This is a genomic window from Acinetobacter sp. YH12116, assembly GCF_013418895.1.
GTDB lineage: Bacteria > Pseudomonadota > Gammaproteobacteria > Pseudomonadales > Moraxellaceae > Acinetobacter > Acinetobacter indicus.
In genome coordinates, this window is sequence record NZ_VPBE01000004.1 from 115,343 (window position 1) to 173,013 (window position 57,671).

Annotated in this window: 45 protein-coding genes, 4 tRNA genes and 1 pseudogene (1 of these 50 cut by a window edge); 23 read left to right on the forward strand and 27 right to left on the reverse strand. The window is 49.6% G+C overall.

Annotation, left to right across the window (positions count from 1 at the left end; genetic code table 11):
* Together fadB and FTU54_RS04510 are read right to left on the reverse strand one after the other, a co-directional pair.
* Positions 1 to 1,601 carry the 5' portion of a fatty acid oxidation complex subunit alpha FadB gene (gene fadB, locus FTU54_RS04505; RefSeq protein WP_180046145.1) on the reverse strand. Its footprint begins 553 nt before the window's first position, so only the first 1,601 of its 2,154 coding nucleotides appear in the window; it begins with the start codon at positions 1,599 to 1,601; the stop codon falls past the left edge of the window.
* Positions 1,602 to 1,727: 126 nt separating this feature from the next.
* Complete coding sequence (locus FTU54_RS04510; protein ID WP_168381957.1) at positions 1,728 to 1,949, reverse strand: hypothetical protein; 222 nt, start codon at positions 1,947 to 1,949, stop codon at positions 1,728 to 1,730.
* 141 nt (positions 1,950 to 2,090) lie between these two features.
* On the opposite strand from FTU54_RS04510, the gene lpxO reads away from it, so the two are divergent.
* Positions 2,091 to 3,005 (forward strand): lipid A hydroxylase LpxO, encoded by a 915-nt coding sequence (gene lpxO / locus FTU54_RS04515; protein WP_104471810.1) that lies wholly within the window; start codon positions 2,091 to 2,093, stop codon positions 3,003 to 3,005.
* A gap of 121 nt (positions 3,006 to 3,126) precedes the next feature.
* The gene (locus tag FTU54_RS04520) at positions 3,127 to 3,543 is read left to right on the forward strand and encodes a PH domain-containing protein (RefSeq protein WP_005181729.1); all 417 of its coding nucleotides are present in this window, start codon (positions 3,127 to 3,129) and stop codon (positions 3,541 to 3,543) included.
* Here FTU54_RS04520 and FTU54_RS04525 read toward each other — a convergent pair.
* Entirely contained in the window at positions 3,532 to 4,608 is a 1,077-nt protein-coding gene (locus FTU54_RS04525; protein ID WP_005181730.1) for an AAA family ATPase, read from the reverse strand. The genes FTU54_RS04520 and FTU54_RS04525 overlap by 12 nt on opposite strands.
* 173 nt (positions 4,609 to 4,781) lie before the next feature.
* Between FTU54_RS04525 and uvrC the strand changes: the two genes are divergently transcribed.
* The 3 genes from uvrC to pgsA all read left to right on the forward strand — a co-directional run bounded on the left by uvrC (position 4,782) and on the right by pgsA (position 8,186).
* Entirely contained in the window at positions 4,782 to 6,581 is a 1,800-nt protein-coding gene (gene uvrC, locus FTU54_RS04530) for an excinuclease ABC subunit UvrC (RefSeq protein ID WP_005181732.1), read from the forward strand.
* 114 nt (positions 6,582 to 6,695) lie between these two features.
* Complete coding sequence (locus FTU54_RS04535) at positions 6,696 to 7,490, forward strand: thioesterase family protein (protein WP_180046141.1); 795 nt, start codon at positions 6,696 to 6,698, stop codon at positions 7,488 to 7,490.
* 108 nt (positions 7,491 to 7,598) lie between these two features.
* Positions 7,599 to 8,186 (forward strand): CDP-diacylglycerol--glycerol-3-phosphate 3-phosphatidyltransferase, encoded by a 588-nt coding sequence (gene pgsA, locus FTU54_RS04540; protein ID WP_034598126.1) that lies wholly within the window; start codon positions 7,599 to 7,601, stop codon positions 8,184 to 8,186.
* Between the two features lie 82 nt (positions 8,187 to 8,268).
* On the opposite strand, the gene FTU54_RS04545 is transcribed toward pgsA, so the two are convergent.
* Complete coding sequence (locus FTU54_RS04545) at positions 8,269 to 10,071, reverse strand: ABC transporter ATP-binding protein (RefSeq protein WP_005181751.1); 1,803 nt, start codon at positions 10,069 to 10,071, stop codon at positions 8,269 to 8,271.
* 137 nt (positions 10,072 to 10,208) lie between these two features.
* Between FTU54_RS04545 and FTU54_RS04550 the strand changes: the two genes are divergently transcribed.
* The gene (locus tag FTU54_RS04550) at positions 10,209 to 10,832 is read left to right on the forward strand and encodes an alpha-ketoglutarate-dependent dioxygenase AlkB (RefSeq protein ID WP_016659661.1); all 624 of its coding nucleotides are present in this window, start codon (positions 10,209 to 10,211) and stop codon (positions 10,830 to 10,832) included.
* Between the two features lie 85 nt (positions 10,833 to 10,917).
* Here the strand turns inward: FTU54_RS04550 and FTU54_RS04555 are convergent, their stop codons facing one another.
* From FTU54_RS04555 to recN, 4 genes are all read right to left on the reverse strand, one after another.
* A complete protein-coding gene (locus FTU54_RS04555; RefSeq protein WP_016659660.1) occupies positions 10,918 to 11,685 on the reverse strand; it encodes an IclR family transcriptional regulator in 768 nt (255 codons plus the stop codon).
* Positions 11,686 to 11,803: 118 nt separating this feature from the next.
* Positions 11,804 to 12,244 carry a Holliday junction resolvase RuvX gene (ruvX, locus tag FTU54_RS04560; protein ID WP_005181760.1) on the reverse strand — a complete coding sequence of 147 codons (441 nt, stop codon included), beginning with the start codon at positions 12,242 to 12,244 and terminating at the stop codon, positions 11,804 to 11,806.
* Positions 12,237 to 12,791 carry a YqgE/AlgH family protein gene (locus FTU54_RS04565; protein ID WP_005181761.1) on the reverse strand — a complete coding sequence of 185 codons (555 nt, stop codon included), beginning with the start codon at positions 12,789 to 12,791 and terminating at the stop codon, positions 12,237 to 12,239. Before FTU54_RS04565 ends, ruvX begins: the two co-directional genes overlap by 8 nt.
* A gap of 109 nt (positions 12,792 to 12,900) precedes the next feature.
* Complete coding sequence (gene recN / locus FTU54_RS04570; protein ID WP_104989178.1) at positions 12,901 to 14,565, reverse strand: DNA repair protein RecN; 1,665 nt, start codon at positions 14,563 to 14,565, stop codon at positions 12,901 to 12,903.
* Between the two features lie 711 nt (positions 14,566 to 15,276).
* Here recN and FTU54_RS04575 point away from each other — a divergent pair.
* The 3 genes from FTU54_RS04575 to FTU54_RS04585 all read left to right on the forward strand — a co-directional run bounded on the left by FTU54_RS04575 (position 15,277) and on the right by FTU54_RS04585 (position 17,396).
* Positions 15,277 to 15,600 (forward strand): pyrimidine/purine nucleoside phosphorylase, encoded by a 324-nt coding sequence (locus FTU54_RS04575; protein WP_005181767.1) that lies wholly within the window; start codon positions 15,277 to 15,279, stop codon positions 15,598 to 15,600.
* A 105-nt stretch (positions 15,601 to 15,705) separates the two neighbouring features.
* A complete protein-coding gene (gene rlmB / locus FTU54_RS04580; RefSeq protein ID WP_075167607.1) occupies positions 15,706 to 16,458 on the forward strand; it encodes a 23S rRNA (guanosine(2251)-2'-O)-methyltransferase RlmB in 753 nt (250 codons plus the stop codon).
* Between the two features lie 17 nt (positions 16,459 to 16,475).
* A complete protein-coding gene (locus tag FTU54_RS04585) occupies positions 16,476 to 17,396 on the forward strand; it encodes a DMT family transporter (RefSeq protein ID WP_016659657.1) in 921 nt (306 codons plus the stop codon).
* Here the strand turns inward: FTU54_RS04585 and coaE are convergent.
* The 4 genes from coaE to pilB are packed head-to-tail and all read right to left on the reverse strand — an operon-like array spanning position 17,393 to position 21,835.
* Complete coding sequence (coaE, locus tag FTU54_RS04590; RefSeq protein WP_005181773.1) at positions 17,393 to 18,001, reverse strand: dephospho-CoA kinase; 609 nt, start codon at positions 17,999 to 18,001, stop codon at positions 17,393 to 17,395. The two genes, FTU54_RS04585 and coaE, sit on opposite strands and share 4 nt — an antisense overlap.
* A gap of 10 nt (positions 18,002 to 18,011) precedes the next feature.
* On the reverse strand, positions 18,012 to 18,872 hold the full coding sequence (locus FTU54_RS04595) for an A24 family peptidase (RefSeq protein WP_168383615.1): 861 nt from the start codon (positions 18,870 to 18,872) through the stop codon (positions 18,012 to 18,014).
* Positions 18,872 to 20,098, reverse strand: a complete 1,227-nt coding sequence (locus FTU54_RS04600; RefSeq protein WP_127801106.1) for a type II secretion system F family protein — start codon at positions 20,096 to 20,098, stop codon at positions 18,872 to 18,874. The genes FTU54_RS04595 and FTU54_RS04600 overlap by 1 nt, the downstream gene beginning before the upstream one ends.
* A gap of 30 nt (positions 20,099 to 20,128) precedes the next feature.
* Positions 20,129 to 21,835 (reverse strand): type IV-A pilus assembly ATPase PilB, encoded by a 1,707-nt coding sequence (pilB, locus tag FTU54_RS04605; protein ID WP_016659655.1) that lies wholly within the window; start codon positions 21,833 to 21,835, stop codon positions 20,129 to 20,131.
* A gap of 289 nt (positions 21,836 to 22,124) precedes the next feature.
* On the opposite strand from pilB, the gene tpiA reads away from it, so the two are divergent.
* The 10 genes from tpiA (at position 22,125) to FTU54_RS04655 (ending at position 29,304) form a co-directional block, all read left to right on the forward strand.
* Positions 22,125 to 22,916, forward strand: a complete 792-nt coding sequence (tpiA, locus tag FTU54_RS04610) for a triose-phosphate isomerase (RefSeq protein WP_180046139.1) — start codon at positions 22,125 to 22,127, stop codon at positions 22,914 to 22,916.
* A gap of 13 nt (positions 22,917 to 22,929) precedes the next feature.
* A complete protein-coding gene (gene secG, locus FTU54_RS04615) occupies positions 22,930 to 23,259 on the forward strand; it encodes a preprotein translocase subunit SecG (RefSeq protein WP_005181783.1) in 330 nt (109 codons plus the stop codon).
* Positions 23,260 to 23,312: 53 nt separating this feature from the next.
* A tRNA-Leu gene (locus FTU54_RS04620) sits at positions 23,313 to 23,397 on the forward strand.
* Between the two features lie 51 nt (positions 23,398 to 23,448).
* Positions 23,449 to 23,525 (forward strand) — tRNA-Met (locus FTU54_RS04625).
* A 77-nt stretch (positions 23,526 to 23,602) separates the two neighbouring features.
* Positions 23,603 to 23,679, forward strand: a tRNA-Met gene (locus FTU54_RS04630).
* Positions 23,680 to 23,822: 143 nt separating this feature from the next.
* A tRNA-Met gene (locus FTU54_RS04635) sits at positions 23,823 to 23,899 on the forward strand.
* 228 nt (positions 23,900 to 24,127) lie between these two features.
* Positions 24,128 to 24,652: a ribosome maturation factor RimP gene (gene rimP, locus FTU54_RS04640; RefSeq protein WP_005181784.1), complete on the forward strand. Its 525-nt coding sequence runs from the start codon at positions 24,128 to 24,130 to the stop codon at positions 24,650 to 24,652.
* A 32-nt stretch (positions 24,653 to 24,684) separates the two neighbouring features.
* A complete protein-coding gene (gene nusA, locus FTU54_RS04645) occupies positions 24,685 to 26,169 on the forward strand; it encodes a transcription termination factor NusA (protein ID WP_005181786.1) in 1,485 nt (494 codons plus the stop codon).
* Between the two features lie 10 nt (positions 26,170 to 26,179).
* Positions 26,180 to 28,900: a translation initiation factor IF-2 gene (gene infB / locus FTU54_RS04650; RefSeq protein WP_005181788.1), complete on the forward strand. Its 2,721-nt coding sequence runs from the start codon at positions 26,180 to 26,182 to the stop codon at positions 28,898 to 28,900.
* Positions 28,900 to 29,304, forward strand: coding sequence for a ribosome-binding factor A (locus tag FTU54_RS04655; protein ID WP_005181793.1), 405 nt, complete (start codon positions 28,900 to 28,902; stop codon positions 29,302 to 29,304). The genes infB and FTU54_RS04655 overlap by 1 nt, the downstream gene beginning before the upstream one ends.
* Positions 29,305 to 29,505: 201 nt before the next feature.
* Here FTU54_RS04655 and FTU54_RS04660 read toward each other — a convergent pair whose 3' ends face one another.
* The 14 genes from FTU54_RS04660 to FTU54_RS04725 all read right to left on the reverse strand — a co-directional run bounded on the left by FTU54_RS04660 (position 29,506) and on the right by FTU54_RS04725 (position 45,341).
* Positions 29,506 to 29,916, reverse strand: a complete 411-nt coding sequence (locus FTU54_RS04660) for a Na+/H+ antiporter subunit G (RefSeq protein WP_016659653.1) — start codon at positions 29,914 to 29,916, stop codon at positions 29,506 to 29,508.
* A gap of 9 nt (positions 29,917 to 29,925) precedes the next feature.
* Positions 29,926 to 30,201, reverse strand: coding sequence for a monovalent cation/H+ antiporter subunit F (locus FTU54_RS04665; protein WP_005181799.1), 276 nt, complete (start codon positions 30,199 to 30,201; stop codon positions 29,926 to 29,928).
* Positions 30,198 to 30,719 (reverse strand): Na+/H+ antiporter subunit E, encoded by a 522-nt coding sequence (locus tag FTU54_RS04670; protein WP_005181800.1) that lies wholly within the window; start codon positions 30,717 to 30,719, stop codon positions 30,198 to 30,200. The genes FTU54_RS04665 and FTU54_RS04670 overlap by 4 nt, the downstream gene beginning before the upstream one ends.
* A gap of 2 nt (positions 30,720 to 30,721) precedes the next feature.
* On the reverse strand, positions 30,722 to 32,530 hold the full coding sequence (locus FTU54_RS04675; RefSeq protein ID WP_168407410.1) for a monovalent cation/H+ antiporter subunit D: 1,809 nt from the start codon (positions 32,528 to 32,530) through the stop codon (positions 30,722 to 30,724).
* A complete protein-coding gene (locus FTU54_RS04680) occupies positions 32,530 to 32,895 on the reverse strand; it encodes a Na+/H+ antiporter subunit C (protein ID WP_075167613.1) in 366 nt (121 codons plus the stop codon). The genes FTU54_RS04675 and FTU54_RS04680 overlap by 1 nt, the downstream gene beginning before the upstream one ends.
* 2 nt (positions 32,896 to 32,897) lie before the next feature.
* Entirely contained in the window at positions 32,898 to 35,735 is a 2,838-nt protein-coding gene (locus FTU54_RS04685; RefSeq protein WP_180046137.1) for a monovalent cation/H+ antiporter subunit A, read from the reverse strand.
* A 326-nt stretch (positions 35,736 to 36,061) separates the two neighbouring features.
* The gene (locus tag FTU54_RS04690) at positions 36,062 to 37,429 is read right to left on the reverse strand and encodes an AAA family ATPase (RefSeq protein WP_160241676.1); all 1,368 of its coding nucleotides are present in this window, start codon (positions 37,427 to 37,429) and stop codon (positions 36,062 to 36,064) included.
* Positions 37,430 to 37,445: 16 nt separating this feature from the next.
* Positions 37,446 to 38,948, reverse strand: coding sequence for a UvrD-helicase domain-containing protein (locus tag FTU54_RS04695; RefSeq protein ID WP_005181808.1), 1,503 nt, complete (start codon positions 38,946 to 38,948; stop codon positions 37,446 to 37,448).
* An 11-nt stretch (positions 38,949 to 38,959) separates the two neighbouring features.
* Positions 38,960 to 39,745 carry a bifunctional phosphoribosyl-AMP cyclohydrolase/phosphoribosyl-ATP diphosphatase HisIE gene (gene hisIE, locus FTU54_RS04700; RefSeq protein WP_005181811.1) on the reverse strand — a complete coding sequence of 262 codons (786 nt, stop codon included), beginning with the start codon at positions 39,743 to 39,745 and terminating at the stop codon, positions 38,960 to 38,962.
* Between the two features lie 149 nt (positions 39,746 to 39,894).
* The gene (locus FTU54_RS04705) at positions 39,895 to 40,971 is read right to left on the reverse strand and encodes a patatin-like phospholipase family protein (protein ID WP_005181814.1); all 1,077 of its coding nucleotides are present in this window, start codon (positions 40,969 to 40,971) and stop codon (positions 39,895 to 39,897) included.
* A gap of 193 nt (positions 40,972 to 41,164) precedes the next feature.
* Entirely contained in the window at positions 41,165 to 42,784 is a 1,620-nt protein-coding gene (locus FTU54_RS04710; RefSeq protein WP_180046135.1) for an AarF/ABC1/UbiB kinase family protein, read from the reverse strand.
* Between the two features lie 12 nt (positions 42,785 to 42,796).
* Complete coding sequence (locus FTU54_RS04715; protein WP_168384419.1) at positions 42,797 to 43,468, reverse strand: SCP2 domain-containing protein; 672 nt, start codon at positions 43,466 to 43,468, stop codon at positions 42,797 to 42,799.
* 19 nt (positions 43,469 to 43,487) lie between these two features.
* Positions 43,488 to 44,429 (reverse strand): bifunctional demethylmenaquinone methyltransferase/2-methoxy-6-polyprenyl-1,4-benzoquinol methylase UbiE, encoded by a 942-nt coding sequence (ubiE, locus tag FTU54_RS04720; RefSeq protein ID WP_005181822.1) that lies wholly within the window; start codon positions 44,427 to 44,429, stop codon positions 43,488 to 43,490.
* A gap of 207 nt (positions 44,430 to 44,636) precedes the next feature.
* On the reverse strand, positions 44,637 to 45,341 hold the full coding sequence (locus FTU54_RS04725) for a hypothetical protein (protein ID WP_127798531.1): 705 nt from the start codon (positions 45,339 to 45,341) through the stop codon (positions 44,637 to 44,639).
* Between the two features lie 207 nt (positions 45,342 to 45,548).
* Between FTU54_RS04725 and FTU54_RS04730 the strand changes: the two are divergent.
* A pseudogene (locus FTU54_RS04730) lies at positions 45,549 to 46,973 on the forward strand (phosphate--AMP phosphotransferase).
* Between the two features lie 74 nt (positions 46,974 to 47,047).
* Here FTU54_RS04730 and FTU54_RS04735 read toward each other — a convergent pair.
* Positions 47,048 to 47,554 (reverse strand): hypothetical protein, encoded by a 507-nt coding sequence (locus FTU54_RS04735; protein ID WP_180046133.1) that lies wholly within the window; start codon positions 47,552 to 47,554, stop codon positions 47,048 to 47,050.
* Between the two features lie 181 nt (positions 47,555 to 47,735).
* On the opposite strand from FTU54_RS04735, the gene FTU54_RS04740 reads away from it, so the two are divergent.
* The 3 genes from FTU54_RS04740 (at position 47,736) to recD (ending at position 56,980) form a co-directional block, all read left to right on the forward strand.
* Positions 47,736 to 51,422: an exodeoxyribonuclease V subunit gamma gene (locus FTU54_RS04740; protein ID WP_180046131.1), complete on the forward strand. Its 3,687-nt coding sequence runs from the start codon at positions 47,736 to 47,738 to the stop codon at positions 51,420 to 51,422.
* A 3-nt stretch (positions 51,423 to 51,425) separates the two neighbouring features.
* The gene (locus FTU54_RS04745; RefSeq protein WP_180074533.1) at positions 51,426 to 55,142 is read left to right on the forward strand and encodes a UvrD-helicase domain-containing protein; all 3,717 of its coding nucleotides are present in this window, start codon (positions 51,426 to 51,428) and stop codon (positions 55,140 to 55,142) included.
* Positions 55,143 to 55,204: 62 nt separating this feature from the next.
* Positions 55,205 to 56,980, forward strand: coding sequence for an exodeoxyribonuclease V subunit alpha (gene recD / locus FTU54_RS04750; protein ID WP_180046127.1), 1,776 nt, complete (start codon positions 55,205 to 55,207; stop codon positions 56,978 to 56,980).
* The last annotated feature ends 691 nt before the right edge of the window (positions 56,981 to 57,671 follow it).

Genomic DNA, 57,671 nt, shown 5'->3' on the forward strand with positions numbered 1-57,671 from the left:
CAGCCGAATTTTTCCATCACTTTGTCAACTTGCTGGAAGTCAGCACCGTCTTTCAGTAACAGGTCAAATGCACCGAAGTAAGGGAACAGTACACGGTTTACCAGGAAGCCCGGACAGTCATTTACCACGATTGGTGTTTTACCCATTTTCTGGGCAAGAACAACGGTAGTCGCGATTGCTTCAGGAGAAGTTTTTTCACCGCGGATGACTTCTACCAGTGGCATCATGTGTACCGGGTTGAAGAAGTGCATACCCACGAAGTTCTCAGGACGCTCCAGGTTTTCAGCCAGACGTGTGATTGAGATGGTAGACGTGTTAGAAGCAATGATCGTATTTTCACGCACTTTCGCTTCAGTTTCTTTCAGTACGATGCCTTTCACTTTCGGGTTTTCAGTAACCGCTTCGATCACGATATCCACTTCTTTAAACTCGTCATAGCTTAAAGTAGGACGGATGCGCGCCAGGGTTTCACCCATTTGCGCCGGTTTCATCTTCTTGCGTTCAACCTGCTTGGTCAGCAGTTTGTTTGCTTCAGACATACCCAGTGCAAGTTGCGGGTTACCGATGTCTTTCATGATGATAGGGGTGCCTTTGCTTGCCGCCTGGTAAGCAATACCACCACCCATGATACCAGCGCCTAGAACAGCCGCTTGGTTTACAGGATGCGCACCTTTTTCATATTTCTTGGAAGTTTTCTTCACCACCTGGTCGTTCAGGAATAGGCCGATCAGCGCACCCGCTTGTGGAGTCACAGCTGCTTTTGCGAAACCTTGAGCTTCAGCTTTCAGTGCATCGTTACGTGGAAGGCTTGCACCTGCCTGTAAAGAATCCAGCATCAGCTTAGGCGCTGGGTATTGAGCAGGGTTTGCTTTTGCCAGTACTGCACCTTTGGCAGTATTGAACGCCATCATTTGCTCAAGCATGCTCAGTTTTACAGGATCAAGTTTTTCCTGACGTTTTGCTTTCCAGTCCAGACGGCCAGCTGCTGCCTGTTTAGCCAGATCAACCGCTGCTTCAGTCAGTTTGTCTGCGACAACAACGGCATCTACTGCACCATCTTTTAATGCTGCGGCTGGTTTTTTCGGATTAGCCATTGCCATCCATTCCACCGCATTGTCGATCCCGATTAAACGGCTTAAACGTACCGTACCACCAAAGCCCGGGAAGATTCCCAGCTTGATTTCTGGCAGGCCGACTTGCGCCTGTTCGGACATGACACGGTAGTCACAAACCAGACACATTTCAAAACCGCCACCCAGCGCCATACCATTAATGGCAGCGACTTTAGGAATATCTAAATCTTCAAAGCTATTGAAGATGTCGTGAACAGGCAAGGCCCATTCCACAATTGCTTGTTCGCCTTGTGCGAAGTTTTCACCAAACTCAGTGATATCTGCACCCACGATGAAGGTCGATTTGCCTGAAGTGACCACCAAGCCTTTAATTTCACTATTGGCTTTGACAGCGTCAATTGCAGCTTTAAAATCTTCAATCGTTGCACGGTTAAATTTGTTGACCGACTCACCTTGTAAGTCAAAGCGGAATTCTGCAATTCCGTCCGAAAGCATTTGGACGGTAATGGCATTGCCAGCGTGGATCATGCCTGATCTCCTTTATTTTGGAGGATTTCTAAGTTGATGTTGTGAAGCAAGTGTGCATTTCCCGCACACTTCTATGCCTCGCTAATCTTACGATAACTATATCGAAAAAGAACATAACAAGTTGTATCAAGCCGTGACGCTAGGGTCATCAATTTTTCTATGCCCAATCAAGGTCTTGTTCCCTTTCTTCTCCTGCTTATTTCGCTTAAAAGCAGATGAAGTACTTGTTTCAGTTTTACTTTTTTGGCGCGGTTGCCTTCTGTTTATAACGGAAAAAGCTGCTACTGCCCATGCCGGAGTTGTGGTGTTTTGGTCAAAAAAGTCAATTTGTGTGAATGGACAGGGCATTGCAAGCACCTGAACAGCGCCAGTTTTGCAACGCTGTGTCTTAAACGCCTGGCTGATTGGCCTGGCTAAATTTGTTATACTCGCCGATATTTTGGCTTGTCTGTTGTCCCTGTACAGGGCGGCAATTTCCCGGATGTTGCTATGCTTAAGTGGATTATTCTGGCCATCTTTGTCATTTCAGCGTTTTATATCCAGCAACGCGGCAAAGTTCGGCATTCGTTTTATCGTCAGTTCTTTGACCATTCGACCCTGTTCGCCCCGATTAATTTTCTGATGTACCGTTTTTCGCGCGTACCGAATCAGCCCTATATCGACACCCAGCATTTTCAGGATTTAAAAGTGCTGGATGAACATTGGGAGATGATTCGCGATGAGGCCAAAGCGCTGTATGAACAAGGCGGCATCAAGGCCTCCAGCAAATATGATGATCTGGGGTTTAATTCTTTCTTTAAAACTGGCTGGAAACGCTTTTACCTGAAATGGTATGACACCGCGCATCCTTCTGCGGCCGAGCTGTGCCCGAAAACCACGGCCTTATTAAAAACCTTGCCAAGTATTAAAGCGGCAATGTTTACCGAACTGGCACCAGACAGCCGCCTGGTTCGGCACCGCGATCCTTATGCCGGTTCGCTGCGTTATCATTTGGGTTTAATGACCCCGAATGATGAGCGCTGCTTTATTGATGTCGATGGCCAGCGCTATTCATGGCGCGATGGTGAAAGTGTGGTATTTGATGAAACCTATATTCACTATGCTGAAAATGGTACCGAGCAAAACCGGATTATTTTCTTTGCCGATGTCGAGCGGCCGTTAACTACCCGCTGGATGCAAAAGTTTAATCACTGGTTTGGCAAAAAGGTGATGACGGCGGCCAGCTCACCCAATGAAGTCGGGGACCGCACTGGCGGCCTGAATAAAGCCTTTGCCTATGTTTATCAGATCCGGATTCAGGCCAAGGCCTTGAAAGCCAGAAACCGGACCCTATATTACATTTTAAAATGGGTGCTGATGCTGGGGCTATTCTTCCTGATTTTTATCCGGCCTTATCTGTTTTAAGATGACATTCTGATCTTTTGCACTCCAACCAAAACGCCCACATGGGCGTTTTTTTCTGCATGGCCCAATACAGCAGCCCCCATAAATTTTGTGTAAGATACAGACAGTAAAGGGGAAAATAATGCAGAAATTTCGTTCCAAAATTGACTGGTGGGTGCTGGCTTTTTTAATCTGTATGACCGGGCTGCTGGTGCAATTGTTACTGACCATGCAGGCCAAAGGCACCATGCAAGCGTATCCGGTGCATACTGCGGTGTATCTGCTGACCATTGTGGTGATCTGGTGGCCGGTGTGGAATACCCGCTATCGTGTGAGCGAAGACTGCCTGACCATCCGCTGCCTGTTTTTAAGCTGGCGCATCCCATTGGCGCAGATTCAAAAAGTATCACCGACCAATAACTCGGTGGCATCTCCGGCCATGTCCTTAAAACGCTTAAAGATTGACTATCAGCAAGATGGCGTGAACAAGTTTGTGCTGGTGTCGCCGCGGCATCCGGAGCAATTCTGCGCCGCGATTAAACAGCCTTTATCGTCCTGATTCAGTGCTGGTCGCTGGGTCCGGCTGAATCAACAGCTGCTGATCCTGACAGTCCAGACACAGACTAAGCTGCTCTGGATGACTGAGGAAATACAGCGCCAGAATCGGTTCCAGTTCGGTGCGCATGCGGCGGCCCAAATGCCGGGCGCCATAGCGAATATCATGTCCCTGATAAAAGTAGGCTTTGGCGGCATCGGTCAGCTGTACCTGACGTTTCTGATGCTGCAGGCGTTTGTTCAGTTTTTCCAGTTCAATCTCGACCAGTTGCGGCAGGGCATTTTCCTGGACCGGCGCATAATGCAGGGTCCGGTCAATCCGGTTGAGAAATTCCGGATCAAAACGGCGCTGCATCACCTTTTCAATAATCTGTCTGGCCGGCAGACGTTTTAGACAGAGGTCCTGCATTTTTTTCGGGAACAGATTCAGCTTGTCCAGATATTGCTGCGCAGCTTGGGCACCGACATTACTGGTCATGAAAATCATGCAATTGCGAAAGTCGATGGTTTTGGTGCCAGAAGTCAGGGTCAGTTTGCCGGTGTCCAGCACATTCATTAGCCCGCGCAGTACTTCAGTCGAGGCTTTTTCCAGTTCATCAAACAGCACAATGCCGGGGCGGGTGTGACTGCCTGCAATCGCAGTTTCATCAAACAGGCTATGGCCTTCTTTGGAGCCAACATAGCCCGGCGGTGCACCGGTGAGTGCTGCTGCATAATGTTCCTGTGCCAGCGTGTTCATATCAATCCGGCAAAAAGCATCCGGGCGGCCATAAATCGCTTCACTGATCAGCCGGACAGTTTCAGTTTTACCGACGCCAGTTGGCCCCAGCATTAGCGTCACCGACAGCGGACGTTCCGGGCTGGAAAAATCTGCCTTGACCACATGCAGCATTTTTTCAATTTCATTTAAGGCTGTGTCCTGTCCAATAATCCGGGTTCTGAGCAGCTGCATCACTTCACGCGGTTCAAAATGAAAGCGCGGTTTGCCAATCAGGCGGTCTTTTTCCGATGCCGCATGTGTTGAGGTGGCCGGCTGAATAATATGCATGGCAGAGTGGGCGGTGTGCATAAACTGAATCCTGAACGGGACAAGCTGTTCAGCATAGCAAAATTTGCCTCTGGCACTAAGACTTTGTAGCAATCATGTCATTTCTGCCGGCATGCTTGCGCGGCAATGCTTGAAAATAGCAGAATCACCATCACATCATGCTAGAGCAGACGAGATCGATAAATAGGCTGAATGTGAACGAAAACGCACGCGAACATATTGTCAAAATTCTGGCCAATATGACCACCTTACCCGGTATTTACCGCATGCTGGGTAAAGATGGGGAACTGTTATATGTGGGCAAGGCCAAGAATCTTAAAAATCGCGTGTCCAGCTATTTCGTAAAAACCATCGAACATCCGAAAACCCAGGCGCTGGTGGCGCGGATTTATGATATTGAAACGCTGGTGGTGCGTTCGGAAACCGAAGCCTTGCTGCTGGAACAGAACCTGATCAAGCTGCATCGGCCACCGTATAATATCATGCTGCGCGATGACAAATCTTATGTCTATATTTTTGTCTCCAGCGACAAGCCTTATCCGCGGATTGCCAGTGGCCGTGGCAAAGGCAAGCATCAGGTGGGTAAATTTTTCGGGCCTTATCCAAGTGCCTACAACGCCCGCGATACTTTAATCGTGCTGCAAAAGCTATTTAATGTGCGCCAGTGCGAAAACAGCTATTTTTCCCAGCGCAAACGTCCCTGCCTGCAATATCAGATCAAACGCTGTTCGGCGCCTTGTGTCGGACTGATTTCACCGGAAGCCTACCAGGAAGATGTGCAGAACTCGATCCGTTTTTTACAGGGCGATACCCGTGAACTGAATCAGGAACTGATTGCCAAAATGGAAGCCGCGGCTGAAGCACTGGAATTTGAAAAAGCGGTGTTTTATCGGGACCGAATGGCCTTGCTGCGCGATGTACAGGCACAGCAGGCAATTTATAAGGTCAAAGGCGAAGCCGATATTCTGGCAATTGCCTATCAGGCCGGGGTGACCTGTGTGCAGATTATGCATGTGCGCAATGGCAAGATGCTGGGCGGGAAAAGCTATTTTCCGGATATGCTCGGAGATGATCAGGGCCAGATGCTGTCCGATTTTATCGCCAACTTCTATTTTCAGGTCGCCGATGAAGTACCGGCCGAGCTGATTGTCAATGTAGAACTGCCAGATGCCAAAGAGCTGGAGCAGGCGCTACAGCAGCAGTTTCAGCAGAAAGTCCAGATCAAGCACAAAGTCCGCGAAACCCGGGCCGAATGGCAAGAACTGGCACAAATGAACGTGCAACACGCGATTAAAGGCAAGCTGGCCAATCACTTCGAGCTGAATGAGCGTTTTCATCAGCTGGAGCAGGTGGTGGGGCGTCCTATTGACCGGATTGAATGTTTTGATATTTCCCACACCATGGGCGAAGCGACCGTGGCGTCTTGTGTGGTGTTTGATTCGGGCGGTGCGCGCAAACGCGATTATCGCCAGTTTTCCATCAATGACATTACCGAAGGCGATGACTATGCCGCAATGCGTCAGGCCCTGACCCGACGCTATAAAAAAGCCATGCTGCCGGATTTGCTGCTGATTGATGGCGGTAAAGGCCAGCTGCATATGGCGATGGAAGTGATGCAGGAACTGGGACTGGAAGCCTTTATGGTCGGCGTGTCCAAAGGCGAGGGGCGTAAACCTGGACTGGAAACCCTGCATTTTACCGATGGCAGCAAAATCCAGCTGCCGGAAGACCATAAAGCCCTGCATCTGATTCAGCAGGTGCGGGATGAAGCGCACCGTTTTGCCATTACCCGGCATCGGGCCAAACGTGATAAAAAACGTGGCAGTTCGGTGCTGGAAGTGATTCCCGGCCTGGGACCAAAACGCCGCCGTGATTTGCTGACCCATTTTGGCGGGATTCAGGGCGTGCTAAAAGCCTCGGAAAAAGACTTGATGCTGGTACCGGGACTGGGGCAGGTCATGGCGCGGACCATCTATAAAATTCTGCACGAATAAGTCCGGCATATTTGACCTATTGGCAAAAATAGTCACTGGCCAGTATACGATTGACCATTCACATCCACACTGAAAAGCTGCAAGATGAAGCGCACTCAATAAAAAGGAAAATATATGTCGCTGCGTTCTGTATTTGCCGCAATCGAGCAGGATGAATGGATTCAGATTCCAACAGGCTGGTTACAGGGTCGAACCATCTATGGCGGACTGGTGGCCGGACTGATGATGCAGAAAGCCCTTTCGGTGATTGCCGACCCGGATAAACGTCTGCTCAGTGCATCGGTGACCTTTGTCGGGCCGGTGCGGGAAGACCGGGCCAGAATCAGTGCAGAAATTTTGCGACAGGGCAAGTCGGTGATCACGCTGGAAGTGCGCTTATGGCAGGATGATGCGGTACAAAGCATCTTGCTGGCCAGCTTTGGCGCGGTGCGTGAATCCAGTATTCAGGTACAGCAGGAACCGTTGGCGCCGGATTATCCTGCACCAGCGCAGCTTAACTATTTACCGGTGCATCAGCTGATGCCGGAATGTTATCAGCAGTTTGAGGTGTGCTGGGCCGAAGGCGATTATCCGTGTACCGGAAGCCAGCAGTCCGATTTTGGTGGCTGGTGCCGCTATACGCCAGAAAAACATGCCAACCGCGACTTTACTGTGGCCGATCTGGTCACACTGATGGACATTTGGCCACCGGGTGTACTGCCTTTATTTAAGACCTTGTCACCGGCCAGTTCGCTGACCTGGCACATTACTTATGTGCATCCGATCCGCCACCAAGTGCATGATTGGTTTAAATATAAAGTGTTTACCGAGCATGCGGCAGATGGCTATTCTACTGAAACAGCACATCTTTGGGATGCTGAAAACCGGCTGATTGCGATTTCGCGGCAAACCGTAACGGTCTTTGCCTAGTGACACTTTCTGCCATTTCGTATAAAGTGAAGCCTATTAACGATGGATAAACCCTCAAAAAATATGTGCATTTAGCTCGTGCATAACGGGGAAGCATTGGCGGTGTCTATGACAACAGGTCGAATCCTGAATATTCCAAATATTTTAACTTTAGCGCGTATAGCCTTAATTCCCGTATTTTTATTGGTGGCCTACTGGCCGCCTGCCATGGGAATCCATGATCATGATGCAGGGATGACCCGGCATCTGATTCTGACCGCGATTTTTGTGATTGCTGCCGTCACTGACTGGTTTGATGGCTATCTGGCACGAACCTTAAACCAGACCTCAGCCTTTGGCCGTTTCCTGGATCCGGTGGCGGATAAACTGATGGTGGCAGCCGCCCTGATTGTCTTGGTGCAATGGCAGCCGACCATTTCCATGGCCTTTGCCGCGATTGTAATTATTTCACGTGAAATTACCGTGTCGGCCTTGCGTGAATGGATGGCAGAACTTGGCGCGCGTACCAGCGTGGCGGTCTCTACCGTCGGGAAATATAAAACTGCATTTCAGATGATTGCGATTTCCGTGTTCTTGCTGAACTGGGAGCCACTGGAATTGCTTGGTTATGCCTTACTCTATACTGCGGTGGTGCTGACTTTGTGGTCGATGTTTATTTATTTAAAAGCCGCCTGGCCGTATTTAAAACAGCCTTAAGGCAAAAAAGCTCCTGTACAGGAGCTTTTTTTATGGATTAAAAAATACAGAATCATTCCTTCATCTTTAACCGGATTGCGGTTTAACTATGGGTTTCTTCTTCTGCGTCATCTTCAAAGGTTCGGGCAATCTTTTCAATATTCAGGCTTTTGGCCATCGCATCAAAAATTTCTTTATAGACACCGTCCTGATGGTAGAGCGTGTCATGTTCGCCGTGTTCGGCAATCGCGCCTTCTTTCATGACATAGGTGTAATCGGCATCAATAATCTGCGACAGACTGTGTGAGATAATCACCACGGTACGGCCCTGTTTAATTTCATCCAGACTCTGCTTGATCTGCTCGGTGGCAATGGCATCCAGACTGGCGGTTGGTTCATCCAGAAAAATAATCGGTGGATTTTTCAGGAACATCCGCGCCAGTGCAATCCGCTGCTGCTGACCGCCCGAGAGCATCAGGGCATCACTGTCATAGCCTTGCGGGAGCTGCAAAATCTGCTCATGAATCGAGGCTTTCTGGGCGGCCTGTATCACTTCTTCCTGAGAAGCATCGGTTTTGCCATAGCGGATATTGTCAAAAATACTGCCCTGGAAAATATGGTTTTTTTGCAGCACCAGCCCGATATGGTCACGCAGGTATTGGGTGTCGATGTCTTTTAAATCCACTCCATCTAACTGAATGCTGCCCTGCTGTGGTTCATAGAATTTATCCAGCAGGCTGATCAGGGTCGATTTCCCTGCACCGGACAGGCCGACCAGTGCGGTAATCTTGTTGGGCTGAATGCACATCTCGATATTTTTTAAGGCATGATGCCCGTTCGGATAATAAAACTCGACCCCGCTTAAATTGAATTGCCCGCGAATTACCGGTTTTTGTGCACCGCTGGCTTCAATTTCATCATCGGCCTCCAGAATCTGGAAAAAGCTTTCCGAGTAGATCATGGCATCATTCACTTCATCATAAATCCGGTGCAGTGAACGGATTGGTGCCGACACGTTATTAAACAGCAACACGTGATACATGATCATGCCGATACTCATCTGGCCATCCAGCACAAAATAGGCAGTCAGGATAATAATCAGTACAATTCCGATCTGTTCAATAAAGGTTTTCAGGCCATCAAACAGGAAGCTGGTCTGCCGGGTATGCATCTGGTTATCGGTCAGTTCCTTTTGCAGTTTTAGCTGTTTGTCCGATTCGATATGTTCCCGGTTAAAGGATTTGATCACGGTAATCGAGTTGATAATACTCAGAATACCCTGGCTTTTCCGTTCGCGGCCATCACGTAAATTGCGGCGCCAGCTGCCAAGTTTCTGGGCCTGTTTATAGGTCAGCCAGAAGTAAATGGGCACAATGGCCGAGGCCACCAGTCCGACATAGAAATTGGCCCAGTACATCAGCCCTAAGGCAATAATCGCGCTGGTAAATAACGGTAAAATATCAATAAAAAAGATTTGTACCAGCCGGGTGAGGGAGCCAATGCCGCGGTCAATCCGGGTTTGCAGCTTGCCGGCCTGATTGTTGTCCTGATTAAAAAACGCCAGCCGGTAAGTCAGGAACTTCTCAATAATGCCTTGAGCCAAATCCTGCGACACAAAAATCCGCAGTTTTTCACCATAAAATTTCTGCCCGAATTGGACAAAGGCATTAATGATTTCCTTGCCCAGTAAAATGGCGCTAATGGTTATCAGAATCTGCCAGCCTTCAGCCAGCCCCTGACCGGCTTCTACCAGCCGGTTAATGCTGTCGACGGCATATTGCAGGGTCAGGGCATTGACCTGTGCGGTCAGAGAACCAATTAAAGTCAGAATCAGCGTGGCAATCACCAGCAGCCGATACGGCCGCACAAAGGGCTTGAGCTTCTGAAAGAGCTGCCATAAGTTCATAAGCAATTATTTTTTATTCTAAAACCTGTTTTTCAGTCTATGTCGATTTGGCGTGGCTCACAAGCACAGAGAATGTTTTGATTTGTGAAGCCGTTTTGGGTTTAAACTGAAGTTCCGCTTCGCAGGAAAACGCCACAATGAATCTGGAACTGTTTCCGCCCGAGCCGCGGCAGAATCTGTTGCCCTATGAGGGGATCGTGCAGGATTATGGGCTGATTCTGTCCGCTGAGGACAGTCACGCTTACTTGCAGCAATGTTTACAGCAGCTGGCCTGGCAAGCCGATGAAGTCACCTTATTTGGCAAACATTATGTCACCGCGCGGAAAATTGCCTGGTATGGTGATGAGTATTATCAGTATCGTTATTCGGGCAGTTTGAAGCAGGCGCAGCGTTGGCATCCGGCTTTGTGGCAGTTAAAACAGCAGATTGAACAGATCGTGGGACATCCATTTAATTCCTGTTTAGCCAATTTATATGCAGATGGCAGTCAGGGACTGGGCTGGCACAGTGATGATGAACCGAGTCTGGTCGCATCTCCGGGTGCAGAAACGGTGATTGCTTCTTTAAGTCTGGGTGCAACCCGTAAATTTAGCTTTAAGCACAAACACAGCGCAGCAAAAGTCGAGCTGCTGCTACAGAGTGGTCAATTAATTGTGATGCGTGGGCAGACCCAGCGCTACTGGAAGCACAGCCTGCCCAAATCCAGCCGTGTGGTGACGCCGCGAATCAATTTAACCTTTCGCTATTTTTATCCACTCTAATGCTGGTTGTGATCCAAAGGCCGGGCAGGGCAGAGATTTATCTCACCACGCTGATCTTAACAGCTGTATTTTGATAAAGATCAATCTAGGTATGTGGATTCAGACTTTCAACTTTCTGTTCAATCAGCGCGGCATTTTCCTGCAAAATGGCAATCAGCTTTTCGACATTGACAAATTCAAAGCGGTTTTTGGAGGCCAGTAAGGTCAGGGTGAATGGTGCTGTTTTATTGGAGAGTCTGATCGGCACCGACAAGCCGGCCAGTTGCGGTTCCAGTTCACCACTAGAATAGTAATAGCCCTGTTTTTTGATCTTTTTCATTTTGCTGATGAACTCGGCTTCATCCTGGGCAAAACCGGACTGACGGAACTGCACGGCAAAACGCTGATAATAATTCAGCATTTTCTGTTTTGGTAAATGCGCCAGCATGATTTTCGGTGACGAACCCATATACACCGGACGTGGGCAGCCGCGGCCATAGGACAGCAGATTCATATGCTGGAATACTTCATCATGCAGGTCGATACAGGCATCCTGATTCAGATAGGTCAGTACGCAGCAAAATTCGGTACGCTGCACAATATCCTGCATAAACGGAATGCTGATTTGCACCAGTGGATCGGTGGTGCGGGAAATATAATCCAGCACTGCAATTTTCGAGCCGAGGGTGTAATCGCCCGAAGTCCCACTTAAACGCTGCAATAATTCGGCCGAAACCAGTTCTTTTAAATAGCGGTAGCTGGTTGGTTTGGACAGGCCCAGTTCTTCACTGATCATATCGACATTAATCACCGGACGTGACACTGAAAATAAATTCAGAACCATCAAAATTTTGCCAAAACTCGATATTGCCATCAGTGATTACTCTACAACGTGAAAAAAGATCAATGAAAAAATCCGGTACTGACTATCATAACAGACCGGATTGAGCTGAAAACCAAGAGAAAGGGATTTGGACGTCAACAGCGAGATTTTAAGGCTGGACGCCTTGCGGATAACGATACCAGCTTTCAATGAACAGGGCGGCCGCAATACTGTCGGCGGCAATTTTTTTACCGCGTCCCTGAGCCTGATAATGATCCAGTTCATCACGGGCTTCACGCGTGGTCAAACGCTCGTCCACCATCAGGGTTTCGATATTGGTCTGATGACGTAAACGTCGGGCAAACTTGCGCGCCCGGGTCGACAGCTCTGACTCGCTATCATCCATGTTCAGTGGCAAGCCAACCAGAAATAAATTTGGCTGATACTGTTTCACCAGTTTCAGCAGTTCGTCCCAGTTTGGAATACCATCTTTCATGGGAAACAGGGCCAGCGGCGTGGCGCTTTCGATCAGGGATTGACCTACCGCCATGCCCATTTTCTGGGTGCCAAAATCGAAGGCCATAATCATGTGTGCAGCAGACTCAGGCATGGCCAATCTCTGAAGCAAGCCAGGTGCGGTCAATTCCGATTTTCCGGTAGGCGGCATCCCAACGGTCGCTATAGGGCAGATTAAAAATCAGATCCATATCTGAATCGCAGATCAGCCAGTCACCACGCGAAATTTCTTCTTCCAGCTGGTTTTTACTCCAGCTGGCATAGCCGAGGGCAATCTGGTAACGGCCTACGCCTTCGTTATGGGCAATAGCATCCAGAATATCTTTGGAAGTGGTAATACAGACATTTTCACCAACCGCAATGGATGAATGCCAAGTTGGCTGGCCAGTATGCAGCACAAATCCGGCTTCCGGACGCAGCGGCCCGCCTTGCAATACTTCATGTGGATGGACATGATCGGCTTCAATATCCAGATCATTCAGTAACTCTTTAATTTGAATTCCTGCCGGACGATTGAGAATAATGCCTTGCGCCCCGTCTTCATCATGACGCGCCAAATAAATGACAGTATTCGCAAAAAAGTCATCATTTATCTCGGGTGGCGCAATAAGACAGCGATGTGTCAGATATTGTTTGGTCACCTAAGCCTTTCTCCTAAAATGTATGTTCTGATATAGATATAGGTCTTAATCATCACGTTACAAGAGGATTGCTATTTCACCAAACATTTTTTGTGGTTTTTCAGTGATTTTATGCGCCAGATTGAAACTTGAGCTGACGTAACTGCTTGGCATGCTGCAAGGTGGTTTCGTTAATTTCGACGCCACCAGTCATCCGTGCCAGTTCCAGAATCCGCTCTTCTTCTTGCAGCATTAAAATAGTACTACTGGCCGGATCAGTCTGCTGTTTCTTCACCAGCAGGTGCTGGTCAGACTGAGCCGCAACCTGCGCCTGATGGGTAATACACAGGATTTGTACGTGCTGCCCCAGACCGGCCAGTAAACGACCCACAATTTCCGCAGTACCGCCACTAATCCCGACATCAATTTCGTCAAACACCAGCACTTCTGCTTCGGTTTTTTCAGCATTCATGACCTGCATCACCAGCGCAATACGCGACAGTTCACCGCCCGAAGCGACACGCGCCAGTGGTTGTGCTGGAATGCCTTTATTGGCTGTAAACAGCAGCTGGATAAAGCTTAAGCCTTCACTCGATGGCTGCTCTAAAGGCTCAAATTTAAATTCAAAATGTGCTTCTGGTAAGGCCAGCTGTTTCACCTGTTCGGTCAGCTGTTTGGCCAAAGGTCCGGCAGCTTCACGTCGAATCTGGTCTAAATGTTCGGCCTTGGCCAAAAAGTCCTGATAGGACACTTCGACCTGTTCGGCCAAGGTTTCCGGATCTTCCAGCTGATGCAGCTGTTCCAGCTCGGCCTGCCAGTTGTCATATTCGGTTTTCAATAATTCTGGCTGGGTGCGATATTTACGGGCCAGACGATGGAAAATTTCCAGTTTGGAATTCAGTTCTTCCATCCGCTCCGGATCGAAACTCTGCCGGTCAATAAAATGACGCAAACTGGCGGTGGCATCTTCAATTTCACTTTGCGCATTCAGCAGGGAAGTATAAATTTCTGACAGCTGTTCACTGCGGCCGGCATGGCTTTCCAGACGCCGTAAAATCGAGGACAGTTCCTGGCTCAGGTTTGGCTCTGCTTCATCCAGCCCGTTCAGACTATAGGCACAATCCTGCATAATCGCTTCATGATGGCTTAAGCGATCAAATTCCTGTTCAATATCGGCATAATCGACCTGGACCACTTCTTCTAATTCTTCCAGCTGCAATTCCAGTGTGTCGATGCGCTGTTTACGCGTCGCCTGGGCATCCAAAGCCGCCTGATGCTGGCGAATATCTTTTTGCCACTGGCTATAGGCATCGCGTACGGCCTGGGCTGGCGCATAAAAATTGCTATAACGATCCAGCCAGTGTTTTGGATAAGGCGGTTCTAACAGCTGCTGCTGGCTGTGCTGGCTATACAGCTGCACCAGCAAACGGCCAATTTCTTTGAGCTCAGAGAGACTGCTCGGACGGCCGTTAATCCAGGCCTTGCTGCGTCCGGTGGCGAAAATTACCCGGCGTAAATGAATTTCGCCCGATTCATCATCCAGTTCCTGCTGTTTTAGCCACTCGGCTTCTGGACTACCGTCATGATAGCTGAAGGTGGCAGTGACATCGGCCTTGTCTGCGCCATAACGAACATAATTGGTGTCGGTGCGTTCGCCTAGACAGGCCGAAAGTGCATCCAGCAATAATGATTTTCCGGCACCTGTTTCCCCGGTCAGGACGTTAAAACCAGATTCAATATCAATGGCTAAACGGTCGGCTAAGGCAAAATTGATCAGGGTTAAATGTGTCAGCATAAACGCATCCAGGCTGCGAAAAGTTTGAGTTGAAGAGTGTCAGGTTGGGCAGTGCAAAGCATTGCCCTTTATTTTAAGCAACTGAAAAAACACAATCATTCTAGCTTAATTTTTGCAGAAAAATAAAACTTCTCGGTACAGAATATTCAGCGGCATGCTGTGAGCAGAGGTTCTATATCCACCATGTAGATCAAGTCGCTACTGTTGCAATCGGAATATCTACTCTTATCTTCATCTGAAACAGAAAACTGTGTCCAGTTTCATGTGCTTGCAATACAGCGTCGGCAGAATGTTGCATAACTTTATCTGCCAATCATCAAATTTTTTATGATTATCAGACAAGCTGAAAACGAGCAGAAAAGTGCTCACTATATTTAGAGATTCAGATGAAAATCAGTCAGATGCATAACCCGAATTGAACCAGTTCGGCGCAGGATTTGTCAGGCTGAAAATACAGATGGTCGGAGAGTGCAATGGGGGCGTTGAACTTTAGTTCATCTGCGATTAAAAGGTATTTGTACTTGCCTGAAAGTTGATTTAGACTCTCGCAAAAATGAGGTGAATTTATTCGCGTGCCAGGCAAAATGACTTGCCTGAAACGACAGGAAATAGAGTGATTTACCTTAGATGAAGATTGATTGATTAGTTCAGTAGGCAGCATTACACTACCTCAATCATAAAATATAAAAACGCGTTAGCTGGAGAATACGCATGTCAGCTCAGTTTGATCATGTATCAGTGGTAAAAAAATCCAATGTTTATTTTGGCGGGCTCTGCATTAGTCATACGGTGCAATTTGAAGATGGCACCAAAAAGACGCTGGGTGTGATTTTACCGACTGAACAAGCCTTAACTTTCGAAACGCATGTTCCTGAACGGATGGAAATTATTTCAGGTGAATGTCGTGTACAAATTGCCGATAGTGAAGAAAGTGAGCTTTTCCGCGCAGGTCAGTCCTTCTATGTACCGGGCAACAGCCGTTTTAAGATTGAAACTGATGATGTACTGGACTACGTTTGTCATTTAGAAGGCTAAGCATTTTTAGCCCAAATCGGTTAAACTAGGCCGACACAGAAATCCTGTAAAGTTCCCTTTGCAGGATTTTTCTTTTGGATTTACAGCACAACGTTGAGGTCATTCATGGCAAAACCAGAATATTATTATGGCGTTCATTCGGTAGAGTCATTGTTAGAACTTGAACCGGAGCGCGTATTAACCCTGTTTACCCTCAAAGGTCGTGATGACCAGCGTTTACAGCGTATTCTGGAACTGGCAGAGCCGTTTGGCATTAGCGTACAAAAAGCCAGCCGTGACAGCCTGGAAAAACTGGCCGGTTTGCCATTTCATCAGGGCGTGGTGGCCGCGGTGCGTCCACATCCAACCTTAAATGAAAAAGATTTGGAACAGTTGCTACAACAATCACAGCAGCCATTATTACTGGCTCTGGATCAGGTCACCGATCCGCATAATCTGGGTGCCTGTATCCGTACGGCAGCAGCCATGGGTGTAGAAGCGGTGATTGTACCGCGTGACCGTTCAGCCAGCCTGACCCCAACGGCGCGTAAAGTGGCTGCTGGTGGCGCCGAGAAAGTTAAATTTATTCAGGTTACCAATCTGGCCCGTACTTTGGGGCAAATCAAAGAGCAGTTTAATGTGCGCGTGGTCGGCACCATGCTGGATGAAAAAGCCTTGCCGATCCAGAAGTTTGACTTCACCGGTACGGCGGTGTGTGTGGTGATGGGAGCCGAAGATACCGGTTTGCGCCCAATCACCCAGTCGCAGTGTGATCAAACCGTGTATATCCCGATGATGGGCAATCTACAAAGTCTGAATGTTAGTGTGGCCACCGGCATGGCGCTGTATGAAGCCTGCCGTCAGCGTCAACCGGCTTAAGCGCTCTTTCCATCTTAATGATCAACGCGCGCCAGCAAGGCTATCTGTTACTGGCCATCACCATGTGTATTTGGGGTGGCTTTACCCTGAGTACCCGTTTAAGTGCCCTGTGGGGCATTAGTGCTTGGGATCTGGTGGCCTTGCGTTTTATGCTGGCCTTTTGCCTGCTGATGCCGGTTTTGCTGTATCGCAAAGATACGGCATTTTTATGGACCCGACAGTCCTTTATCCTGGCGATGATTGGCGGTGTCGGTTACTGCCTGACGGCTTATAGTGCATTTCATTTTGTGCCAGCGGCGCATGCGGCGATTTTCTTGAATGGCTGTATTCCCTTATGTACTGCACTGGCGGCCTGGTTGCTGTTTCGACAGCCCTTTGACCGGCATACCTGGATCAGCGTATTGATCATGCTGCTGGCGATTGCCGCCATGAGTCTGCTGATGTATCAGGAAACCGGTGTCGCTTTCGGTTTTGGCGATCTGCTGTTTTTCCTGAGTGCCTTGTGGTGGGGCGTCTTTACGGTGCTGTTGCGGCAATGGAAGCTGTCGGCCTGGCATTCTATGGCCAGTGTAGCCATCTGGTCAGCTTTGGTGTATGTACCTATTTATTGGCTATTTTTTCCGAAAAACCTGAGTGGTCCTGAACCACTGCATTTAATTGGTCAGACCCTGTTTCATGGAATTTTTGTGGTGATTATTGCCACGCTCAGCTATGTCGAAGCGATTAAGCGTTTAGGTGCTTTTAAGGCTGGCAGTATTGTGACCTTGGCACCGTTTATTGCCGCTATTCTGGCGGTGCCGCTACTGAATGAGCCTTTGAGTCTGGCGATTGTTTGTGGTCTGCTTGGTATGGGCATTGGGGCATTACAGCCTTGGCGCTGGTGGGGCCGGAAAGACAGCTTAAGCCAGCAAATCGAACGACAAAACAAGCCGTCTTAAACCGACTGCTGCTGTTGCGCCAAAGTCAGATAGTGTTGATGTAAGGGTTGAAGCTGGGCATAGAGATGCTCCAGATGACCATCATTCAGCACAATATCATCTGCCCGCTGGCGTTTGTCTGCGCGTGACATCTGTACCTGAATAATCTTGCGAATTTGTTCGATACTTTGTCCATCGCGTTGTGAGGCGCGTTGAATCTGCAGTTCTTCAGAGGCATCAATTAACAGGTTGCGCTGGGTCAGTTCATGCTGGTTGCTTTCAAATAACAGTGGAGACACCAGCACCACATAGGCACTGCGGGCTGCCTGTAACTGCTGGATGATCGACTGGCGAATGGCCGGATGGGTAATCGCTTCCAGGGTTTTGCGTGCTGCCGGTTCTTTAAAAATATGCTCGCGTAAGGCACGGCGGTTGAGCTCGCCATTGAGCAGGACCCAGTCGCCAAAGGCCTGATGAATCTGGGTCAGGGCCGGCTGGCCTGGCTCAACCACTTCACGTGCCACCACATCTGCATCGACCACCACAATGCCTTGGGTTTCAAACCAGTGACTTGCTGCCGATTTACCGCTGCCAATGCCGCCAGTTAAACCCAAAACAAATGTCATCCTGTTGTCCTTATTGACCTAAATAAAGCTTCATGATTGCATCACCCCACAAAAAGGCGATCCAGCCGGCAATGGCAATATAAGGGCCAAAGGCAAAAGGCTGGTTCTCTTTGCGGATTTTCAGCAAAATAATGCCAATGATTGCACCAACCAGAGAAGATAGCAACACAATCAGCGGCAGCATCAGCGGGCCCATCCAGGCACCTAAGGCGGCCAGCAATTTAAAATCGCCATAGCCCATACCTTCTTTGCCAGTCACCAGCTTAAACAGGTAATACACCACCCACAGACATAAAAAGCCAATGATATATCCCCAAATGGCAGAGCTAGCGGAGGTGTACAGGGCATAGCTGTTCACCCCCAAGCCGAGTGCAGCCAGGGGGAGGGTATAGCGGTCAGGCAGCAGCTGGGTGTCAAAATCAATAAAGGTCAGGGCAATTAACACATAGGTCAACACCAGGCCAAACAGCATTTGCAGGGTCGGGCCAAAAACCACGACTACGGTTAAGGCACACACTGCGGTCAGCAGTTCAATAAAAGGATAACGAATACTGATCGGGTTTTGGCACTGGCCACATTTGCCACGTAGAAGCAGCCAGCTGATCAGCGGGATATTCTGATACCAGCGAATCGGGCTGTGGCATTTCGGACAGGTCGAGGCTGGCTGACTGAGGCTGATTTTGCTTTCATCAATGATGGCCTGTTCAGGATGCAGCAGCATTTGACAGTCATTGCGCCATTCCTGTTCCATCATTTTTGGCGTGCGGTAAATCACCACATTCAGAAAACTGCCAATACATAAACTAAAAATCCCAACTACGAAATACAGCGCAGTTGGGTGTTGAATCAGATAATGAATGAATTCTTGCATTAAACCACAGAGCCCATTTGGAAGATTGGGAGATACATCGCGACCACCAGACCGCCGACCAGAATCCCGAGAACGGCCATAATCAGTGGTTCCATCATCGAGGTTAAGCCATCGACGGCGTTATCAACTTCGTTTTCGTAGTGAGTAGCGACTTTATCCAGCATCGCATCCAGCGCACCGGATTCTTCACCAATCGCAACCATCTGCACGGCCATGGATGGGAATTTATCCGTGACCCGCATGGCAAACTGCAACTGCTGACCGGTGGCGACATCTTCACGGATTTTCATTACTGCTTCTTCATAAACCACGTTGTTGGTGGCGCCGGCAGTGGATTCCAGTGCATCAATTAAGGGAACACCGGCAGCAAAGGTGGTGGCCAGGGTACGACTATAACGCGCGATAATCGCCTTATACACCAGATCACCAAAAATTGGTGCTCTCAGGGCGGCTTTGTCCAGCAGGTCACGGAATTTCTTGCTGCGTTTCTTGGCTTCCAGAAAAGCTGCAATCGCAAAGCCGACCACAATAATCAGCACAAACCAGTATTTCTGGGTCCACTGCGACATATTCACCACCATTTTGGTGAAGGCTGGTAAGTCGGCACCAAAAGAGCTGAAGAGTTCTTCAAACACCGGCACCACTTTGACCATCAGGATAATGGTGACAATCACCGCCACCACAATCACCGTTGCCGGGTATTTCATGGCTTTCTTGATTTTTTGTTTGAGTAATTCGCTCTTTTCTTTATAGATCGCTACCCGGTCCAGCATAGTTTCTAGAGCACCCGACTGTTCACCCGATTCAACCAGCGAGCAAAACAGATTATCGAAATGTTGCGGATATTTACGCAGTGCACCAGCAAAGGTATTGCCCCCTTCGACTTCGCCTTTAATCCCCAATACCACTTCACGCATGGCCGGGTTTTCCAGACCTTCAGCCACAATTTCAAAGCTTTGCACCAGCGGTACACCGGCTTTCATCATGGTCGCCAGCTGGCGGGTAAAAATCGTGATGTCCAGGGTCGAGACTTTTTTCTTCATCAAGCCTTCAAGAATATTTTTCTTCTTCTGGCGGATGGTTTTGATGGTGATCCCTTGCTTGCGCAACGTGACCTTGGCCAGCGCCATATTACGTGCTGGCAGTTCCCCTTTAAGTTTTGCCCCTTTGCGGTCAATCCCTTCATAAATAAAGGTGGGCATCATCTGTGCTTTTTTGACAGCCATGCGTGTTTATCCTTATTTTAAATGCTTCATCTATTCGCTGGTCACACGATTCACTTCCTGTAAAGAAGTGACCCCCTGCATGACCTTGATTAATCCTGAACGGCGTAAATTGTTAAATCCGGATTTTGCCGAGGCTGCTGCAATCTGCAAGGCATTGCCATCTTCCATAATAATGCGTGAGATTTCCGGGGTGACTTTCATCACTTCATAGACCCCGACACGGCCTTTATAACCTTCACGACATTCCGGGCAGCCAACCGGCTGATACAGCTGGAACTCTGGCTGGTTTAAATCTTCTTCGGTAAAACCGAGTTCCAAGAGGCTCTGGCGTGGAATCTCCACCGGGGCCTTGCATTTCTGGCAGAGACGACGTGCCAGACGCTGGGCAATCACCAGGTTCACCGAGGTGGCGATGTTAAATGAGGGGACGCCCATGTTGCGTAAACGGGTCAGAGTTTCGGGTGCACTGTTGGTGTGCAGCGTCGACATGACCATGTGACCGGTTTGTGCGGCTTTAATGGCAATTTCTGCAGTTTCCAGATCACGGATCTCACCGACCATGACAATATCCGGATCCTGACGCAGGAATGATTTTAGTGCTGCGGCAAAGGTCAGACCCACTTTCGGGTTGACGTTGACCTGATTGATGCCTTCCAGGTTAATTTCCACCGGATCTTCGGCGGTAGAAATATTGGTGTCTTCGCGGTTGAGAATGTTTAAGCCGGTATATAAAGATACGGTTTTACCGGAACCGGTCGGGCCGGTGATCAGCAACATGCCTTGTGGTTTGTCCAGCGCCTCCATAAACAGCTCTTTTTGCTCCGGTTCATAACCAAGTGCATCAATCCCCAGCATGGCGCTAGATGGATCGAGGATACGCAGTACGATTTTTTCTCCAAACAGGGTCGGCAATGAGTTGACACGGAAGTCGATGGCTTTGTTTTTTGACAGCTTGAGCTTGATCCGGCCATCCTGCGGAATACGTTTTTCCGAGATGTCCATTTGTGACATAACTTTTAAACGTGAGGCGAGGCGTGTGGCCAGCTGTAACGGAGGATTGGCAATCTGGCGCAGTACGCCGTCAATCCGGTAACGGACCCGGTAGCTTTTTTCATAAGGCTCGAAGTGTAAATCCGAGGCACCCATACGGATTGCATCGACCAGTAACTTGTTAATATATTTGACGATTGGGGCTTCATCGCCTTGTGGCTCATCGTTATCTTCTTGTGTTTCGGGAGCGTTGTCGCCAACTTCTAGATCAAAGTCTTCATCAAAGTCAAAGGTGCTGTCTTCGGTAAAGTTCTGTTCAATCAGCCGTTCCAGCTTGTCATGCTCAACAATCACCACTTCAATATTCAGCTTGCTGTTAAAGCGGATCGCATCAATGGCTTCGATATTGGTTGGGTTACTGGTAGCAATATAAAGCTGATTGTGACGTCGGAAAATGGGCAGAATTCGGTATTTGGTGAACAGTTTTTCATCTAGACCTTCACGTACAATCAGACGCGAATCGTACACCGCCAAGTCAAAAATCGGTTCACCAAATTCATAGGAAATTTTTTCAGCAATGGTCAGCGGTGAAATCTGCAACTGCTGAATTAAATACGGCACAATATCGGTCTCGGCTTTTTTCGCCGCGACAATGGCTTGCTGCATATTTTCAGCCGTCACAAGCCCTTCTTCGACCAGTCGCCGAATAAAACCTGTAAATCTAGGCATTGCTTGTTGTACTGACATTCCCCAACGTCCTTAAAAAAAATCAAAAAAGTTTGTTTATAATTGGTATCACAAAATTATACTTTTGTTGCATAAAAATACCATATCTGAAAATGATGTCACCACCTAAGTATCCCCTAAAAGCATGAACCAGTCGCAATTAATCGGCAAAGATTTTTTGTTAAGCCGGTGTTCAGATGGGCTTATTTAGACTGTAGATCTAAAAATGCTGCAACAAATTGTTCTGCCCTGAACCGATTTACGTGTAGAATGTGCGCGATTGAAACATAGGTATTTGAATAGGTATTGTATGTCGGGTTCGGCGATTACGCCTTGGGTGATTGGCAATTGGAAAATGAACCCAGTGCAAGCAGAAGCGCAACAGCTGGTTTCAGAATTTAAAACATTATTAGAACAGCAGGCCATTGATGCCGCACACTGTCATTTAGGGGTTGCGCCAGTTGCAATCGCATTGGGCAGTGTTCAGGAACAGCTGAAAACTGCGGTACGTCCGGTGTATACCGTGGCACAAGATGTTTCACGTATTGCTGGTTTAGGTGCTTATACTGGTGAGGTGAGTGCCGAGCTATTAAAAGACAGCCAGATTGACTTTGTACTGGTCGGTCATTCAGAACGCCGTGAAATTTTTGCTGAAAATGTGCAAATTCTAAATGCAAAAATTCAAAATGCACTGGCAGCCGGTCTGACCGTAATTTACTGTGTCGGTGAAAGCCTGCAGCAGCGTGAAAGTGGCCAGGCCGAGCAGGTGGTGTTACAGCAGATTTGTGACATTGCAGCAGTGGTTGAGGCAGAGCAGTGGCAGAATATTGTAATTGCCTATGAGCCAATCTGGGCGATTGGTACCGGTAAAACCGCTTCGCCTGAAGATGCACAGGCCATGCATGCCAAAATTCGTGAAGGTCTGACCCAGCTGACCAGCTATGGTCCGCAAATGGCTATTCTGTACGGTGGTAGTGTTAAGCCGGAAAATGCAGTAGAGTTAGCAGCCTGCCCAGATATTAATGGCGCGCTGGTCGGCGGTGCTTCTTTAAATGCGGCATCGTTCCATCAAATTGCGCAGGCCTTTGCCAATACACAATAATTAGGAGTTCAGCATGCAAACTTTTGTGCTGGTAGTACATATTATTTTAGCCGTCTTGATGATTGTGCTGATTCTAGTTCAGCACGGCAAAGGGGCAGATGCTGGTGCTTCTTTTGGTGGCGGCGGTGCGGCGACCGTATTTGGTGCCTCTGGTTCGGGTAATTTTATGACCCGTTTGACTGGAATTTTAACGGCTTTGTTCTTTATCACCAGTCTGACCCTGGCGGTATTTGCCAAACAGCAAACCACCGATGCCTACAGTTTAAAATCAATTCCGGCGACCACAACCGCGCCGGCAACATTGCCTGATTCTTCACCAACTACACCTCAAACTGGCGAATAATTGCAATTAGGCCTTTATTTTTCGCGGTGATGCGACTAGAATGCGTCACAGCTGCGGTGGTGGTGGAATTGGTAGACACGCTACCTTGAGGTGGTAGTGCTTTCGGGCGTGGGGGTTCAAGTCCCCCCTTCCGCACCAAACTTATAATCCAGAACATAAGTTTGGTGTATGCAGCAAAACTTCTGTTGATGCGGGATGGAGCAGTCTGGTAGCTCGTCGGGCTCATAACCCGAAGGTCGTTGGTTCAAATCCAGCTCCCGCTACCAATCAATCCTTTTTAAAGATGCAAACTTTAAAAGGCGGCTTAAGTTTCTTGAGCTGAGAAGAGTTATTTGTACGCTGATGCGGGATGGAGCAGTCTGGTAGCTCGTCGGGCTCATAACCCGAAGGTCGTTGGTTCAAATCCAGCTCCCGCTACCATTTTTAATGGTTGAGTAATATATTTCATGTTGGTTGAATCTGACGCTTGTTACTCATTCTTCAGCGATAAATAACGCCATATACAGGACATACGATTTTCATTGAAAATTGCGCATATTTTGTATATAATTTTTGCACGTTGATGCGGGATGGAGCAGTCTGGTAGCTCGTCGGGCTCATAACCCGAAGGTCGTTGGTTCAAATCCAGCTCCCGCTACCAAGTTTCTTAAGAGGCTCACAACAAGGTGGGCCTTTTTGCACAGTGGACATTGGTTTTTCTGTGTAATAATAGGGGCGATTTACGCCCTTTTTTATTGGCTATCGTGTAGTGTCGATATGAGCCGGATACGGCATAAACTCAAGTGTCATGTTTCACTACTACTATAGCTTGAATGAGACTGTAGTGGTCAGATCAGGCCATTGAATCGCACCCATATGACGAGAGTAAATGAAGCTATCAAATAAAACCCAGGCACTCCAGGACTTGATTGCACCCGCAGTTGCAGCCTGTGATGTAGATTTGTGGGGAATTGAATTCCTGCCACAAGGTAAACGCTCACTATTGCGTATTTATATCGACAAAGCGGTTGATGAAAATGCCGCACCGGTCCTGAATGAAGACGGTGAACTCGAGCAGGGTCGTGGTGTAGGCGTACAGGATTGTGTGCGCGTGACTCAGCAAGTGGGCGCCATTTTGGACGTTCATGATCCGATCTCAGGTGAATATGCACTCGAAGTGTCTTCCCCAGGTTGGGATCGTCCGTTTTTCCAGCTGGAACAGCTTCCTGCCTATATTGGCCAGACCATTGCCTTGCGTTTGATTAGCGCGGTAGAAAACCGTCGTAAATTCCAGGCGAAACTGGTGGCAGTTGACCTTGAAAATGAAACCATTCAGGTTGAAGTTGAAAAACAGCAAGTGCTGGAAATTGACAGCCACAATATCGATAAGGCCAATCTGGTTTATCAAGATTAATTCAATAAATAAGAATCTAAAATAGGTGACTTATGGCACGCGAAATTCTTACCGTCGTTGAAACGGTTAGTAACGAAAAAGGTGTAAGTCGTGAAGCAATCTTTGAGGCGCTAGAGCAGGCTCTTGTTGCTGCGACGAAAAAGAAATTTTACGAAGGCACAAATGCGGAAGAAGCACGTTTACGTGTAGAAATCGACCGTAAAACAGGTGACTACCGTACTTTCCGTCAATGGGAAGTGGTGGCGGATGAAGATCATGAAATGCCAGCATGTCAGGATGCGATTTCTGATGTCGATCCGGCGCAGTGGTCAATTGGTGACATTCGCGAACTTGAAGTGGAATCAATTGATTTCGGTCGTATTGCGGCGCAAATTGCCAAACAGGTAATTGTTCAGAAAATTCGTGAAGCAGAACGTGCACTCGTTGCCGATGCTTATGAAGCCAAAGTGGGCGAGCTGATTTACGGTGAAGTGAAAAAGCAGACCAAAGATGGCTTTATCATTGATTTAGGTGACAATGCCGAAGCGTATCTGGCACGTGAAGAAATGATTCCAAAGGAAATTCTGCGTCCAAAACAGCGCGTGAATGCCATTTTATTTAACGTCAACCGTGAAGGTCGTGGTGCGCAATTACTATTGTCACGTGCGAAACCTGAAATGCTGATGGCGTTAATGAAAAAAGAAATTCCTGAAATTTCTGAAGAAATCATTGAAATCAAGGCGGCTGCGCGTCAACCAGGCGTTCGTGCTAAGATTGCAGTGAAAACCAACGATCATCGTATTGATCCGGTTGGTGCATGTATTGGTATGCGTGGTACGCGTATCCAGGCAGTCCAGCAGGAACTTAATGGTGAACGTATTGATGTGGTGGTGTGGTCAGATGATCCGGCACAGTACATTGCCAGCGCTTTAGAGCCGGCTGATGTATCGAGTATCGTGATTGATGAAGATGCACGTACTGCTGACATTATTTTTGCCACCAGTGATCAATTGGCCCGTGCCATTGGTTCACAAGGTCAAAACGTACGTCTGGCATCTGAACTGACCGGTTATAAACTGGACATGATGCTGGAAGAAGAATATTACGCGCGTCAGCAAAATGAAGCGCAGCAATATCTGGATATGTTTGTATCGCGTTTGGACATTGCAGAGGACCTGGCGATGGCACTGGTTGAAATGGGCTTCACTTCACTGGAAGAGATTGCCTATGTACCAGCAGAAACATTTGATGAAATTGAGCTTGATGCCGAGCTGGTTGAATTATTGCAAAGTCGTGCCAAAGAAGTGGCTTTGGCAGATGCGTTAAAACAGCAAGAAAATATTCAGGATCCGAGTGACGAACTTCTGGCAATGGAAGGGATGACACAAGAGATCGCCTATGCGCTTGCTGCTCGTGGTGTAGTGACCGTTGATGACTTGGCAGACCAGGCCACCGACGATATCGCAGATATTGAAGGTCTAGGTGCTGACAAAGCGGGTCAACTCATTATGAAAGCACGCGAATCATGGTTTAACTAGGAGGTAATGTATGACGGACAAGACGATTAAAGAGTTAGCGCTCAGCGTAGGACGTCCAGTTGAGAAACTCCTGGAGCAGGTTCGTGATGCAGGTTTACCGCAACGTAAAGCTGACGACATTATTTCCACTGAACAACAAGATACCCTCGTGACCCACTTGAAAAAAGTACATGGTCAAGATGCGGGTAATGCAGGACAAATCACGTTGAAACGTAAAACTACCAGTACTGCTAAAGTGGCAAGTACGTCAGGTAAGGCGAAAACAATTAATGTAGAAGTGCGCAAGAAGCATACATTTGTCAAGCCAGACCCTGAGCAAATCAAAGCAGAAGCTTTGGCCAAAGCACAGGCTGAAGCAGAAGCCAAAGCAGCTGAACAGCAAGCCCGTGAACCGGCGAAGCCAAAAGCTGCGCCAGAAGCTGCCAGCAAAGGCGAATCTAAAGCCAAACAGGCCTTAGAAGCAATGCGTGCTGCTGCGAAACAGGAAACCGCCAAACAGGAAACTTCTAAAGCCGCTGTGGTGGTGAAGCGTAAATCAACCAACAAGCCAGTGGTGAAAGCCCAGGTTAAAGTGGTTGAAACGCCTGAGCAAAAACGCGCCCGTGAAGAACAGGCAGCACAGTTGAAAGCGACTGAAGAAGCTGCACGTCGTAAGGCAGCTGAAGAAGCGCAGCAACGTACCCTTGAGCAAATGCGTAAAATGGCATCGAAGTATTCATCTGATGATGCTGCACCGACCATTCGCGTAATTGATGATTCACCATTGGCCGCAGGTCTGGTGGGTCAGGCGTATGAAGATTCATTTGCCAAAGAAGACCGTGAAATCAAACGTGGTGGCGGAACCAAAGATACCCGTGGCCAGAAGAAAGGCGGCCGTCGTGGTGAAGAACAGTCATTCCGTGACAACTCGCATAAACGTGGTTTAAAAACCAGTCAGGCCAACAAGCATGGCTTTGAAAAACCGGTGAAAAAACAGGTTTATGATGTAGAAATTGGTGAAACCATTATTGTGGCTGACTTGGCTGCGAAAATGGCAATTAAAGTACGTGAAGTAATCAAGACCCTGATGAAGATGGGTGAGCTGGTCACACAAAACCAGGCCATTGATCAGGATACTGCGGTGCTTGTGGTTGAAGAAATGGGCCACAATCCGGTGCTGGTGTCTGAAACTGCGGCAGAAGACAACCTGCTGGAAGCGGCTGAAGAAGCACGTGGTGAGCAAACTACGCGTCCACCTGTTGTTACCATCATGGGTCACGTTGACCATGGTAAAACCTCGCTTCTTGACCGTATCCGCCGTGCTAAAGTGGCACAAGGCGAAGCCGGTGGTATTACCCAGCATATCGGTGCTTACCATGTGACAACAGACAAAGGTATCATCACCTTCCTAGATACTCCGGGTCACGCCGCGTTTACCGCGATGCGTTCACGTGGTGCCAAAGCGACTGATATCGTGGTGTTGGTGGTTGCAGCAGATGATGGCGTGATGCCACAAACTGCAGAAGCGATTGACCATGCGCGTGCAGCGGGTACGCCAATCATTGTTGCCATCAACAAGATGGACAAAGATTCAGCTGATCCAGACCGCGTACTGAACGAATTAACCACCAAGGAAATCGTGCCTGAAGAATGGGGCGGTGATGTTCCAGTCGCCAAAGTTTCCGCGCATACCGGTGCCGGCATTGACGAATTACTTGACCTGATTTCAATTCAAGCAGAAATGATGGAATTGAAAGCCTCTGAAGAAGGTGCAGCACAAGGTGTGGTGATTGAAGCACGTGTTGATAAAGGCCGTGGTGCAGTGACCTCGATTCTGGTTCAAAACGGTACCCTGAAAGTGGGTGACTTGGTACTTGCCGGTTCATCTTATGGCCGTGTACGTGCCATGACCGATGAAAACGGTAAACGCATCAAGTCTGCTGGTCCATCAATTCCAGTGGAAATTCTGGGTCTGCCAGAAGCGCCAATGGCGGGTGATGAAGTACTGGTGGTCAATGACGAGAAGAAAGCGCGTGAAGTTGCTGATGCGCGTATGGATCGTGAACGTCAGAAACGTCTTGAGCGTCAGTCTGCAATGCGTCTTGAGAACATCATGGCGTCTATGGGCAAGAAAGATGTGCCGATTGTGAATGTGGTACTGAAAACTGACGTACGTGGTACGCTGGAAGCATTACACGTGGCACTGGCCGAGCTTTCAACGGATGAAGTGAAAGTCCGTGTGATTGGTTCAGGTGTCGGTGCGATCACTGAATCTGACGTAACGCTGGCTGAATCTTCAGAAGCGGTACTGCTGGGCTTTAACGTTCGTGCCGACAATACTGCACGTCAAAAAGCCGATGCTGACGGTATCGACATCCGTTACTACTCGATCATCTATCAATTGATTGATGACGTGAAAGATGCGATGAGTGGCAAACTGGCACCAGAACACCGTGAAACGATTCTGGGTGTGGCTGAAGTCCGTGAAGTATTCCACTCAAGCAAGTTCGGTGCAGCAGCAGGCTGTATGGTACTGGAAGGTACTTTACACCGTAACAAGCCGATTCGCGTATTACGTGATGATGTGGTGGTGTTCCAGGGTGAACTTGAATCTCTGCGTCGTTATAAAGACGTGGTGGAAGAAGTCCGTGCCGGTATGGAATGTGGTCTTGCAGTCAAAGGCTATAAAGACATCAAAGTACAAGACAAGATTGAAGTGTACGATGTCCAACTAATTAAACGGAGTCTTTAATGGCGGGTAGTCAGCGTCTTAAGCGAATGGCAGATACGGTACAACGCGAGTTGTCCGACCTGATCCGCCAGGAGCTGAAAGATCCACGTCTGGGTGGTCTGGTGACCATCTCGGCGGTGAAAGTCAGCCCAGATTTAGGCTATGCCGAAGTGTATGTGACCGTAATGGGTCGTGAACTTGGCGATGAGCAAAGTGAAGCGGCAAACAAGGAAACCCTGGATGTGCTTAACAAAGCCTCCGGTTTCCTGCGCCATGAGCTGAGCCGTCGGATCAAGACCCGGATTACGCCGCGTTTGCGTTTCCATTACGACAAAACCAATGCCTACGGTAACTATATGTTTGGTCTGATTGCAGAAGCAGTAAAAGATTTACCAGCTGCCGATGCAAAAAAAGATGAAGAATAAGTAGGCCAGCAGGTCTATGCAAAAAAGCCACCTTCGGGTGGCTTTTTTTATGTCATCCGGAATTGCTTAACTTGCTTATCTTTCAGCAGAAACAAGCGCTTTAAGATTGCAATCAGGCAAGGGCAGGGCGGTTGAGACAGCACATAAAAAACCTGACCAGGAACAATCCGGGTCAGGTTTTTTAGAAGATGACGCGAAGACTTATTCGTCTTTAGAGGGTTTGATTCTGCCCAGCGGTTCACGATCTGTAAAGGCACGGCGACGGCTGCGCTGCCATGGTAGCGGACGTTCCAGGGTTTCTGGGACTTCACCACTCATCGAGCGCAGACGTAAATGCAGGGCTGCCTGTGCCATCAGGTTGGCCGATACCGGTGCGGTAATAAAGGCAAACAGGGTAATCAGCACTTCTGCAAACCCGAAGCGACCCAGATAAGCTGAATAAATAATGGCAGCAATCAGGAAGCTGCCCAGACCTAAGGTACTGGACTTGGTCGGGGCATGCAGGCGCATAAACAGGTCCGGCAGACGAATCATGCCAATTCCGCCGACCAGCATAAAGAAGGTGCCGATTAACAGGAAAATTGAGACCAGGATTTCCATCATCAGTTGCATGCTGTTCTCCTAATCAATCACGTGGCCAGAGGTGAAGTAACGGGCCAGGGCAGCGGTTGAAACAAAGCCTAGCATCGCCACCAGTAACGCACCTTCAAACAGTGAAGTACTGGTCCAGTAAATGCCCAGCACCACAATCAGACAGGTCGCATTTAAAAACAGGGTATCCAGCGCCAGCAGACGATCCACAATTGACGGTCCCATAATCAGGCGAATCAGGCACATAAACATCGAGCCGGCAATGGCAATCAGGCAGATGCCAAGCGCATAAGGCAATATCATCATGAGGCCGCTCCTGTCTTGACGTTAAAGATTTCAATCAGCGGCTGTTCATAACGGCTCTTGATCAGGGCAATTTCAGCTTCTTCGTCATCTGTACTTAAGGCATGCACCAGAATATCGCCACGGTCCTGGTCAATACCGGCCGTGACCGTCCCCGGCGTGGTGGTAATGATCATCGCCAGCAGGGTATTGACCTGTTCATGCTCGGTCTCCAACGGTACACGGAACCATTTCGGATGCAGCGCATCGGTGGGTCCCAGCACCTGTTTGGCGACGCGGATATTGGAAAGGATAATATCCCAGACCACCACCCAGAACAGTTTAAAGGCTGGCACCCAGTGGATATTCGGGGTGCGGGCAATAAACGGTTTGACCATTAGCGGAATCAGGATACTCAGGATCAATGCCATCAGCAGATTGCCGGCAGAAACACTATGTGCCAGTAACAACCAGCTAATGGCCACAATCACCGAAACAAAGGGATGTGGCAGCCAGATATCCCAAAACGATGTCTTTTGCATAGTTATGGCTCCATAGGTTTAAGTTGTGGCAGGTCGTCGCTGGCGGCGTCCTGCTCAATCTGCTGATTGATCTGACGTTGTTTATAGTCCGAAATATGCTCACCTTCCAGTGTATTTGGACTGATTACATACGGAATCAGCTTGGCATTCGGGTCCGGTTTTTCACCACTGTATTTGGTTTCTGGCAAATAGTTTGGATCATAAGGCTGGACGCTAATCACCTGGCCGGTTTCATCCTGCTTTAACACCGCCATTTCATACAGACGGTTGTTCTGCATTTGCTGGGCCGTGCTAAAGGCATAACGCTGGATTGGATTAGCAAAAACCACATAAGCCACCAGTGCTGCCAATAACAGGTAAATGGCCTTATCATTGCCTTTCGGGGCCTTGGCTGGCAGGGCCTGGTAGCTGTGATAGGCGTCATTGTCCGGATCATCTTCCGGACGCGATGCGCGCCAGAACAGGATAAAGCCAACCCGGGTCAGGGCCAGAATACTGAGTAAACCAACTAGCAGCACCACGGCAATAATAATGCCCTGATAAGGCGCATCAGCCGTGGCCTGTAACAAGAATACTTTACCGAGGAAGCCACTAAAAGGCGGCAGGCCGGCAATCATCAGTGCAATCAGCAGATAGGTAATTGACATCACTTTATGCTGTTTCATTTGCGGGGCGATATTAAAGTGATCCTTAAATTCACCGCGCTGCGCCGTGACCCAGCCGCAGAACAGATAGAAGGCAGCGGCAATTAAGGTACTGTGTACCAGATAATACAACGCTGCCGTCCAGGCCTGGGTGCTAAACAGGGCAATCGCAATCAGGATGGTCCCAATCGACGACAGCATCATAAAACCGACAAAACGGCGTAAGCGTTCTGCCCCAATTGCGCCGATGACGCCATACAGCGAGGTAATCAGGCCAATTGGCAATAACCAGTTGCTGAGAATTTTCTGGCTCAGTTCATCATCAAAGACCGTCCCATTGACCCTTAAAATCGCATAAATCCCGACCTTGGTCATAATGGTAAAGATCGCCGCCACAGGCGTTGCCGCTACGGCATAGGTTTTCGGTAACCAGAAGCCGACCGGCAGCATCGCCGCTTTAATCCCGAACACAATAAACAGGATCAAGCCGCCGACCACCGCCAGACGATGCTGATCTTCTGCCAGCGTCGGTATTAAACGGGCCACATCGGCCATGTTGAGGCTGCCGACACTGCCGTAAATCATACCCAGACCAATCAGGAACAGTGCTGAAGCCAGCAGGTTGATGGTGACATAATGCACCCCAAGCTGAAAGCGCGGTTTGCCCTGGCTATGTAGCAACAGCACATAAGAAGCCAGCAGTAGCACTTCAAAAAATACGAACAGGTTAAATAAATCGCCGGTGAGGAAAGCCCCGCACAAGCCCATCATCAGGAAATGGAACATGGCATGGAAGTAGCGGCCGCGTTCATCCCATTGCTGGCAGGCGAACCACAGCACTGGCAAGGCCAGACCGTAAGTCAGTACCAGCATTAGCGCAGACAGCTGATCCAGCACCAGTACAATCCCGAATGGAGCCGACCATTCAGACAGGTTGTAGACGGTAATCTGGCCGGTTTTGGCCAGCATCAGATAGCTGATCGCCAAGCCCAGTCCGAGAATAGTCGAAATCAGGCTGATGCCACGACGCCACGGCTGGCGCCAGTCATACGACAGCGAACCCGAACCCGGGTTGCCCAGCAGCACCAGAATAAAACCGGTAAAAGCCGGCAGCAGGATGCTGAGAATAGGAGTGTGTTGCGCCCATAATTGGATAAAGTCATGCATTATGGCTCATCCTCACGTGGGTCAAGTAAAGCAGGATCATCTTTGGCATCCACATGGTCGGTTCCCGATTCATAACGGCTGCGTAAGGCCAGCTGCACCACAAAGGCAGTGGTGGCAAAGCCAATTACAATAGCAGTCAGCACCAGTGCTTGCGGTAAAGGGTCGGTGGATTGCGCCGCCGTGGTTAAAATGGCCGGCGCATTCAGCTGAATCCGCCCCATGGCGAACAGGAAAATATTGACTGCATAACCAATCATGGCCAGGCCCAGTACCACCGGAAAGGTACGTGCCCTTAAGATCAGGTACACGCCGGTGGCGACCAGTAAACCTACAGAGGTTGCGACTAAAAATTCGATACTAATCATGCTTACCCCCGAGGAATTGGACCAGACATACTGGAATGACGCGAGTCGCCCAGCACGGAAATCAGCAACATGGTTGCCCCGACAACGGTAACGTAAACTCCAACATCAAACAGTGCCGCTGAAGCCAAATGCAGTTCACCAATCACCGGCGGATTGACATAAATATGTGCACTGGTCAGGAATGGACGGCCCCAGAACCAGGCTGCAATCCCGGTCAGGCCGGCAATGGTCAGACCGGAACCAATCCAGATTTCATATAAACGTCCGGATTTGGCTTTCAGCATTTGCTCGGTTTGGTCCTGACCAATGGCAATGTACTGAATGATCAGTGCCATTGATGTGACCAGTCCGGCAATAAAGCCACCGCCTGGCAGATTGTGCCCGCGCAGGAAAATATACAGGCTGACCACTAAGGCCACCGGTAAAATCCAGGAAGCGGTCATGCGCAGCATCAGTGGAGATGGGTTAAAACGATAGGTCAGGCCCTGCGTCATGGTGGTGCCGTGGGCACGCATCCCATCCATCAGGCAGAGGGCGCCAATGGCAGCAATACCGAGTACGGTAATTTCGCCGAAGGTATCGAAACCACGGAAGTCGACCAGAATCACGTTGACCACGTTGGTACCGCCGCCCAGTGGAATTGACTGCTGATTAAAGAACCATGAAATCGAGTTGTGATCACGGGTCATGATTAACCAAGCCAGCCAGCTAATACCAGCACCGGCCAGAATTGCAATCCCGGCATCGCGCCAGCGGCGGGTGCTGCTTGATTCATACGGGGTTAATTGTGGCAGCAGCGACAGGCTCATCAGTAACAAGACGGTGGTCACCACATCGACGGTAATCTGGGTTTGAGCCAGATCCGGAGCCGACAGGGTTACAAAGATCATGGTTACCACCAGACCGACGGCGCCACTGATCAGGACAGCTTTAATCCGTTCATGATGGAACCACAGCATCATCCAGCAGGCACTGAATAACAGCAGCCACAAGACAATGGCAATTGCAGGTGCCTGGGTCAGCTCACGCGTACCGGTACTAATCCCCTGATTCAGCAGCGGCACCGACACCAGTGCAATAGTAAACACCAGAATCCAGAACAGATAACTTTGTAGGGAGCCGTTTTCGGTCAGGCGTTTAAAGCGGCGCGAGTTCAGCAATAGGCCTTTTAAGAACAGGTCAAATAACACCCGTCCCTGTAAGCGGCCCAATGCCGGATCAAGATCAATCTCGCGGATACGGCCGCCTTTGGCCAGGGCAAAATACATCACCAGACCGCCCACCAGCGCAATCACACTCATTAGCAATGGCAGGTTAAAGCCGTGCCAGATGGCCAGATGGGTGCCTTCAAAATTCATCAGCTGGGTACTGGCACGGGTGGTGCTATTGACCAGATGCTCAACCAGCAGGGCAGGGAACAGGCCGACCGCAATACATAAAATCGCCAGAATCAGGGCCGGTGCGCGCATGCCCATTGGCGGTTCATGTGCATCTTTATTGGGTACGTCTTTGCCAATCGGGCCATCGAAGAACACGCCATGCACTAAGCGCACCGAATAGGCCACGGCAAAAATACCGGCCAGTGTCGCCACAATTGCCGAGATCACCACCACCGGTCCGCTTAAATTGGCCAGCAGTTCGGTAAAGAACATTTCTTTGGACAGGAAGCCGTTGAACAGAGGCACACCCGCCATCGACGCAGCCGTAATCATGGTCAGCGTACCGGTAAACGGTAACAGCTGCCATAAGCCACTCAGTTTGCGTAAATCACGGGTGCCGGATTCATGGTCAATAATCCCGGCAATCATGAACAGCGCCGCTTTAAAGGTGGCGTGGTTAATAATATGGAAAATGGCTGCAGCTACGGCCAGCGGAGAACCAATCCCGAGCAGGCAGACAATCAGGCCCAAATGGCTGATGGTGGAATAGGCCAGCAGACCTTTCAGATCTTCTTTGAAAATGGCAAAGAAAGCCGCGATACACAGGGTAAACAGACCAACAAAGGTGACCAGATTATGGTACAGCGCCGCGCCGGCAAAAATTGGCAGCAGACGCGCCAGCAGGAAAATTCCGGCTTTCACCATGGTCGCGGAGTGCAGATAGGCCGAGACTGGCGTTGGCGCCGCCATGGCATTCGGCAACCAGAAATGGAACGGGAACTGGGCACTTTTGGTAAAGGCACCAAGCAAAATCAGCAATAAACTGGGTACAAACAGCGCATGGCTTTGAATCTGATCGGTCATGGTCAGAATCTGGTCTAGCTCATAGGTGCCGGTGATCTGTCCGAGCAGGACAAAACCACCCAGCATAGCCAAGCCACCCATGCCGGTAATGGTCAGGGCCATACGTGAGCCGCGTTGAGCCGCTTCGTAATTGCTCCAGTAACCCACCAGCAGGAAGGAGGAAATACTGGTCAGTTCCCAGAACACCAGCAGGATAATCAGGTTATTCGACAATGAAATCCCGAGCATGGCTGCCATAAACAGCATGAGCAGGAGATACAGTTTGCTGAGGGAGTTTTTGGGGCTTAAATAATAATAAGCATAAATAAAGATGAGGGTACCGATACCGGTAATCAGCAAAGAAAATAATAAACCTAAAGCATCCAGGCGAAAGCTTAAATCAATCCCTAACTGGGGTAGCCACGACCATGACTGAATGATGGTGGCGCCATTAAAGACATCCTTTGCTTGAGTCAGTAACAGAATCAGACTGCTTAAACTGACTCCTATCGCCCCTAAAGCCGTTACCCCGCGCGAGAATTGCTTCAGCCACGAGACAAGGGTTGTGCCAAGTACCAGCGGTAGCAATATAATAATCGATAGCACACTCGTATCCATTGTCTTGATAGGTTCAAAACCTAAGGGTGAATCTTATCTTTCAAGGATTACAGGAATGCAAGGAGCAGTCCAAAATACTCAATCTTGAAAGCCGAAAAATAGAATTATGGCTAAATAAACAAGTTGTGTTGCGCAACTTGAGAAACTTATAGCAAATCGGATTTTACTATAAAAATATAAATCTGATTGATTTTATTACATGAATAAAACAACATCAATTTGTTTTTGCGCACACGGCAGATATTATACGCCGCCGAACTTTTTTCAGGATGAAATTGTTAGATCAGACCGGATTTTTTCGGCTGATTTTCCGATATTCCTCATATTCAAGGCAGCGGATGCGGGGTCGAGGTGTCATCATCATTTTGCAGCCGTTTCAGCAAGGCTTCCTGCTGTTCGGCACTCAGTTGCTGCTGAATCTGCTGATAGATGTCATCTACGCTGGTGGGCTCCTGTACCGCTTCACTCAGGCTTTCATCGCTGCTGCTGACTTCAGTCTGCATAAACTGGGCATAAATAGCGTCCAGCTGTTCCTGCACCGGTTGCAAATGAATTGGATGCAATTGCTGCTGATCCAGTCTTAAACATTGATAGTCTTCGGCATTTTCCAAGAGTGCCGTGCGGTTACCGGTGGCAATAATCTGCAGTGCCGGAAAAGCCTGATGCAAACGTGCCAGAATTACCGAGGCCATATCCTGATCAAGCTGATGATCGACCTGATCAATCAGCAGAATGCCGTCGCCTTCTAGAGTCGGATACAGACTATAGGGATTGAGCAGACATAAACGCCGCACAATATCTCCGACCAGTGCAATCCAGTTGCGGATACTGTTGGACAGCTGCTGATACAGCTGGGTTTTGCCCTGATAGGTGACCATTAATTGCAGTTTTGGATGATATTGTAGATAAATCTGGCTCAGTTCTGGCAGTACAATCTGTAGTGCATCGCGCAGGGCCTGCAGACTTGGCGCGTGCATCTGGGCATGTGCCTGCATCAGTTTGTCACGCCGTGGAGGTTCTGCGTCGGGATGCTGCGGATGTAATAACTGTTCAATCAGCTGGGCGCTCTGGGCGTTTTCAATATCGGAAATTTCCCGGAACCACTCAAAAAAACGTGTAAAGGTGGTGAAGGGGATAGCAGAAATTTCATAGGCATGTGCAGCCTGAAAAATCAGCGGATTGTTTTTACTCAGCAGATTGACTTCATTGACAAAACGTTCGGCCGGATAATAGGCAATTAATGGCAGGCCTTGTAGCGGGTCCTGTTTTACCGCCTGCTGGTACAGGCTGACCATTTTTTCTAGTTTCTGGGTTTCAGCCTTGCTGACCCCGACGCCGTTGCTGTTCAGGGTTTTGTACAGCTGCCAGTCGCAGCACTGACGGTCCTGCTGCTGGGCATCGCTGCTTTCCGGCAGGCTGCCAATGTCTTTGGGAAAACACACGCACAGGTCAATTTTGGACTGCAGCCGGGTGTGCATAATGTCCTGATCGAGCATGACCAGTCCGGAGGTGCGTAAATCTTTATAACGGGCAGCAAACCAGGTCAGTGCCTGATAGGTGAAGCGCAGTAGCGAGGTTTTACCGGAACTCTGATTGCCCAGAATTAAGGCCACAGGCTGTTGCTGCGGATGCAGTTGTAGCTGAAGGTCGGTAAAGTGGGTGATGTGCTTGAACTGGACAGACTGAATTTTCATGGGTCACCTGCATGCTTTAACCCACCGCCTTACGCAAGGACACCGGCATCTGCTGTTTCAGCTGTTGCACCAGATCGTAAATATGATGGATATTTAAGCTTACTTTAGCACGTGTGCAGGCCACGTACAGTAATCGTAACTCTTCATCACTAATTTTATGATCGCGTTCATTGACCTTGAACTGATAGTCATCTTCCAGATGCACGCGGTCCCATTCCAGCCCTTTGGCTTTGTGCGCGGTTGAAATAATATAGTCCGCCTGACCAATCGGGGTGATTTTGGCTAGCGCCTTTTTCAGCGGATCGGTACCATGATCATCCACCAGTTTTACCAGCGGCTTAATGTCGCTGCCTTCATTGGTTTCGCAATATTCATGTACATCGTGCCAGGAGTTAAACCAGGCCAGTTCCGGCACATCGGTGACGCGGCGGCCCTGTTTCAGCATACTGGCGGCATCGACAAAGCGGTTCAGTTTGACATGATCGGCCTGCAGGCTGACCTTGTCACCATGTACCAGACCGGCCAGCAGCAATTCCATCGCCCGGGCATTGGTGCGGCATAAAATCGCATCACGCTGTTTGGTATGCGGCTTGTTCACCACTTTGGAATGTAAATCCGGGTTGCCGAGCAGCGGCACAGTTTCATTTAAACCGCCGAGAATGGCATTGGCGGTCATGGCGATGTCCGGACCAAAACGGAATGAGGTGGTTAAGCGCGACTCCGGCAAAGGCAGTTGCTGCATGGCGTTGATGGCACCGCGCCAGGCATAAATTTGCTGATGGGCATCGCCAACATAAATCACCTGGGTGTTACGCTGTTTGAGCAGAATCCCCAGCATTAGCGGGTCGGCATCTTGCGCTTCATCAAACAGCACATAATCGGCCGGAATATTCGGTTCCGACAGTGCCCACAGTTTCAGGTAAATATCATGACCGATTCCGGCCTGATGGTTCGGATCTATCGATTCCAGCCAGCGCCGTTCTACTGCCGGATACAAATGTTTTTGCAGCAGCTCGGCATCATCGGGATGTAGCCAGTTCGGTGCCTGAATATGCCGTGGTGCCGGATATTGCGAGCTGGTCGAGCAGAAATAGCCAACTGCATTGGCCACCAGACTGGCCAGCCGTGAAGGCATCAGCACATATTTTTCATAGCGGCCACCCATCATCCGGCGCAGGGTAATTGGCTCGAGACGATATTCCTTGGCAATAAAACTCGGACTCAGGCGCGGCAGGCGCAGTTTGTCGGTGACTCCACGTGGAACACTACGAAAGGCCAGCGAGTGAAAGGTGCGACAATCGACATTGCGATGAAACTTGTGTTGTGCTTCTGCAGCAATGGATTTGTTAAAGGCCAGATACATGCCACGCCGCTCCGGCATGGCTTCACTGATCATCTGTAGGGTAGTGGTTTTCCCTGTGCCGGCATAGGCAATCACCTTGAAGGATTTGCCCAGACGTGCGTTATCAATGGCAGTGGCCTGCTCATAGGTGGCGGTCGGTTTCTTCAGCTCAGACACAGGGCGACAGCTTAAGCCTGAGTACGGTTGGCTTTTTCCACCAGACCGGATAAGCCCTGACGGCGTGCCAGTTCATTCAGAATCAGTTGCGGGTCCAGATTGAAATAGCCGAGCATGACCAGGCTGTGGAACCATAAGTCAGCCACTTCATAGATCAGGTCATTTTTATTGTCTTCATAAGCTGCAGCCTGATATTCCTTGGCTGCCAGAATAGTTTCTACGCTTTCTTCACCAACTTTTTCCAGAATCTTGTTCAGGCCTTTGTGATACAGCTTGGCCACATACGAAGAATCCGGATCGGCGGCTTTACGTTCAGCCATCATTTTGCCTAAATAGCTCAGAATTTCGACCTGTTCAGATTGCGCAGTGGAGGCATTCATGGCCAAGGTGTGCGGATTGCTGGACTTCTCGCCATAAATCGCATTCGGGTCTTTCAGCTGCGCATCAACAATTTCCCAGCCATTCGGAGTCAGTTTGCGATAGAAGCAGGATTCACGGCCAGTATGGCAGGCAATGCCGCCATGCTGTTCAATTTGCAGGATAATCACATCAGCATCGCAGTCCAGACGGATTTCATGCACGGTCTGGAAGTGACCGGATTCTTCACCTTTGTGCCAGAGTTTGTTGCGTGAACGGGAAAAATACACCGCCTGATTTTTTTCTGCGGTTAAGGCCAGCGCTTCGCGGTTCATCCAGGCCACCATCAACACCCGACCGGTTTGATGATGCTGTGCAATGGCTGGCACTAATCCCTGTTCGTTAAATTTTACTTCATCGAGCCATTGCAAGTTATTCATGAGTATGTCACCAAAATTTGTTCAGAAAAACGAGATTTACGCCAGTGCGCAAACGCTATAGTGTACGGTATCTGACCGGCTTGCAGGAAAAAATCTTTGTCTATTTTTGCTCAGGATGTTACCACCATCCTGCTCATTCATCTCCCCATTTAAAGCGGCTGTAACACCTCTGGTAAACACTGCTTTTCAACCAGTTCTAAAAATTCATCGCCCAGGCGCTGACTTTCCGCAATACATTGTTTCCAGAGCTGAATACGCTGTGCCTGATCCATGCCTTTTAAATTAAAGTCTTTACGGTCGGGTAGGCGGCCCAGGGGTAAAGACTGTAAATATTCGGCTGATGGTGAAATCAGCAGGGTCCGTGCATGATTGTCCGGATTGGCCTTGCGGTGTTTCAGCATTTTGTCGAACCAGCCTGGGGTAATGCTATCGGTAAAATGCGGATACAGCACCAGTCCCTGACTCTGAAACGGCAGGTCAATATGATAGTCAATCAGGCCGCCATCGCGGTAGCTGCCCGGCGCTTCCGGAATATCCCGAATTGCGGACATCACGCCCGGAATTGAGGCCGAAGCCATCAGCCAGCTGGTGACATTGTCCGGCGTTAGCGCATGATAATGGGTAAAGAAATCATCCTGCACCTGAAACTGGTTGCCTTGAGCTGGCTGGCTGATCACGCGCTGCATAAACAGGCGGTTGTGTTTGCGCGCCAGTGCATTGCCGCTGACAATACCAGCCACCGAGGCCAGTAGGGCCAGTGCACGGTCACTCTGGAAAATGTGCTGCGCTTTTACCGAGAGCACGGTCAGATGATAATCCGGATGATCGACCAGCTGCTGTGCCTTGCCATCGACCAGATTCAACAGCATATCGCGGCAGACATGACTGACGTCCTGCCGTGACATTTTTTTATGAAAGCTCAGATTGGTATATAAGTCTGCCAGCCGTTCGGTACCTGCTTTGGCGCCCCAGGCCAGAATGCTGGCAAAACGCCAGCTGCCAATTGAAGAACCAATCAGGGTGCGGCGCTGCGCTGACTGCGGCAAAAACTCGCCAAAAATGGCCTGATCCAGTCCCTGAATACCAATACCTTTTGGACCACCGGCAGCACCCGGAATCATATCGACCTGATCGGGTTGTAGGCCCTGCTCGGCAATCAGCTGCCGGGCCAGATGACCGGCACGAAGGGTGAGGGCAGGTGGACGTTTTTGCAGAATCTGGATCATGGTCAGGCAGAAAAATAAACAGTTGTCTGTATTTTAGGCCAGTGACCAAGGCTCACAAGGGCAGGAATGTTCACTCTCTGACTGCTCAGTCATCCGGCATGTGGTCTGCAATAGCGTGGCATAAAAAACCGGTCATGTGACCGGTTTAAATAATGGGGGATATAAGGCTTCACGCAACTTCGCCCATTTCGCCTTATTTGGCCACGCGCCAGACTGCCAGAATACTGGCCAGCACAATCAGAATGACTGAGACAAACCACGGTGAAATAATCGCAATCGACAGCAGAATCGCCATTACGCTACCAAAGATCCAGCTGCGTTTTTGCTGATGTTCCATTTGCAGACGCATGCTTTGCAGTTCATTCAGCTGTTTGGCATGCCAGGCCGACTGGTTTTTCAGGCCGTTTAAGCTGTCGACCATCAGGGTCGGTAAATCCTGCGCACCCAACAGTAGGTCCGGAATTTTTTGTCCCAGCTCTTTCAGGTTTTTCTGCGGATTCATTTGTGCCTTGACCCAATCGGTGAGGATTGGTTTGGCCAGACTCCAGATGTCCAGTTCTGGATACAGATCGGTGCCTAGACCTTCAACATGCACCAGCGTTTTGAGCAGCAGCATCAACTGTGGAGGAATTTCCAGATGGAAACGGCGGGCAATATCCATCACTTCAATCAGAATACCGGCAAAGTCCAGCTCATGCATGGGTTTGGAGACCATCGGTCCTACCGTGCGGCGCATTTCACGTGCCAAAGCATCCTGATCGGTGCCCGGTGGAATCCAGCCAGCCTGATGCACAATCTGGATCAGCTGCATAAAGTCGCTGTTCATGACTGCCAGTAACATGCGCGCCACGGTCATCTGGTCGTGCTTGGACAGCTCACCCATAATCGCGCAGTCCAGTGCAATAAAGCGTGGGTTTTGCGGATTGATAGTTTCTACAAACACATTGCCCGGGTGCATGTCGGCATGGAAGAAGTTGTCGCGGAACACCTGGGTAAAGAAGATGGTCAGGCCTTTTTGCGCCAGATCGGCGCGGTCCATACCCAAGCGGTCAAAGGTGGCCACATCGGAAATTGGTACCCCGGTAATCCGCTCGGCCACCATCACATCTTTGCTGTCCATATACACTTCCGGCACATACATCATGCTGGAGCCGGTGAAGTAATGACGCATACGGCGGGTATTATCGGCTTCTAAGGTCAGATCGAGTTCTTTCAGGATAATCTGGCGATAGTCCTGAATAATTTCGGATAAATGCAGCGCGCGTGCCGCTTCAAGACGTTTTTCCAGAAAATGGCCGAGCCATTGCAGAATTTCAAAATCCTGCAGAATCTGCTGGCGGATATTAGGACGGGTGACTTTGACCACCACTTCGCGGCCATCGTGCAGGGCAGCGGTATGCACCTGGGCAATTGAAGCAGCTGCCAGCGGCTGCTCATCAAAACGCGCGAACAGGGTGTTGACATCGGCCTTTAAGGATTCCTGAATCCGCATTTGCGCGACATCGGAACCAAAGGGTTTGACCCGGTCCTGCAGCAAGACCAGCTGCTGTAATACTTCAGGTGGAATCAGGTCACGACGGGTCGATAACAGCTGACCGAGTTTAATCGCCAGCGGTCCCATATCTTCCAGGGCCTGTTTCAGCTTGAGCGGATTTTTCCGTTCCTTACTGGACCAGGCCGCCGGATGCATCCGGATCAGACTCAGAATATGGCGGGCTTTTTCTGGTAATTCTTCCGCAGGGAACAACGTGTCGAGTCTATAGTGCGCAGCAATACGCCAAAGTTCGATTAAACGTGAAACGTGCGGAATCATAAATCTCTTTACCTAGTCGTGTGAATCTGGAGTGTCTTCAAGCTGCTTGCGGAGCTGTTGAATCTTGGCCTCTACGCGGTCGATATTCTGGTTCAGGATGCGGGTATCCTGTTGCAGATCATCCATTTGCCAGCGCGGTGCAAACAGGCCGGAATCTTCTTTCAGGGCATCTTCGGCGAAAAACAGCTGACTTTGCAAGGTTTTTTTCAGCTGCTTGGGCGCCAGCTGGATTTTACCCAGCTCATGTGCCAGTGTCGGGCCAACCCATGGCGACAGATGCGCGGCCAGATCGGGTTCGGCCTGCTCGATAATACGCTGGATGTCCTGTAGCAGCTTATAGTCGCCTTGTACCGGAATGGTGCCGACATCATCGGCCAGCAGCAGTTTCAGCAGTTCCACCACATTCTTGACCTGCAAGGTGGCGGTGGCTTCACTGAGCTGCTGTTCGCGCTCAAACGGGCGCTGCTCGAAAATAGACGGTTGGGTTGCCTGTCCGGTAACGGTCGGCTCCAGACGCACCTTGTTTTCATCAAAAAATACATCTACCGACAGTTGCGGCGCATCTATCACCACGCGCAGGGTTTTGCCCTGTAGCTGGTTCAGCTGGATGCGGGTAATCGCATCCAGATTAATGACATGATGGATGCATCGTTCAACGGCACCTAAGGCCAGAATCGACCACATAGCAGTGTCCTTTTCGGAATTAGAGTTTAAAACCGCGGTGCACCGCCACAATACCACCGGTCAGGTTGTGGTAGTCACAGTTCTGGAAGCCGGCATTTTCCATCATACCTTTCAGGGTGCGCTGGTCTGGATGCATACGGATTGATTCCGCCAGATATTTATAGCTTTCAGAATCATTCGCCACCAGTTTGCCCATGATTGGCAGTGCGGTGAACGAGTACAGGTCGTACAGTTTCGAGAACGGTTCAAATACCGGTTTTGAGAATTCAAGAATCAGTAAACGGCCGCCTGGCTTAAGCACGCGGTACATGGCTTGCAGTGCAGCATCTTTATCGGTCACATTACGTAAACCAAAAGAAATGGTCACCAGGTCAAAGCTGTTGTCAGCAAAAGGTTCAAGTGTTTCAGCATTGGCCAGGACGAAATCGACATTGGTACAGCCGGCATCAATCAGACGGTCACGACCGACATTCAGCATCGATTCGTTAATATCTGAAAGGACCACATGGCCGCTTGGACCAACTTCACGGCTAAAAACTTTGGCCAGGTCGCCGGTACCGCCCGCAATATCCAGTACGTGCTGGCCACGACGCACACCCGACATGTTAATCGCAAAGCGTTTCCATAAACGGTGAATACCAAAAGACATCAGGTCATTCATGATGTCGTATTTGCTGGCCACCGAATGAAATACTTCCGCCACTTTCTGGGCTTTTTCTTCGCTGTTTACGGTCTGGTAGCCAAAATGTGTGGTCGCACCGACATTACCGGTATTGGCGCCACGTGGCAGGTTGTATTTTGGAATGCTGCCTGTTACCGGGGTGTCAGTCAGGCGCTGCTCTAGAGACTGCTGCTGACCTTGTGGTGCACCTTCCGGTAATGGCGAGGTTAAGAATGGGCTCACTTTGTCTGTGTTGGTTGCCGTTTCTGGATGGGTAGGCTTTTGCTCTTCATTAGACATAGTGTCACTCCTAACATGAAAATCGGGTTGATGTGGCAGTGCAAGCATGATGACAGATTCTTAGGCGTTGTACAGTCATCGGCCTGCAATTGTCAGGAATAAAATACAGAAAATTGAATTGTTATCCTGATGAACGTGAATGCATATTCGTTTTACTGCTGTTTTTGTACCAAATTTTGGCCATCACATGCAAAAAATTATGTGGCTTTATTGAAAGGGCTGCGGATCTCCCCGATGCACTTTGTCAATAATCTGGCGTTCAACTGCGGTAAATTCGCGGACAAATTTTTCTGCAGATTTCAGCGGTTTCATGGCCACAAAACCATCTTGCATAAACTCGTACATGATATCGAAATTGTATTTATGCGCGGCGCCTTTACACATTTTAAAGGCGGTATAAACCATAAAGGAGCGCATGTATTTGTCCAGGCTTTTGCCCAGTTCATCCAGCATGTCCAGCTGTTTTAAACGCGCGGTGCCCTGATCGAGCTTTAAATAGGTCAGGCGCATCATCTCGTCGCTCAATGGCGTCTGCGCCGGATAATCCTTTAACAGCTGAATGGCAACCTGTTCATCCAGTTGCACTGCTAAAATGGCCAGGGCCACCCCGGAGGTGCCGGTTTTAATGGCATTTTCCGGAATCAGTTTTTCTGCTTTATGTGCGTATTTGGTCAGGCGCGCAATCTGTCCGGCCAGCGCATCAAAATCGGGGCCGCCGTATAAACGGTTTAGAAAATATTCGGCCATCAGCATATTATTTTTTTCGGCAAAATGCGGGGCATGGGTGCGTTGCATGCGCTGTTTCTGCCACAGCTGCACTTCCTGCAAACGTGTGAAAATTTCCGGCTGGCGATGATATTCAAATTGATTATAAAGTTCTAAAAGGTCATCTAAAACCGCAAGTTTGGACATGGAGCGTCTCAATTGTTTTGACTTAAGCGGCATTCTAAAGCCAGTTACATGCACAGGCCATGACAAATTGGTGACAGATTCAGGATCATCGGGTCAGTTTGCACTAGAAATAGACAAAATCAGACAGACGCGCTATACAAAATCATCAGCCGCCCGGCCAGCAGGCTGGTTATACTGAACGGAACAATAAAACAAGAGTGTGTGCCTATGACCGAGCAGAACCCGCAAACAGAATTTCAGTTAATGGATGAAGATCAGCTGTCTGTCGAGCTGATTGAAGCATAATATGCCCTAAAAGACAGCCGCGGTCAGAGCAATGCCAAAAGTCTGGTGATTCTGGTCAGCGGCATTGAGCTGGCTGGCAAAGGCGAGGCGGTGAAACAGCTGCGTGAATGGGTCGATCCGCGTTATTTGCATGTGAAGGCCGATGCCGCACACCTGTTTGATTTCAAAACCAGTTTCTGGCAGCCCTATGCCCGTTTTATTCCGGCCGAAGGGCAGATCATGATTCTGTTTGGCAACTGGTATAGTGATCTGCTCAGCAGTGCCACCCATGTCTCGAAGCCTTTTGATGACAGCCTGTTTGATGAGTATGTGCAGCGTTTTCGGGCCTTTGAACAGGATTTAAAAAACAACCAGGTCGATGTGGTCAAGATCTGGTTTGACCTGTCCTGGAAAACCCTGCAAAAACGCCTGAACGAGATGGACCCGAGCGAAGTGCGCTGGCATAAGATGAATGGCCTCGACTGGCGTAACAAAAAACAGTACGACACCTTGCAAAAGCTGCGCCAGCGCTTTACCGATGACTGGATTATTATTGATGGTGAAGATGAGCAGCTGCGTGACCAGCAGTTTGCCCAGCATGTATTACAGGCTTTTAAAGATTGCCCGGAGCATCCGAAAACTGTTGAGCAGAGCTGGCAGCAGGCGCCCATTCCTGAGGCCTTGCTCAATCCGGACAATGCCGCGCTGGATGAGGGCGACTATAAAGCCGAACTCAAAAAACTCAGCCGCAAAGTGGCCGATGCCTTGCGTTTTGATGACCGCAACGTGGTGATTGTGTTTGAAGGGATGGATGCCGCCGGCAAAGGCGGCGCAATTAAACGGATTGTGAAAAAGCTGGATCCGCGTGAATACGAAATTTATACCATTGGCGCACCGGAAAAATATGAATTACGCCGGCCTTATTTATGGCGTTTTTGGACCAAGCTGCAACCAGAAGAAAAAATCTGTATTTTTGACCGTTCCTGGTATGGTCGGGTACTGGTGGAACGGATTGAAGGTTTTGCCAGTGACCTGGAATGGCAACGCGCGTATGCGGAAATTAACCGCTTTGAACAGGATTTAACCGAGCATCAGACCGTGATTATCAAGTTCTGGCTGGCGATTAGCAAAGATGAGCAGGAACAGCGTTTTAAAGCGCGTGAACAGACTGCACATAAACGCTTTAAAATTACTGAGGAAGACTGGCGGAACCGGAATCGCTGGGATGATTATTTAAATGCCGCAGCCGATATGTTTGCCCATACCAGCACCGAGGATGCACCGTGGCATATTATTGCCACCAATGACAAAAACAGTGCCCGGATTGAAGTGCTGAAAACCATCTTGAAACAGCTGAAAGTCGATTAAGCCGGCAGCAACCATGCATGAAACAGCCATAAAAATGCCGGTCACTGGACCGGCATCAGATTGAGGAAAAAGGCTTAGCCATTGACCACCTGGGTCTGTTTCTGCTGGATGCCTTTGGCAATCTTATAGCTTTCTTCTACATGCGCTTCGGCGACTTTTTTCATGACAAAATAGCCCAGACTGGCCGCCACCAGCTGTCCGCCTAAAGGAATAAATTTGGTGACTTGCTTCGTGATCACTTTCGCGGCAACATTGTTCAATGATTTTTTGACGGCGGTACGTGCCACCACCAAACCGGAAAATTCAATGCCGCGTTTACGCAGTTCCTGCCAGTGAATCTGCTTGGTTTCCGGGTCATAGACACTGACCTGTTCCGGCGACAGACCAAAACGGGCATTAATTTCAGGAATCAGTTGTGACAAAATACCGACGTCAATCACGACATCTAAAAATGGAACCGGAATGACCGCCGCGCCTGCGGACACGTAGGCCCGTTTTCTGACCAGCTCCAGACAGTCAGCACGAACTTGCTCTAAATTTAAATTGGGGTCAATCGAGTTGGGAATCTTGTCTATTTTCATAATATTAAATACCTTAAGCGGTGTATCGATTTTTTTATTGAAGCACTATTAAGGTACGTATTTCAAAGCATTTTTGAATCGAACCATGAGCTAAAAGTGACATAGGCAACTGCAAAAGTATAGTAATGAATCTTTATGGTTTTGTAGATATCATGGCAAAAGTTTAACAGGGTAGAGCGTTATGGGGATTCATGTCATTCAAAGTCAGCGTGTCGATGTACTGGTCGAGGCGATGCTGAAGACAGTCCGTAAACCTGCAGCGCATCCGCTGGAGGTATTAAAAACCCAGCACTTTATTGTGCCGTCCCCTGCGGTGGAAGCCTGGTTAACCCAGCGTCTGGCCGAACATCAAAGCATCTGTGCCAATACCGAGTTTCATCACCGGATTCGCGGTTTCCAGTGGAGTGCCTATCAATGGGTGCTGCATGATCAGAAGGACTTGGTCCGTCAGGCCAATATTCCACGAATTATCATTAAATGGCGCGTATTTCAGGCGCTAAAAGAATTTATTCAGCCGGAACAGAATCCGCTAGCAACCAGCCATGCGCTGTTTCCGATTATCCAGCGGATTTATGCCAGTGCCGACCGGCTGGAACAGCCGCTGGAACGCCAGCTGAAAAAACAGAGCATGTTGTATTGGGTGGCCGAACAGGTATCCAAACTGTTTAGCCACTATATGACTTATCGTGGGCATTGCCAGAAAGGCTGTGGCGAGCAGTGCCGCTGTCCGACCAACTGGCTGATGCAATGGGGCCGTGATCAGGCCCTTGATCTGGAGCAGATGTTCTTTAAAACCGACAGCGAAGTGTCGGGCTTTATGCTGCAGCAGGCAGAAGAACTGGAGGCGTGGCAGCGCTGGCTGTGGCAGGCAGTTTTTCATGAAGATTTTGAGCAGATGCAGCAGATTGACCAGCTGTTCTGGCAGGCGCTGGGCAGTCCGGAGCAGCCGGGCAAGGCGCTACGCAAATTACCGAAACAGCTGGTGGTATTTACCTTGCTGGACTTGCCGCCGCAGCAGTTACAGTTCCTGCGCCGTTTAGGTCAGTACATTGAAATTTTTATCCTGCATTATAACCCTTCACAGGAATACTGGGCCGACAGCGTCGATCCGAACTGGAAGGCACGTTATGATGCGCGGGTGAAACAGCGTTTTCTGGCGCAGCATCCACAGGCCAATGATGCCGAGATTGCCCAGTTTTTCGAACAGTTTACCCTGCATTTTAATGCCCAGAACCGCGAGTCGCGTCATCCCTTGCTGACCCGTCTGGGCAAGCAGGCACGCGATCATTTCTCCTTACTCTCTGCCTTATCTTCCGGTGAAGAAGGCGTCTGGGCCGATCTGTTTATTGATGACTATCAGCCCAGCTTATTGGGCAAGCTGCAGGCCGATATCCTGTATTTAAATGAACCGGCCGCGCATCAATATGCTTTAGAGCAGCATGATGATTCCATCCAGATTCATGTCTGCCATTCCAGTCTGCGTCAGCTGGAAGTGTTAAAAGACCAGCTGTTGCACTGGCTGTCGCAAGGCACGAAAGAGCAGCCGCGCCGGCCAAGCGATATTCTGGTTTTAAGTCCGAATTTAAAAGAGATTGAGCCTTTAATCCGCAGTGTCTTTGCGCCGCCACCGAGTGCGCGTGATCTGGGCAATCCCTTACATGACAGTAGCCGGTTGGCCCAGCACAGCGTGTATTTGCCAATTCAGATTGCCGGGGTCAGCCAGCTGGATGTCAGCAATGCCTGGCGCGCCGTGGCCGGCCGGATTCGTCTGTTACAGGGCCGCTTTAGTCTGGATGAATTTGCTGACTGGCTCGGGCTAGCGGCCAGTTTGCAGCGTTATGAGCTGGACATTACCCAGCTGGAGCGTTTGCTGGAGCTGCTTAGTGCCGCCGGTTTTAAACGCGGTTTTGATGCCGAGCATTTGCAGCGCAGCCTGAGCGCCGATGATCAGGATTATCGCTTCAGTTTTAAATTTGCGCTGGATCGTCTGGCGCTGGGGCTGGCCATTCCGGAACATACCCTGTTTCAGGACACCCTATGTTTTGCCGAGGTAATGCCGGCCGATTTTGAACTGATTGCCAAACTGATCCAGATTTATCAGGACCTGGCCGAGCGCCGGCACTGGATGATTGCGCATGAACGCGGCGAGAACACGCGGGCCGAACAGTGGCTAAAACGCTTAATGCAAGACATTGACGAGTTTAGCGCAGCTGGTGTCACCGCGCTGGAAAACGTCTATAAAATCATTAAAAAGCAATACCGTATGCTGACTTTGGCCAGCTATTATGATGAGCAGGACCGGCATGCACTGGCGGCCTTAAGTCTGCCTTTGCCGTATATATTGGAAGAAATTGAAGCACAGCTGGCAGCACAACTGGAACAGGCTGAACCAAGCGGCCAGATTACCTTTTGCCAGCTGGGCCAGCTGCGTCCGCTGCCGTATAAACTGGTGGTGATGCTGAATCTGGACAGTGGCAAATTCCCGAATCGTAATGTGCAGCTGCCATTCGATTTAATGCAGTTGCTGAAACCGCAACTGGGTGACCGCTCGCGTCTGGAAGATGATCAGGGTGCATTTTTGGATGCACTGCTATTGGCGCAGGACAAGGTCTGGCTGTTTTATAACGGCTTTGATGTCAATGACGGGCAGGTGCGTGATCCGTCCAGCATCTTACAGGAGCTGATTCAGCATCTGGCGCTGATTGTTGCCGCGCCGCAGCCCGAGTCTGCGCTGAACCAGACCGTGAGTATTGACGGGATTGAGGTGCCGGAGCAGTTGCGTCAGCTGTACTGTGTGCACCGTTTACAGCCGTTTGATCCGCTCGGTTTTGAATCCAGCGAGATCATCCGTTTTCAGGACCAGTGGTATGCAGTGGCACAGCAGATTCGTCAGCCGGGTGGGCAGCGCAGTCACTGGGCCAATCAGCCTTATCCTTTATTGACCCAGGATTTGCAGGTGCTGGACAGCCAGCAATGGATTCAGGACATGATTTTCCCGGCGCGGCTGTATTTAAAAAGTGTCGGGGTGGAAAACCTACGTCCGGAACAGCGCAGCGATCAGGCCGAGCCGTTATTGCTGGATGGTTTGGGTCGCTATACCATCCGCGATTTTCTGAAACAGCAGCACGATACGCCCGATCCGGCACTGTTACAAGACCGCCTGCCGATTGGCAAAATTCGTGAAGGCAGCTGGACCATGAGTCTGGTCGAACAGCAGCAGCTACAGGCCCGCTTGCAGCACTATGCACCGAGTGAAACGACTATCACCCGACAGGTCTGGAAAGTGCGTCCTGACTTGCACATCCGCCTGACCCTGCCAAAACAGGGCGCCGAGCGCTGGGTTAGTCTGGAAGCGTCCAGTGCGCGTGCCAAACGCCGTACCGCACTCTGGCTGGAATATCTGCTCTGGCTGGCCTATCTGAATCTGGGTGATGGCGGCCAGCAGCATCAGCGGATTGTGGTATTTAGTGATGATACCGTCTGCTGTGAAGGAGTCAGTTCCAATCAGGCCAGACAGTGGCTGGAACACTGGTTTAAGGCTTGGGACTATGGCCAGCGCCAGCCTTTGGTGCTGCCATCGGCCTTGCTGCTGAAAGTGGCGGAAAAAGGCAAGCAGCATGAATGGGAACCCGATGCCGAACAGCGTATGCAGCTGAAAGATCTGGATGGCTTGTATAAGGACTGGAATGATTCGGGCCAGTTTAGTGCCTTTTCGGTGGCCGACAACGAAGCCTGCAAGCATCATCGTGACTGGCAGTTTATTTTGCAGGAGCAGGATGCCAGTTTATTATTGGCGCATGCCTGTGAACAGTTTTCCTATGATTTATACCAGCCGATTTTCTGGCACCAGCAGACGCTTGAGGAGTAAATGATGGCCGCTACTCCACATTCTTCGCCGCTATCTTTCCAGCCCATTACTGACATGCAGTTCAAGGGGCTGCACTGGATTGAAGCTTCGGCTGGCACCGGCAAGACCTATACCTTATCCAGCCTGATTGTACGGATTTTTCTGGAAGCCTATTTACCCCATCAGGTGGTGGCGACCACCTTTACCCGTGCCGCCGCGGCCGAGCTGAAAAGCCGGATTCGTGCACGTCTGGTTGAAACCCTACGTTATTTTGAACAGTGCCAGTCCTATACTGAAGCCGAACTGCAAGCCAAGGCCCAGACTGAGTCCGATCCGCTATTGCAAAAAGTGCTGGCGGATTATGCTGCCAAACCGGACTTTGCCCGTGACCGGCTCAAGCTGGTGATTGACCAGCTGGATGAACTGTTTGTGGGTACCTTAGACAGTTTTAGCCAGAAGTTGTTGCGAGAATTCAGTTTTGAATGTGGCAAGATTGAACGCGCCGATATTACTGATGATGCCAAAAGTTATGTGCATCAGCTGATTCATGATGTGCTGCGGCAATGGCTGCAGGCCCAGCCACAGCAGGTGGTGAATTATCTGCTGTTGCAAAAGAAACTCAAGCATGTCGACGCCTATGTGGGTATTGTTGAAAATACCCTGAATTTTGCCTCGGCCCAGTTTCGTGAAGTACCGGCGCCCGAACTGGATTTAAACCAGTTTGAAGCAGCCATTGATGAGTTGTTGCAGCTGGATCTGGCTGATGTCGACAGCCTAAGCGACTATTATCTGGAGCAGGGCCAGTACGCTGCATTGGTTGGGAAAAAGTGGCGCACCAATCAGCTGATGCAACACACCTTATGCGAGGCTTTGCCGGCATTACTAAAGGCGTTGTCCCAGCAACGTGGCTATGCCTTGTTTGCACCACATTTTGAAAAAACCTTAAAGCTGTGTACCGATTTATCCACCAAAAAAGTGCTGAACAAATGTCCGGACGAGGTGCTGACGCAGTTTGAACAGCATGCGGTGATTCAACGGCTAAAAGCCTTCTGCCAGCAGTTGCAGCAGCTGCAACTGGATTTAGAGCTGCTGGATGCCTATCTCAAATACTATTTAAGCCGCGAAGTGAAAAAACGCCTGCCACAGGTGTTGCAGCAAAAAGGTGAAACCACCTTTGCCCAGCAGATCCGCAGCCTGTCGGAAGCCTTGCAGGGCGAGCAGGGACTGCGTTTTGCCCAGTTTGTGCACAGTAAATATCCGTTGATTCTGGTCGATGAATTTCAGGATACAAACCAGGATCAGGACAGTATGCTGGCCAGTATCTGGCGTCATGCCCGCTATTATCAGCAGGGCTGCATGATTATGGTGGGTGATCCAAAACAGGCCATTTACGGTTTCCGCGGCGGTGATATGCTGACCTATAACAAGGCCCGGGCCGATGTGCAGGCCAAACAGGGACGTCTGTATAGCCTGAAATACAATCATCGTTCTATTCCGGCTTTGGTGGAAGTGGTCGATGCCTTGTTCCAGCGCCAGATGGATTTTGGTGAAGAGGTGCAATATAGCCTGGTAGAAGCTGGACCTCGCCCCCATCCGGCCTTAATTGACGGGCAAGGGGAGAACCGGCAGCCCTTACGCTGGTTAATGCTGGAAGACAAAAATAATGAAGCATTGCAGGTGGCCTGGAAAATCCGGGAACTTTTAAATCAGGCGGCGCAGCAGCAAATCTATCTGCACAATGGTCAGGAGCGCAGCCCGCTAATTGAAGATGATATTGCGGTGCTGTCCAAAAACCATGACGGGCTGGACAAGGTGCAGTACGAGCTGGAGCGGCTCGGGATTCGGGTGAACCGTCCATCCAAACGCAGTGTGTTTGACAGCCAGATCGCCAAAGATGTGGGGGCGGTGCTGACCGCAATTATGCATCCTTATGATGAAGCCAAAGTCAAACGGGCCTTGTTAAGCCGCCTGCTGAATTTTAATTTACAGCGCTTACTGGAACTGGAGGCTCATCCGGCCGGCCTGAGCCAGTTTATGGATGATTTTGACTGCATCCGCAGCATCTGGTTTGAAAAAGGCTTTTTAAGTGCCTGGCAATATGCCCTGAACCTGTTTCAGGTCTGGGAGAATCTGGTCGCCCATCACAGCCGTGACAATGAACGGGTGGTGGTCAATCTGCGCCATTTAAGCGAACTGCTTAGCCAGCACAGCGAACATTATCAGGGTGCACAAACCCTGTATCAGTGGTATTTAAAACAGTTGCAGGCGCCAAGTGAACGCGAGTGGGAACTGGAGCGAAAACTGTCCAATGCCGCCGGGGTACAGTTGATGACCATCCACCAGTCCAAAGGGCTGGAATTTAAAGTGGTGTTTTTGCTGGGGGCTGATAAGGACTTTCGCGAGGTCAACAAAACCCTGAATTTCTCGACCATTCAGGCGGTCAATCCGCTGACCGGTCAAACCGAGCAGCAGCGTCTGATTGCGGTAAATGCAGCAGCCTTGCTCAGTGCAGAGGATCAACAGCAGCATCAGCTTCGGGCCGAAGCTGAGCAACGCCGTCTGTGGTATGTGGCGCTGACCCGGGCCAGCCATCGGGTCTATGCCATTTTGCAGGATCAGAGCGGCAAATCCTGTTCCGGTCTGGCTTTCTGGCGCGGTCAGGGCAGTGACGTTTTCCAGCATCCGCATTGTGGCGATGAAGCATTGCTGACTGAAAAGCCGCCAAAGCTGAAGCTGCAGCAGCATGAGCAGACGCTACCATTAACGGCAAAGACTTTCCCGCAGCAGCGTTTCTATCCGCGCAGTAAAACCAGTTTCAGTGCTCTGGCCCAGCATTTAAGCCGTAAACAGGCGATTGATGCGCTGGCGGCTCATATTGAGCAGCACAGCAGTGCCTCTGATGAACTGCATCAGCCAGTAGCGGTGGCTGATGTCGACATCCTGAATCAGCCGATTGCCTGGATTAAACGCCAGTTCCCGATGGGTACGCTGGCCGGTAATTTCCTGCATGAGATTTTTGAACACATTGATTTTCAGGATCAGCAGGACTGGCCGCTGGAAATCCAGCGCCGTTTTAAAAATGATTATCCTTCTTTGTGGCAGGAGCTGCAGGACAAGTTTAGTCAGGAATATCCGGAACATACGGAGGACATCTTGCTGAGCTGGCTGTCGGCTTGGCTGCTGGATGTGCTGAGTACACCGCTGCATCCGGGCTTTCAGTTAAAACAGCTGGCGCCCGAGCAGCATCTGGCAGAATTTCCGTTTTATCTGTCCTTGTCTGATCAGGTCTTGGCGATCAAGCGGATTCATCAGCTGTTTGATGAATATGGCATTCAGATGCTGGATTTTCATGATGCCAATTCGGCGCGCTATTTAACCGGTTCGATTGACCTGGTGTATTTTGATGGCCACCGTTACTATATTGCCGATTATAAAAGTAACTTTTTAGGCGCCGATCAGTCGCATTATCAGGCAGCCTCGGTGCAGGCCAGCATGTCACAGTCCAGTTACTGGCTGCAGGCCGGTCTGTATCTGGTGGCCCTGCATCGCTACCTGAAAGTCCATCTGGAAAATTACGATATTTATCAACATTTAGGTGGGGCCAGCTATTTGTATTTGCGCGGCATGAATGGTCAGGCCGGGCAGGGCGTGTACCATTGGAAACCGCCGGTCGAGTTTATTTTGCGACTGGATGCACTGTTGGGGAATCCAACTGTCGATCAACTGGGGAAAATTGCCTAAATCATTTAATAACATTTAAAGAAAGAATGATTTAGCATGTGGATAACTTTGAGGATAATAGTGTGGACAACCAGCGGACAGTTTTAGCAGCAACGCCTGAAACCCAAACCCCGGCATGGTTTGCGCTTTGGAGTAACTATCTTTTACAGGCGCCTTTTTTTCAGGCGGAAAGGCGAGAAGATTCCGCTAAAATCATCGCGCAGTTGCTGGAGGCTACTCTCAATGGTGACAGCTGTATAGCCGCTTCTGCCGAACAGGTGGCAGCGTTGGCCAATCTGGTCGGTTCCGGTTCTGAACCGGGTTCGGTGGCGCCGTTTATTTATGACCAGCAGCATTTATACCTGTACCGTTATTGGGCGCTGGAGTCGGCGCTGGCACAGCAGGTGGCACGCTTAAAACAGCAAGCTGTTACGGCGGTAGATGTGTCGGACTATCTGCATTTATTGGAAGACCAGCACCAGCAGCAGGCGCTCAAAATGACTGCGACTACCGCTTTTAACCTGATTACGGGCGGTCCGGGTACCGGTAAAACCTATACTTTGGCGCGGATTATTGCCGTGCTAAACCAGGCCTTGCCGGAAATCCGGATTGCCATGGCGGCCCCGACCGGAAAAGCCGCGCAGCGTATGAAAGAAGCACTGCAGAATTCCTTTGATGATCCGAAAATTGCCAATCTGGTCAGTGACGATCTCAAACGCCTGACCCCGATTACCATCCACCGGCTTTTGGGCCTTGGCAACCGGCAGCAGCCACGTTTTCATGCCCGGCAGCCGTTGCCTTATGACCTGATTGTGATTGATGAAGCTTCCATGCTGGACCTGAATCTGGCCAGCATGCTGTTCAATGCCATTGCTGAACAGACCCGGGTGATTTTACTTGGGGATGCGCAGCAGCTGGCGTCGGTCGATGTTGGTTCGGTGCTGGCCGATTTACAGCAGGTGCCGGCACTGGCAGATAATCATGTGCATCTGGTCACCAGTCGCCGTTTTAAAGCCGGTGCCTTAATTGGTGAAATGGCCCGCTTTATTCAGCAGCAAACGGCTGAACAGCCGGCCGCGCAAATCTTGCAGCAGTTTGCCGCACAGCTGGTGCAGCCGGGCGAATTACAGGCCGTAACTTTAACGCCGGATATGGCCGATGTACTGCAACTGGAATATTTACCCGATGAAGCCCCGGATCCCATAGCCGGGCAGGGCTATTATGACAAACTGATGCTGGGCTATCAGGGCTATGTGCACAGCCTAAAACAGTATTTACAGGCCGATGATCCAGACGCGGTGGTGGCGCAGGTGGTGAAAGCCTTTGACCAGTATCGGATTCTGACTGCAATTCGGCATGGTGGCTTGGGCTTGCAACAGCTGAACATGCAGATTGAGCAGCGTTTGTTGCAGCAACTGGCTCTGGACGTGGCCAAGCAGGGCGACTGGTATGTCGGCCGGCCGGTAATGATGACCTATAACGACTATCAGCTCGGCCTGTCCAACGGTGATATTGGCCTGTGTCTGCAACGTCTGCGTGAGGGCAACCGGCAGTTTGAAGTGTATTTCCCGAGTCTGGATAAATGGGTGCCAGCCACACGCTTGCCAAAAAATATTGAAACCGCATTTGCTCTGACCATTCATAAATCTCAAGGTTCGGAGTTTCAGCATGTGGCGGTGGTGCTGGATCAGGCCGCGCAGAATCTGCTGAGCAAGGAACTGATCTATACCGCCATTACCCGGGCCAAATCGGTGGTGAGTTTACTGGCCGACCGGCAGGCGCTGGTACAGGCCTTAACCGTGAAAACCAGCCGTAACAGTGGTGTGTTAGAAAAAGTAAATGAACATTTGTCATTATAAAGTTGGCATAAATAAACCCGGCCGTTGTAAGAAAATGCTTACAACGATTCGAGAAATTTGCGCATAGAGCTTTGCCTGAGTTTTTGAGAAGATGACTTCACACAAAAGCTCAACACGGAAAGTTGAGGAAAATCGCAAAACCAGAATAAGAAAGTCGAGAGACAGCGAGCTTACATTGAAGTAGGTGAAAAAAAGAGGAAACTTACAGCCGCTAAGCCTTGTAGTTTTGGGAGAGACTACAGGGCTTTTTTATTGGCAGTTCAAAATCAAAAAAATGAAGCGTCATTCATCGACGTAAGCGAAAACGTACAAGGAGAGAGGTAATTATCTGCTTCTTTCCCCAAGGGCTTGTGGCAAAATCTATCACATAAGGAAAGCCAATTAAAACAGGGAATGTTGATTAGAAGAAGGCCAAAGCCTCGCTATACATCACAATAAATAAAATTAGAACAACGAAAAAAGAAGAAACTACAGCGCAAAAAATAGCCCGGGAATTTATTCCCGGGCTATTTTTATTCCACTTCAGCTTATTTACGTTTCATCATCCCGGATTTCTCTTTGGTGTTTTATGAATAGAATCAATCCTCCGGGCAGACGCTGCATCATTCATGTGACATCGCATCGGATAATTCATGGCTTTTTCGCGTTGTGTTTTGCAATTTAAGCGGTTTTGTCTTAAAATAATGCACTT

Coding starts and splice junctions, on each gene's coding strand:
- FTU54_RS04510 (WP_168381957.1), bottom strand. CDS start 1,949: ATGCCCTGTCCATTCACACAAATTGACTTTTTTGACCAAAACACCACA.
- lpxO (WP_104471810.1), top strand. CDS start 2,091: ATGCTTAAGTGGATTATTCTGGCCATCTTTGTCATTTCAGCGTTTTAT.
- FTU54_RS04520 (WP_005181729.1), top strand. CDS start 3,127: ATGCAGAAATTTCGTTCCAAAATTGACTGGTGGGTGCTGGCTTTTTTA.
- FTU54_RS04525 (WP_005181730.1), bottom strand. CDS start 4,608: ATGCACACCGCCCACTCTGCCATGCATATTATTCAGCCGGCCACCTCA.
- FTU54_RS04535 (WP_180046141.1), top strand. CDS start 6,696: ATGTCGCTGCGTTCTGTATTTGCCGCAATCGAGCAGGATGAATGGATT.
- pgsA (WP_034598126.1), top strand. CDS start 7,599: ATGACAACAGGTCGAATCCTGAATATTCCAAATATTTTAACTTTAGCG.
- FTU54_RS04545 (WP_005181751.1), bottom strand. CDS start 10,071: ATGAACTTATGGCAGCTCTTTCAGAAGCTCAAGCCCTTTGTGCGGCCG.
- FTU54_RS04550 (WP_016659661.1), top strand. CDS start 10,209: ATGAATCTGGAACTGTTTCCGCCCGAGCCGCGGCAGAATCTGTTGCCC.
- FTU54_RS04555 (WP_016659660.1), bottom strand. CDS start 11,685: ATGGCAATATCGAGTTTTGGCAAAATTTTGATGGTTCTGAATTTATTT.
- ruvX (WP_005181760.1), bottom strand. CDS start 12,244: ATGCCTGAGTCTGCTGCACACATGATTATGGCCTTCGATTTTGGCACC.
- recN (WP_104989178.1), bottom strand. CDS start 14,565: ATGCTGACACATTTAACCCTGATCAATTTTGCCTTAGCCGACCGTTTA.
- FTU54_RS04575 (WP_005181767.1), top strand. CDS start 15,277: ATGTCAGCTCAGTTTGATCATGTATCAGTGGTAAAAAAATCCAATGTT.
- rlmB (WP_075167607.1), top strand. CDS start 15,706: ATGGCAAAACCAGAATATTATTATGGCGTTCATTCGGTAGAGTCATTG.
- FTU54_RS04585 (WP_016659657.1), top strand. CDS start 16,476: ATGATCAACGCGCGCCAGCAAGGCTATCTGTTACTGGCCATCACCATG.
- coaE (WP_005181773.1), bottom strand. CDS start 18,001: ATGACATTTGTTTTGGGTTTAACTGGCGGCATTGGCAGCGGTAAATCG.
- FTU54_RS04595 (WP_168383615.1), bottom strand. CDS start 18,872: ATGCAAGAATTCATTCATTATCTGATTCAACACCCAACTGCGCTGTAT.
- FTU54_RS04600 (WP_127801106.1), bottom strand. CDS start 20,098: ATGGCTGTCAAAAAAGCACAGATGATGCCCACCTTTATTTATGAAGGG.
- pilB (WP_016659655.1), bottom strand. CDS start 21,835: ATGTCAGTACAACAAGCAATGCCTAGATTTACAGGTTTTATTCGGCGA.
- tpiA (WP_180046139.1), top strand. CDS start 22,125: ATGTCGGGTTCGGCGATTACGCCTTGGGTGATTGGCAATTGGAAAATG.
- secG (WP_005181783.1), top strand. CDS start 22,930: ATGCAAACTTTTGTGCTGGTAGTACATATTATTTTAGCCGTCTTGATG.
- rimP (WP_005181784.1), top strand. CDS start 24,128: ATGAAGCTATCAAATAAAACCCAGGCACTCCAGGACTTGATTGCACCC.
- nusA (WP_005181786.1), top strand. CDS start 24,685: ATGGCACGCGAAATTCTTACCGTCGTTGAAACGGTTAGTAACGAAAAA.
- infB (WP_005181788.1), top strand. CDS start 26,180: ATGACGGACAAGACGATTAAAGAGTTAGCGCTCAGCGTAGGACGTCCA.
- FTU54_RS04655 (WP_005181793.1), top strand. CDS start 28,900: ATGGCGGGTAGTCAGCGTCTTAAGCGAATGGCAGATACGGTACAACGC.
- FTU54_RS04660 (WP_016659653.1), bottom strand. CDS start 29,916: ATGCAACTGATGATGGAAATCCTGGTCTCAATTTTCCTGTTAATCGGC.
- FTU54_RS04665 (WP_005181799.1), bottom strand. CDS start 30,201: ATGATGATATTGCCTTATGCGCTTGGCATCTGCCTGATTGCCATTGCC.
- FTU54_RS04670 (WP_005181800.1), bottom strand. CDS start 30,719: ATGCAAAAGACATCGTTTTGGGATATCTGGCTGCCACATCCCTTTGTT.
- FTU54_RS04675 (WP_168407410.1), bottom strand. CDS start 32,530: ATGCATGACTTTATCCAATTATGGGCGCAACACACTCCTATTCTCAGC.
- FTU54_RS04680 (WP_075167613.1), bottom strand. CDS start 32,895: ATGATTAGTATCGAATTTTTAGTCGCAACCTCTGTAGGTTTACTGGTC.
- FTU54_RS04685 (WP_180046137.1), bottom strand. CDS start 35,735: ATGGATACGAGTGTGCTATCGATTATTATATTGCTACCGCTGGTACTT.
- FTU54_RS04690 (WP_160241676.1), bottom strand. CDS start 37,429: ATGAAAATTCAGTCTGTCCAGTTCAAGCACATCACCCACTTTACCGAC.
- hisIE (WP_005181811.1), bottom strand. CDS start 39,745: ATGAATAACTTGCAATGGCTCGATGAAGTAAAATTTAACGAACAGGGA.
- FTU54_RS04705 (WP_005181814.1), bottom strand. CDS start 40,971: ATGATCCAGATTCTGCAAAAACGTCCACCTGCCCTCACCCTTCGTGCC.
- FTU54_RS04710 (WP_180046135.1), bottom strand. CDS start 42,784: ATGATTCCGCACGTTTCACGTTTAATCGAACTTTGGCGTATTGCTGCG.
- FTU54_RS04715 (WP_168384419.1), bottom strand. CDS start 43,468: ATGTGGTCGATTCTGGCCTTAGGTGCCGTTGAACGATGCATCCATCAT.
- ubiE (WP_005181822.1), bottom strand. CDS start 44,429: ATGTCTAATGAAGAGCAAAAGCCTACCCATCCAGAAACGGCAACCAAC.
- FTU54_RS04725 (WP_127798531.1), bottom strand. CDS start 45,341: ATGTCCAAACTTGCGGTTTTAGATGACCTTTTAGAACTTTATAATCAA.
- FTU54_RS04735 (WP_180046133.1), bottom strand. CDS start 47,554: ATGAAAATAGACAAGATTCCCAACTCGATTGACCCCAATTTAAATTTA.
- FTU54_RS04740 (WP_180046131.1), top strand. CDS start 47,736: ATGGGGATTCATGTCATTCAAAGTCAGCGTGTCGATGTACTGGTCGAG.
- FTU54_RS04745 (WP_180074533.1), top strand. CDS start 51,426: ATGGCCGCTACTCCACATTCTTCGCCGCTATCTTTCCAGCCCATTACT.